Origin of the sequence: Mycobacterium sp. UM_CSW (assembly GCF_000455205.1) — a bacterium.
In the GTDB taxonomy this organism is placed as follows: Bacteria; Actinomycetota; Actinomycetes; order Mycobacteriales; family Mycobacteriaceae; genus Mycobacterium.
This window is the reverse complement of sequence record NZ_AUWQ01000025.1, coordinates 1-49636: the sequence shown is the minus strand read 5'-3', so window position 1 is coordinate 49636 and position 49636 is coordinate 1. Positions and strand designations below refer to the sequence as shown.

General features: G+C 67.9%; 52 protein-coding genes. 32 read left to right on the top strand and 20 right to left on the bottom strand.

From position 1 onward, the window contains the following. Positions 1 to 11: 11 nt before the first annotated feature. Genes N415_RS10740 through N415_RS10730 form a run of 3 tightly spaced genes read right to left on the bottom strand, consistent with a single transcriptional unit; the run spans position 12 to position 3594 of the window. The gene (locus tag N415_RS10740) at positions 12 to 1751 is read right to left on the bottom strand and encodes an alpha/beta-hydrolase family protein (protein WP_068180769.1); all 1740 of its coding nucleotides are present in this window, start codon (positions 1749 to 1751) and stop codon (positions 12 to 14) included. A gap of 9 nt (positions 1752 to 1760) precedes the next feature. Further along, a complete protein-coding gene (locus tag N415_RS10735; RefSeq protein WP_068180766.1) occupies positions 1761 to 2540 on the bottom strand; it encodes an enoyl-CoA hydratase in 780 nt (259 codons plus the stop codon). A 13-nt stretch (positions 2541 to 2553) separates the two neighbouring features. Continuing rightward, complete coding sequence (locus N415_RS10730) at positions 2554 to 3594, bottom strand: enoyl-CoA hydratase/isomerase family protein (protein WP_068180793.1); 1041 nt, start codon at positions 3592 to 3594, stop codon at positions 2554 to 2556. Between the two features lie 239 nt (positions 3595 to 3833). Between N415_RS10730 and N415_RS10725 the strand changes: the two genes are divergently transcribed. The 3 genes from N415_RS10725 (at position 3834) to N415_RS10715 (ending at position 6856) form a co-directional block, all read left to right on the top strand. Beyond that, a complete protein-coding gene (locus tag N415_RS10725) occupies positions 3834 to 4670 on the top strand; it encodes a Bax inhibitor-1/YccA family protein (protein ID WP_068180763.1) in 837 nt (278 codons plus the stop codon). A gap of 135 nt (positions 4671 to 4805) precedes the next feature. After that, positions 4806 to 5966: an FAD-dependent oxidoreductase gene (locus N415_RS10720; RefSeq protein ID WP_068180789.1), complete on the top strand. Its 1161-nt coding sequence runs from the start codon at positions 4806 to 4808 to the stop codon at positions 5964 to 5966. Then, positions 5963 to 6856 carry an RNA polymerase sigma-70 factor gene (locus N415_RS10715; RefSeq protein ID WP_081665177.1) on the top strand — a complete coding sequence of 298 codons (894 nt, stop codon included), beginning with the start codon at positions 5963 to 5965 and terminating at the stop codon, positions 6854 to 6856. Before N415_RS10720 ends, N415_RS10715 begins: the two co-directional genes overlap by 4 nt. 117 nt (positions 6857 to 6973) lie before the next feature. Here the strand turns inward: N415_RS10715 and N415_RS10710 are convergent, their stop codons facing one another. Beyond that, complete coding sequence (locus N415_RS10710) at positions 6974 to 8191, bottom strand: acetyl-CoA C-acetyltransferase (RefSeq protein ID WP_068180758.1); 1218 nt, start codon at positions 8189 to 8191, stop codon at positions 6974 to 6976. A gap of 75 nt (positions 8192 to 8266) precedes the next feature. After that, positions 8267 to 9232, bottom strand: a complete 966-nt coding sequence (locus tag N415_RS10705; RefSeq protein ID WP_152531320.1) for an SGNH/GDSL hydrolase family protein — start codon at positions 9230 to 9232, stop codon at positions 8267 to 8269. A 243-nt stretch (positions 9233 to 9475) separates the two neighbouring features. On the opposite strand from N415_RS10705, the gene N415_RS10700 reads away from it, so the two are divergent. The 3 genes from N415_RS10700 (at position 9476) to N415_RS10690 (ending at position 12851) form a co-directional block, all read left to right on the top strand. After that, positions 9476 to 10555, top strand: coding sequence for an alpha/beta hydrolase (locus tag N415_RS10700; RefSeq protein ID WP_068180752.1), 1080 nt, complete (start codon positions 9476 to 9478; stop codon positions 10553 to 10555). A 154-nt stretch (positions 10556 to 10709) separates the two neighbouring features. Next, positions 10710 to 12116, top strand: a complete 1407-nt coding sequence (locus tag N415_RS10695) for a cystathionine beta-synthase (RefSeq protein ID WP_068105817.1) — start codon at positions 10710 to 10712, stop codon at positions 12114 to 12116. An 81-nt stretch (positions 12117 to 12197) separates the two neighbouring features. Continuing rightward, entirely contained in the window at positions 12198 to 12851 is a 654-nt protein-coding gene (locus N415_RS10690; RefSeq protein ID WP_068180747.1) for an RDD family protein, read from the top strand. Here the strand turns inward: N415_RS10690 and N415_RS10685 are convergent. Then, the gene (locus N415_RS10685; protein WP_068180744.1) at positions 12814 to 13254 is read right to left on the bottom strand and encodes a low affinity iron permease family protein; all 441 of its coding nucleotides are present in this window, start codon (positions 13252 to 13254) and stop codon (positions 12814 to 12816) included. The genes N415_RS10690 and N415_RS10685 overlap by 38 nt on opposite strands. Positions 13255 to 13352: 98 nt before the next feature. Here N415_RS10685 and N415_RS10680 point away from each other — a divergent pair, with 98 nt between their 5' ends. Next, positions 13353 to 14519 carry a cystathionine gamma-synthase gene (locus N415_RS10680; protein ID WP_068180741.1) on the top strand — a complete coding sequence of 389 codons (1167 nt, stop codon included), beginning with the start codon at positions 13353 to 13355 and terminating at the stop codon, positions 14517 to 14519. A gap of 72 nt (positions 14520 to 14591) precedes the next feature. On the opposite strand, the gene greA is transcribed toward N415_RS10680, so the two are convergent. Further along, on the bottom strand, positions 14592 to 15086 hold the full coding sequence (greA, locus tag N415_RS10675; RefSeq protein WP_066940885.1) for a transcription elongation factor GreA: 495 nt from the start codon (positions 15084 to 15086) through the stop codon (positions 14592 to 14594). Positions 15087 to 15307: 221 nt separating this feature from the next. Continuing rightward, on the bottom strand, positions 15308 to 15742 hold the full coding sequence (locus N415_RS10670) for a DUF4307 domain-containing protein (protein WP_068180738.1): 435 nt from the start codon (positions 15740 to 15742) through the stop codon (positions 15308 to 15310). A gap of 137 nt (positions 15743 to 15879) precedes the next feature. On the opposite strand from N415_RS10670, the gene mca reads away from it, so the two are divergent. From mca to N415_RS10650, 4 genes are read left to right on the top strand one after another with little or no spacing between them, the layout of a single operon-like run. Continuing rightward, positions 15880 to 16752 (top strand): mycothiol conjugate amidase Mca, encoded by an 873-nt coding sequence (mca, locus tag N415_RS10665; RefSeq protein WP_068180735.1) that lies wholly within the window; start codon positions 15880 to 15882, stop codon positions 16750 to 16752. Next, positions 16749 to 17015, top strand: coding sequence for a hypothetical protein (locus N415_RS10660; protein ID WP_068180732.1), 267 nt, complete (start codon positions 16749 to 16751; stop codon positions 17013 to 17015). The genes mca and N415_RS10660 overlap by 4 nt, the downstream gene beginning before the upstream one ends. Then, complete coding sequence (locus N415_RS10655; RefSeq protein ID WP_068180729.1) at positions 17002 to 19017, top strand: thioredoxin domain-containing protein; 2016 nt, start codon at positions 17002 to 17004, stop codon at positions 19015 to 19017. The genes N415_RS10660 and N415_RS10655 overlap by 14 nt, the downstream gene beginning before the upstream one ends. Positions 19018 to 19039: 22 nt before the next feature. Beyond that, positions 19040 to 19423, top strand: coding sequence for a nuclear transport factor 2 family protein (locus tag N415_RS10650; RefSeq protein ID WP_068105844.1), 384 nt, complete (start codon positions 19040 to 19042; stop codon positions 19421 to 19423). Positions 19424 to 19431: 8 nt separating this feature from the next. Here N415_RS10650 and N415_RS10645 read toward each other — a convergent pair whose 3' ends face one another. After that, entirely contained in the window at positions 19432 to 20184 is a 753-nt protein-coding gene (locus N415_RS10645) for a hemolysin III family protein (RefSeq protein ID WP_068180726.1), read from the bottom strand. 136 nt (positions 20185 to 20320) lie between these two features. On the opposite strand from N415_RS10645, the gene N415_RS10640 reads away from it, so the two are divergent. The 3 genes from N415_RS10640 (at position 20321) to N415_RS10630 (ending at position 23151) form a co-directional block, all read left to right on the top strand. Next, entirely contained in the window at positions 20321 to 21109 is a 789-nt protein-coding gene (locus N415_RS10640) for a (2Z,6E)-farnesyl diphosphate synthase (protein ID WP_068180722.1), read from the top strand. Positions 21110 to 21151: 42 nt separating this feature from the next. Continuing rightward, positions 21152 to 22531, top strand: a complete 1380-nt coding sequence (locus tag N415_RS10635; protein WP_068180720.1) for a hypothetical protein — start codon at positions 21152 to 21154, stop codon at positions 22529 to 22531. 203 nt (positions 22532 to 22734) lie between these two features. After that, a complete protein-coding gene (locus tag N415_RS10630) occupies positions 22735 to 23151 on the top strand; it encodes a hypothetical protein (RefSeq protein ID WP_068180717.1) in 417 nt (138 codons plus the stop codon). A 21-nt stretch (positions 23152 to 23172) separates the two neighbouring features. On the opposite strand, the gene coaA is transcribed toward N415_RS10630, so the two are convergent. After that, positions 23173 to 24111, bottom strand: coding sequence for a type I pantothenate kinase (gene coaA / locus N415_RS10625; protein ID WP_068127646.1), 939 nt, complete (start codon positions 24109 to 24111; stop codon positions 23173 to 23175). A gap of 116 nt (positions 24112 to 24227) precedes the next feature. On the opposite strand from coaA, the gene glyA reads away from it, so the two are divergent. The 5 genes from glyA to N415_RS10600 all read left to right on the top strand — a co-directional run bounded on the left by glyA (position 24228) and on the right by N415_RS10600 (position 30558). Continuing rightward, positions 24228 to 25508, top strand: coding sequence for a serine hydroxymethyltransferase (gene glyA, locus N415_RS10620; protein WP_068180714.1), 1281 nt, complete (start codon positions 24228 to 24230; stop codon positions 25506 to 25508). Between the two features lie 85 nt (positions 25509 to 25593). Next, a complete protein-coding gene (locus N415_RS10615) occupies positions 25594 to 26421 on the top strand; it encodes an acyl-ACP desaturase (RefSeq protein ID WP_068180711.1) in 828 nt (275 codons plus the stop codon). Positions 26422 to 26682: 261 nt separating this feature from the next. Continuing rightward, positions 26683 to 27984 (top strand): PhoH family protein, encoded by a 1302-nt coding sequence (locus N415_RS10610; RefSeq protein WP_068101002.1) that lies wholly within the window; start codon positions 26683 to 26685, stop codon positions 27982 to 27984. A gap of 133 nt (positions 27985 to 28117) precedes the next feature. Continuing rightward, positions 28118 to 28993, top strand: a complete 876-nt coding sequence (locus N415_RS10605; protein ID WP_068180709.1) for a polysaccharide deacetylase family protein — start codon at positions 28118 to 28120, stop codon at positions 28991 to 28993. Between the two features lie 119 nt (positions 28994 to 29112). After that, positions 29113 to 30558: an adenylate/guanylate cyclase domain-containing protein gene (locus N415_RS10600; protein ID WP_068180787.1), complete on the top strand. Its 1446-nt coding sequence runs from the start codon at positions 29113 to 29115 to the stop codon at positions 30556 to 30558. Here the strand turns inward: N415_RS10600 and N415_RS10595 are convergent. Genes N415_RS10595 through glpX form a run of 3 tightly spaced genes read right to left on the bottom strand, consistent with a single transcriptional unit; the run spans position 30548 to position 34041 of the window. Further along, positions 30548 to 31537: a hypothetical protein gene (locus N415_RS10595; RefSeq protein ID WP_068180707.1), complete on the bottom strand. Its 990-nt coding sequence runs from the start codon at positions 31535 to 31537 to the stop codon at positions 30548 to 30550. The two genes, N415_RS10600 and N415_RS10595, sit on opposite strands and share 11 nt — an antisense overlap. A 17-nt stretch (positions 31538 to 31554) precedes the next feature. Beyond that, positions 31555 to 32970 (bottom strand): class II fumarate hydratase, encoded by a 1416-nt coding sequence (locus tag N415_RS10590; protein ID WP_068180704.1) that lies wholly within the window; start codon positions 32968 to 32970, stop codon positions 31555 to 31557. A gap of 36 nt (positions 32971 to 33006) precedes the next feature. After that, on the bottom strand, positions 33007 to 34041 hold the full coding sequence (gene glpX, locus N415_RS10585) for a class II fructose-bisphosphatase (protein WP_193376427.1): 1035 nt from the start codon (positions 34039 to 34041) through the stop codon (positions 33007 to 33009). A 56-nt stretch (positions 34042 to 34097) separates the two neighbouring features. Between glpX and N415_RS10580 the strand changes: the two genes are divergently transcribed. From N415_RS10580 to N415_RS10565, 4 genes are all read left to right on the top strand, one after another. Then, on the top strand, positions 34098 to 34781 hold the full coding sequence (locus tag N415_RS10580; protein WP_068180701.1) for a DUF4245 domain-containing protein: 684 nt from the start codon (positions 34098 to 34100) through the stop codon (positions 34779 to 34781). A gap of 14 nt (positions 34782 to 34795) precedes the next feature. Next, entirely contained in the window at positions 34796 to 35593 is a 798-nt protein-coding gene (locus tag N415_RS10575) for a dienelactone hydrolase family protein (protein ID WP_068180698.1), read from the top strand. Between the two features lie 15 nt (positions 35594 to 35608). After that, positions 35609 to 37144, top strand: coding sequence for a carboxylesterase/lipase family protein (locus N415_RS10570; protein ID WP_068180695.1), 1536 nt, complete (start codon positions 35609 to 35611; stop codon positions 37142 to 37144). Between the two features lie 127 nt (positions 37145 to 37271). Then, positions 37272 to 37835 (top strand): TetR-like C-terminal domain-containing protein, encoded by a 564-nt coding sequence (locus N415_RS10565; protein ID WP_239645500.1) that lies wholly within the window; start codon positions 37272 to 37274, stop codon positions 37833 to 37835. Between the two features lie 31 nt (positions 37836 to 37866). Here the strand turns inward: N415_RS10565 and N415_RS10560 are convergent, their stop codons facing one another. The 4 genes from N415_RS10560 to N415_RS10545 form a co-directional block, all read right to left on the bottom strand. Beyond that, positions 37867 to 38952 carry an NAD-dependent epimerase/dehydratase family protein gene (locus tag N415_RS10560; RefSeq protein ID WP_068180693.1) on the bottom strand — a complete coding sequence of 362 codons (1086 nt, stop codon included), beginning with the start codon at positions 38950 to 38952 and terminating at the stop codon, positions 37867 to 37869. 74 nt (positions 38953 to 39026) lie between these two features. Then, on the bottom strand, positions 39027 to 39272 hold the full coding sequence (locus tag N415_RS10555; RefSeq protein WP_068180690.1) for an exodeoxyribonuclease VII small subunit: 246 nt from the start codon (positions 39270 to 39272) through the stop codon (positions 39027 to 39029). Further along, positions 39259 to 40512 carry an exodeoxyribonuclease VII large subunit gene (gene xseA, locus N415_RS10550; protein ID WP_068180686.1) on the bottom strand — a complete coding sequence of 418 codons (1254 nt, stop codon included), beginning with the start codon at positions 40510 to 40512 and terminating at the stop codon, positions 39259 to 39261. Before xseA ends, N415_RS10555 begins: the two co-directional genes overlap by 14 nt. Continuing rightward, positions 40509 to 41099 carry a lipid droplet-associated protein gene (locus tag N415_RS10545; protein ID WP_068180684.1) on the bottom strand — a complete coding sequence of 197 codons (591 nt, stop codon included), beginning with the start codon at positions 41097 to 41099 and terminating at the stop codon, positions 40509 to 40511. Before N415_RS10545 ends, xseA begins: the two co-directional genes overlap by 4 nt. A 65-nt stretch (positions 41100 to 41164) precedes the next feature. On the opposite strand from N415_RS10545, the gene N415_RS10540 reads away from it, so the two are divergent. After that, the gene (locus tag N415_RS10540) at positions 41165 to 42172 is read left to right on the top strand and encodes a 4-hydroxy-3-methylbut-2-enyl diphosphate reductase (protein ID WP_068180682.1); all 1008 of its coding nucleotides are present in this window, start codon (positions 41165 to 41167) and stop codon (positions 42170 to 42172) included. On the opposite strand, the gene N415_RS10535 is transcribed toward N415_RS10540, so the two are convergent. Next, on the bottom strand, positions 42173 to 43300 hold the full coding sequence (locus tag N415_RS10535; protein WP_068180680.1) for a DUF6542 domain-containing protein: 1128 nt from the start codon (positions 43298 to 43300) through the stop codon (positions 42173 to 42175). 131 nt (positions 43301 to 43431) lie between these two features. On the opposite strand from N415_RS10535, the gene ychF reads away from it, so the two are divergent. From ychF to N415_RS10520, 3 genes are all read left to right on the top strand, one after another. After that, positions 43432 to 44505 carry a redox-regulated ATPase YchF gene (gene ychF / locus N415_RS10530; protein WP_068100918.1) on the top strand — a complete coding sequence of 358 codons (1074 nt, stop codon included), beginning with the start codon at positions 43432 to 43434 and terminating at the stop codon, positions 44503 to 44505. A 4-nt stretch (positions 44506 to 44509) separates the two neighbouring features. Beyond that, entirely contained in the window at positions 44510 to 44986 is a 477-nt protein-coding gene (locus N415_RS10525; protein WP_239645499.1) for an acetyltransferase, read from the top strand. 89 nt (positions 44987 to 45075) lie between these two features. Then, positions 45076 to 45504: a hypothetical protein gene (locus tag N415_RS10520; protein WP_152531319.1), complete on the top strand. Its 429-nt coding sequence runs from the start codon at positions 45076 to 45078 to the stop codon at positions 45502 to 45504. Here N415_RS10520 and N415_RS10515 read toward each other — a convergent pair whose 3' ends face one another. Continuing rightward, the gene (locus N415_RS10515; protein ID WP_068180676.1) at positions 45505 to 45984 is read right to left on the bottom strand and encodes a hypothetical protein; all 480 of its coding nucleotides are present in this window, start codon (positions 45982 to 45984) and stop codon (positions 45505 to 45507) included. It lies immediately after the preceding gene. 164 nt (positions 45985 to 46148) lie between these two features. Between N415_RS10515 and N415_RS10510 the strand changes: the two genes are divergently transcribed. The 3 genes from N415_RS10510 (at position 46149) to N415_RS10500 (ending at position 47416) form a co-directional block, all read left to right on the top strand. Next, positions 46149 to 46538, top strand: coding sequence for a hypothetical protein (locus tag N415_RS10510; protein WP_068180674.1), 390 nt, complete (start codon positions 46149 to 46151; stop codon positions 46536 to 46538). A gap of 62 nt (positions 46539 to 46600) precedes the next feature. Further along, the gene (locus tag N415_RS10505) at positions 46601 to 46927 is read left to right on the top strand and encodes a hypothetical protein (RefSeq protein WP_068180775.1); all 327 of its coding nucleotides are present in this window, start codon (positions 46601 to 46603) and stop codon (positions 46925 to 46927) included. Between the two features lie 75 nt (positions 46928 to 47002). Beyond that, positions 47003 to 47416: a VOC family protein gene (locus tag N415_RS10500; protein WP_068180672.1), complete on the top strand. Its 414-nt coding sequence runs from the start codon at positions 47003 to 47005 to the stop codon at positions 47414 to 47416. A 10-nt stretch (positions 47417 to 47426) separates the two neighbouring features. On the opposite strand, the gene N415_RS10495 is transcribed toward N415_RS10500, so the two are convergent. Further along, the gene (locus tag N415_RS10495) at positions 47427 to 48035 is read right to left on the bottom strand and encodes a TetR/AcrR family transcriptional regulator (protein ID WP_068180669.1); all 609 of its coding nucleotides are present in this window, start codon (positions 48033 to 48035) and stop codon (positions 47427 to 47429) included. A 69-nt stretch (positions 48036 to 48104) separates the two neighbouring features. Between N415_RS10495 and N415_RS10490 the strand changes: the two genes are divergently transcribed. After that, the gene (locus tag N415_RS10490; RefSeq protein ID WP_068180666.1) at positions 48105 to 49277 is read left to right on the top strand and encodes an SRPBCC family protein; all 1173 of its coding nucleotides are present in this window, start codon (positions 48105 to 48107) and stop codon (positions 49275 to 49277) included. After that, the coding region (locus N415_RS10485) for a nitroreductase/quinone reductase family protein (protein ID WP_068180772.1) at positions 49274 to 49636 on the top strand (363 nt) is incomplete at its 3' end. The genes N415_RS10490 and N415_RS10485, both read left to right, overlap by 4 nt.

Below are 49636 nucleotides of genomic sequence, written 5' to 3'. Positions count from 1 at the left end.
TGCGATCGCCGCTAGCCGTTGGAGTGCAGCAGCGGCCGGAGTTTGTCCGTCTTCTCCGGCGTCCAGCCGGGCGGCGACAGCACCGCGTCCCAGCCGTTGGCTACGTCGGCGACGTAGTGGTGCCCATGCCCGTCCGGCACGTCGACCGCGACCGCCATGTCGGCCGAGACCTGCAGGAACGTGACCACCGGGATCCAGTAGGTCTCGGGCAGCACGTCGTAGCCGCGTTTCTCGCGCAGCCAGTCCGGCTTGGCGAACAGTAGATCCGGGGTCCACCAGGCGATCGGGTCGGAGGCGTGCTGGAGATAGACCACCCGCGGGTGGTCCCATGCGGCGTCCGGACGCCCGAGATCGCTTGCGCGAGCAACGAATCGGACGTTCTTGCCGTCGTTGTAGATCGGCAGCCACTCCGGGGAGCCGGCGTCGCGCGTCGAGGTCAGGTCCGTCCAGATGGTGTTGTTGAACGTCGGCCCGCTGAACAGTGCGCCGTCGGTACGGGCCAGCACGTTGTTGAGGCTCATGAACGGCGCCTCGCCCCCGAACGATCCCAGGCTTTCACCGAACACGACGAGCTTGGGACGCTGCCCTTCCGGCATCTGGCGGATCAGCCGGTCGACGGCCTCGAACAGCGCCTGGCCGGCGTGGCGGGCGTTTTCCTTGTCCACCAGGAACGAAAGCCAGCTCGGCAGGAACGAGTACTGCATGCTGACGATCGCGGTGTTGCCGTTGTACATGTACTCCAGCGTCGAGGCCTCCGCCTCATTGATCCAGCCGGTGCCGGTGGTCGTCGCGACCGCGACGACGGCGCGCTGCAGCCCGCCAGTGCGCTGCAGCTCGCGCGCCGCGAGTTCGGCGGTCGCGGTGATGCCGTCCGCGGAGTTCAGCCCGGCGTAGGCGCGGATCGGCTGCATGGCCGGGGATCCGTTGAACGTGGTCAGCTCGTCGACCCGCGGGCCACCCTCGATGAAGACGCGACCCTCCCGGCCGAGCGACTCCCACGACACCAGCGACTGCGGGCCACCGGACCGCAGCGGCGTTTTGGGTGGCGCCGTGTCGGGGCTCTCCTCGTCATTGGCCGACGCGAAGGTGTTGTTCATGGTCCGCATGGCGAACTTCAGCACGACGCCGTTCATCAAGGTGATGCTCAGCACCACCAGCGCGACCACGACGATGGTCACCGAGAGGCGAAACGGTGCAATCCGGTCCAGCAGCCCGACCAGGAAACTGATCAGCCACCGGATGAATTGGCCGATTTCGACGAGCGTGAACAGCACCACGATCGACAGCACCGCGGCGATGGGGTAGTCGTACCACTTCAGGTGCGCGACGCCCATTAGGTCGCGCACGCGGTCCTGCCAGACGTGGAACCGGATGGCCATCACGACCATGCCGACCAGCCCGACCGGGATCAGCACCTTCCACGCCCAGCGCGGCGGCGGCGGGCTGTAGTTCCGGGTGCGCATGTAACGGACCAGCCAGACGGCGAAGACCCCCAGCCCGTAGCCGATGGCGCCGGAGAACCCACTCACGAGGCCCTGAAACACCGCGCCTCGCGGCAGCAGCGACGGCGTCATCGAGAACCAGATGAAAACCAGGCCGACCGCGGTGCCCATGAAGGTGTAGTGGCGCACCCACCAAGGCTTTTCATGCGGATGCGCCTCGTGCTTGAGGGGTGCCTCAGCGGCTTCCGGCGCGGCTTCGTGCACCGCTTCGTCGTCGGGGGCGGTCGTGGCGGGACCCGGGTCGCTCATCGAAGCGTCCTATCGGTGGGTGAAGTTGGGGGGCCGCTTCTCGATGAATGCCGCCATCCCCTCCGACTGGTCCTCGGTCGCGAACGTCGAATGAAACAGCCTGCGCTCGTAGAGAAGTCCCTCGGACAGGGTGGATTCGAAGGCACGGTTGACGGCCTCCTTGGCCATTCGCGCCGCCGAGCGCGACATCTGCGAAATGGTGGTGGCGACGGCCTTGGCCTCGGTCAGCAGGTCGTCGACCGGCACCACCCGCGAAACCAGGCCGCTCCGTTCGGCTTCGGCGGCGTCGATGGTGCGCCCGGTCAGGATGAGGTCCATGGCCTTGGCCTTGCCGATGGCACGCGTCAGCCGCTGCGAACCGCCCATGCCCGGCAGCACACCGAGTTTGATCTCCGGCTGGCCGAACTTCGCCGTGTCGGCGGCGATCAGCAGGTCGCACATCATCGCGAGCTCGCAGCCGCCGCCCAGCGCATGTCCGGCCACCGCGGCGATGGTCGGGGTGCGGACAGCGGCGAGTTTGCCCCAGCCGGCGAAGAAGTCGGCGCCGAACGCGTCGGCGAAGGTCAGGGCGGACATTTCCTTGATGTCGGCGCCGGCCGCGAACGCCTTGGCCGAACCGGTGATGATGATCGCACCGATTCCGGGGTCTTCGTCCAATTCGGTTGCCGCGCTAGTGACTTCGGTCATCACCTGGCTGTTGAGGGCGTTGAGCGCCTGCGGGCGGTTCAGCGTGATGATCCCGACCCGCGCATCGCGCTCGACGAGGATGGTCTCGTAGTTCTCTGGCACGCCAACCGCCTTTCTAGAATTTCAAGTCGTCGTCGACCGGCGCGAAATACGCCTCCACGTCGGCCGCGGTGACCTCGGCCAGCGTCGCCGGGGACCATTTGGGATTGCGATCCTTGTCGATGATCTGCGCACGGATGCCCTCCACGAAGTCGGGTGAACGCGATGCCGCCGACGCCATCCGATAGTCCTGGGTCAGAACATCTTCCAGCGTTTCCATTGTGGCCGCACGACGCAGCCCTTCGAACGCCACCGACAGCGAGATGGGGGAGCGGATGGCGATCACTTTCGCGGCGTCATTGGCCGGTCCCGCGTCATGCCCCCGAAGCGCGGCCATGATATCCACCACGCTGTCGCTTGCATAGCACTCGTCGATCCATTCCCGTTGTGCGGCAAGCTCACTGGGTGGGGGTTCGATCGCGTGCCGCGCCAGCGCGTTTTCGACACCATCGGCGACGGTCGTTCGGGTGAACGCGTCGAGTTCGCTGTGCGGCACGTAGTGGTCGGCGAATCCCAGCGCGATGGCGTCGGCGCCGGTGAACGGCGACCCGGTCAGCGCAGCGTGCATGCCCAGGGCGCCGGGCGCCCGCGACAGCAAGTACATCTGGCCGACGTCGGGGATGAAGCCGATGCCGACCTCGGGCATGGCGACCTTCGAGGTCTCGGTCACCACACGTACGCTCCCGTGCGCGCTGACGCCGACCCCGCCGCCCATCACGATGCCATCCATCAGCGACACGTACGGCTTGGCGAACCGGCCGATCTGCCCGTTGAGCAGATACTCGTCCCGCCAGAATCGCCGCGCCTGGGCCCCGTCCTCGCGCATGCTTTGGTAGAGCGGCACCAAGTCGCCGCCCGCGCACAATCCGCGTTCGCCCGCCCCGGACAGCACGACCGCCCGCACCGCGTCGTCGTTTTCCCAACGGGTGAGCACCGCGCTCAACGCGTCCACCATCGTCTGATTCAGCGAGTTGATCGCCTTGGGCCGGTTGAGCGTGATCAACCCGACGCCGCCTTCAACCCGGGTCAGGACCTCGTCGGATTCGACAGCTGCCACGGTCAACGCTCTCGTCCTCCCAATCGCCGCCCGGTCTCGACCAGCAATCTAGATCGTCACGACCGCAGCGATCCCCGCGGGTAAGGTTTATGTTTGACCGGACGACAACAGCAGAGCCCGTTAAATAGCCTCAAAACAGCGAGAAAACAGCAGGTCCGTTGGGAACTAGGGCGACCCGCTGGTCGTTGAGCAGGTGTTCGCACAGCTCGAACCCATAGCCATTAAGAGAGGATCCGACGGTGCGGGAGACAAGTAACCCGGTATTTCGTTCGCTGCCCAGGCAGAGCGGGGGATACGCGCAATTCGGCACTGGCGCGGCCCAGGGCTATTACCAGGCCGACCCCTACGCGGCTCCCTACCAGGACACCAGGGCGTCTCGGCCGCTGACCATCGACGACGTCGTCACCAAGACCGGCATCACGCTGGCCGTGCTGATCGGCGCCGCGGTCGTGTCCTACTTCATGGTGGCCTCGAACCTGGCGCTGGCGATGCCGCTGACCCTGATCGGCGCGCTCGGCGGCCTCGGGCTGGTGCTGATCGCCACCTTCGGGCGCAAGCAGGACAGCCCGGCGATCGTGCTCAGCTACGCGGTTCTCGAGGGCCTTTTCCTCGGCGCCGTCTCGTTCGTCTTCGCCAACTTCCAGGTCTCCAACGCCAACGCCGGCGCGCTGATCGGGGAGGCCGTTCTGGGCACCGTCGGTGTGTTCTTCGGGATGCTCGTCGTCTACAAGACGGGCGCCATCCGGGTCACGCCCAAGTTCACCCGGATGGTCGTCGCCGCCCTGTTCGGAGCGCTGTTCCTGATGCTCGGCAACTTCATCCTGGCGATGTTCCACGTCGGCGGCGGCACAGGCCTCGGCCTGCGGAGCGGCGGACCGATCGCCATCATCTTCTCGCTGGTGATGATCGGCATCGCGGCCTTCAGCTTCCTGATCGACTTCGACGCGGCTGACCAGATGATCCGGGCGGGCGCGCCGGAGAAGGCGGCGTGGGGCATCGCGCTGGGCCTGACCGTGACCCTGGTCTGGCTGTACCTCGAGATCCTGCGCCTGCTCAGCTACCTGCAAAACGACTAGCCCCGGCTCTGACGGGGAAAAACCGGCACGCCCGCAGGCGTGCCGGTTTTTTGTGCGCCCGCGCGATGTCACATCCGCGACCGCTGGATGCGTCTGCTGGTTGTCAGCACACATTCGCTCGCGAAAGGCAGCATCATGAAGCACATCGTGATCATCGGCGCCGGCTACGCCGGCATGGCGGCCACCACCCGCTTGGCGCGCCGGGTCAAGGGCCGCGACGACGTGCGCGTCACCCTGGTCAATCCGCAGGCTCGTTTCACCGAGCGGCTGCGCCTGCACCAGGCTGCTTCGGGCCAGCGGCTAGCCGACCTTGAGATCCCGGACATGCTCGCCGGCACCGACGTCGAGTTCGTCCAGGGCTGGGTCACCGGCCTCGACGCCGACGTGCGGACCGTCCGTCTCGACGACGAGCGCACGATCGGCTACGACACCCTGGTCTACGCGCTCGGCGCCGTCGCCGACACCGAGGTAGTGCCCGGCGTCGACGAATTCGCCTACACGCTCAACAGCGCCCACGACGCCGGGTTGCTGGCCCAGCAGCTCGATCGGCTCGACGCCGGGACGGTCGTGGTCGCCGGCGGCGGCCTGACGGGCATCGAATCGGCGGCCGAGATCGCCGAGCGGCATCCCGAACTCGACGTGGTCCTGCTGAGCCGGCAGGCACCCGGATCAACGATGGGCCCCAAGGCGCGTGCCCGCCTGCATGCCGGGTTGGACCGGTTGGGCGTGCGGATGCGTTCCGGCGTCGACATCGTCAAGGTGATGCCCGACGGGGTCGCGCTGGCCGACGGCGAGGTCGTCGCGGCGCGCGCGGTGCTGTGGGCCACGGGCGTGCGGGTGTCGCCGCTGGCGGCGGCCGCGGGCCTGCGCGTCGATGACCGCGGCCGAATCGTCACCGATGCGGCGCTGCGCTCGGTGTCGCACCCGGACGTGTACGTCGTCGGCGACGCCGCGGCGGTCCGGCAAGGCTATGGCCTCGTGCACGGCACCTGCCAGAGCGGCATCCCGACCGGTGTGCACGCCGCGGCCAACATCGTGCGGGAGCTGAAGGGCAAGCAGACCAAGCGATTCCGCTTCGGCTACATCCACCAGCCGGTGAGCCTGGGCCGGCACGACGCCGTCATCCAGTTCACCCACCCCGACGACAGCCCGTCGCGTTTCTATCTGGCCGGTCGGTGGGCCGTCGCGTACAAGGAGACGGTGAGCGCCAGCCCGTGGACGACCTACCGATTGCTCAAGTTGCTGCCCGCGCTGGGGGCCGTGACATGGCGGCGCGGTGGGGGCTTCACCCGATGAGCGCCGACGAGCACGCGTTCGTCGAACACCGGAAACTGTTGTTCGCCATCGCCTATCGCATCCTGGGCTCGGCGGCCGACGCCGAAGACGTGGTCCAGGATGCGTGGCTGAAGTGGTCGGCGGCCGATCGGGGTCAGGTCGCCGACCCCAAGGCCTACCTATCGCGCATCGTGTCGAATCTGTCGATTCAACGGCTGCGCTCGACGCGGCGCCAGCGGGAGACCTACGTGGGGCCGTGGCTGCCCGAGCCGATCCTCACGAGCGAAGACACGGCCGAGGACGTCGCGGCCGCCGAATCGGTGTCGATGGCGATGCTGGTCGTGCTCGAGACGCTGAGCCCCTTGGAGCGCGCGGTGTTCGTCCTCAAGGAGGTGTTCGACTTCAGCTACGCCGAAATCGCTTCGGCCGTCGAGCGTTCGGAGGCCGCGGTGCGCCAGGCGGGCCACCGCGCCCGCAATCACGTGCAGGCGCGCCGGCCCCGGTTCGAGGCCGACCGCGGCAAGAAGCGCGCGGTCACCGAACGCTTCTTTTCCGCGGCGACCGGCGGGGACATCAACGACCTCATGCAGCTGCTCGCCCCCGACGTCACGCTGTGGACGGACGGCGGCGGAAAGGTGCGCCAGGCGCTGCGCCCGGTCGAGGGCATGGCCAAGGTCGCGGCATGGCTCGCCGGTGTTACCAAGCGCCCGTACGAAGGCGTCGAAATCGCGGATATGACAGCCGAAGTCGTGGACATCAACGGCGGACCGGGCATTGTCTTCTCGGCTTCAGGCCGCGTGATCGCCACGCTCACAGTCGAACTCGACGCGGACGGGCGCATCGTCACCATTCAGAACGTGGCCAACCCGGACAAGCTGCGCGCCGTCGCCGACGGGGTTCGGCGCGGCTAACGTTTTTGGTTGTGCGCTCACGGTTTTGAGTGCGCACTGACGGCGCAGCCGCTCGGCGTGTCGCCGCCCACGACTCACACGCAAAGCCCAGGATTCACACGCAGTCGCGCGGCGCGGCTAGCTGAGCCGCTCGATCACCATCGCCATGCCCTGGCCGCCGCCGACACACATGGTTTCCAGGCCCAGCGTCTTGTCGTGCGTCTGCAGGTTGTTGAGCAGCGTGGTGGCGATGCGCGCGCCGGTCATGCCGAACGGGTGGCCCAGGGCGATCGCCCCGCCGGACACGTTCAGCTTGTCCTCGTCCATGCCCAGCTCGCGCGCCGAACCCAGCACCTGCACCGCGAAGGCCTCGTTGATCTCGTACAGGTCGATGTCGCCGATCGACATGCCCGCCCTGGCCAACGCCTTCTTGGACGCCTCGATCGGGCCCAGGCCCATGATCTCCGGCGACAGGCCGCTGACCCCGGTGGACACGATGCGGGCCAGCGGCGTCAGACCCAGTTCCTTGGCCTTCGTGTCGCTGGTGATGATCAGCGCGGCCGCGCCGTCGTTCAGCGGACACGCGTTGCCCGCTGTGACGGTGCCGTTGGGCCGGAACACCGGCTTGAGCTCGCTGACCTTCTCGTAGGTGGTGCCCGGGCGCGGGCCGTCGTCGGTAGTGACGGTGGTGCCGTCGGGCAGGGTCACCGGGGTGATCTCGCGCTCGAAGAAGCCGCTCTTGATGGCCTCCTCGGCGCGGTTCTGGCTGCGCACCCCCCAGCGGTCCTGCTCCTCGCGGCTGATGCCGGTGAGGATGGCGACGTTTTCGGCGGTCTGGCCCATCGCGATGTAGACGTCGGGCAGGTTCCCGTCGGCGCGGGGGTCGTGCCACTCGTCGGCGCCCTGAGCCGCGGCGGCCGAACGCTCCTGGGCCTCGTCGAACAGCGGGTTCTTGGTGTCGGGCCATGAGTCGGAGTTGCCCTTGCCGAATCGGGACACGGTCTCCACACCCGCGGAGATGAACGCGTCGCCCTCGCCCGCCTTGATCGCGTGGAACGCCATCCGGGTGGTCTGCAGCGACGACGAGCAGTACCGGTTGACCGTGGTGCCCGGCAGGAAGTCGTAGCCCAGCTCGACGGCGACGACGCGCGCCATGTTGAAGCCGGATTCGCCGCCCGGCAGGCCGCAGCCCAGGATGAGGTCGTCGATCTGGTGCGGGTTGAGCGCGGGCACCTTGTCCAGCGCGGCGCGCACCATCTGGGCGGCCAGGTCGTCGGGCCGCATGGACACCAGCGATCCCTTCATGGCGCGGCCGATCGGCGAGCGGACGGCTGAGACGATGACGGCTTCAGGCATGGTTTGTTCCCTTCCAGCGGACGCGGGCTCGCTTCCCAAGCGGGTGTTTTGTCACCCCGACGGGCTAGAACAAATCTAGTCGGTGCCGACCGGCTGGGAATCAGACGGGGCGGGGGACGCGGCGGTCGGGCGCCGCCACAGCCGCGTCACGAGGGTCAACCGCGCGGGAGAATCGTCGAGCCTCGATGCGGGAGCGGGGACCGAAACCTCCGGCGTCGGGCTTTCGACCTCGATGCCCAGCGCGTCGCACACCGCCTCCAGCAGCGCCTCGGCGGCCAGCGCGTACGCGGTCGGCGAGGGGTGGAAGCCGTCGGCGGAGAACATCTGCTCGGGCGCGGTCCGGAATTGGGGTGCCAACAGCTGCGCCATCGGGACCGGCACGCCGCCCGCCCCCCGGACCGCGGCGGTCTGGGCGCGGGCGAGCTGCGACGTCCGCGCGTGCGCCAGCGAGCGAAGCGGCTGCGGGATCGCGCTGATGACACCGAGATCGGGGCAGGTGCCGACGATCACCACCGCGCCGCGGGAGCGCAGCTTGCGCACGGTCATGGCCAGCCGTTGCGCCGACTGGCTGATGCCGTTGAGGGCCGTGACGTCGTTGGCCCCCAGCATCATCACCGCCACGTCCGGCGGCGGGCCGGCCACGAACATCGCGTCGACCTGACCGGCGACACCCTTCGACGTGGCGCCGACGATGGCCTTGGTGCTCAGCCGGACGACCTTGCCTGCCCGCTCGGCCAGCCCGCGGGCGATCAGCACGCCGGGCACTTCCTCGGCGCTCATGCAGCCGTATCCGGTGGCCGTCGAGTCGCCGAAGATCATCAGGTGCACGTCGGCGGTCATGCCGCGCTGCCACCGCTGCACCGGCCCGCCGCCGGGGGTGTACACGCCGTCGGCACGCGGCGGGATGTCCCAGGCCTTCGGAATGACGGTGCGCGTGTGCGCCGCCTGGCCAACCAGCAGGTTGCGTGCGCCGAGATAGGCAGTCCCCGTCGAGGCGAGCGCGCCGGCTGTGGCCAGGGCGATCGTCGAACGACGCGGCACCCGGATGGTCACACGGCCAGTTTAGTTCGGCTCAAGGGTTTGCGCGGGCGGCTTATGAACAATGTGGTCACGTTGTGAATCAAATGTGGTATCGAATCAGATTCTTCAAACGTTCTACTCAGCAAAGGCTGTCAAGCTAAGTTTCAAGGGTTGGCTGAACGCCCTGGAGAGTGGGCTGAACCGGACGCTTGGCTGCCTCGTCACATGCTGTATCGGACTACAAGGGCGTAGGAAGTGTTGAGCATGACCGCACCTAGCAAGGTATCCGGTTCCCCCCGGAATACCGTTCGGCCACATGAGGTTCTCAAGCGACGTAGAGTTGAGGCTCGCAGATTTGCCATCAGCGACGGCGCACCGGTCGAGGTACTCGAGTCCGGTCCCAGCGTTGCTGCGCGGGTAGCTAACCTCGCCTCCCGACTCACCATCCGGCCGGTCTTGTCCGTCGGCAGCCACGTTCCCAACCTGCCGTGGCCGTGGGGTCTCATCGACGTCGCGGCCCGGGTCCTGCTCCCGGTCTCCGCCACCGTCCGCGAGACGGTGAACTTGCCCAATGCTTCCGCGCAGCTGGTGCGGGCCCCCGGAGTGCTGCCCGCGGACGGCACCCGCCGGGTGATCGTCTACCTGCACGGCGGCGCGTTTCTGACCTGTGGAGCAAACTCGCACGGGCGGCTGGTCGAGACGCTGTCGAAGTTTGCTGACTCGCCGGTGCTGGTCGTCAACTACCGGCTGTTGCCCAAGCACTCGATCGGCATGGCCCTCAATGACTGCCACGACGCGTACCAATGGTTGCGCGAGCGTGGCTACGAGCCGGACCAGATCGTGCTCGCCGGCGACTCGGCGGGCGGGTACCTCGCGCTGGCCCTGGCGCAACGCCTGCAGGAGGAAGGGTACGGCGAGTCCGAGATGCCCGCGGCGCTCGTGGCGATCTCGCCACTGCTGCAGCTAGCAAAGGAATGCAAGCAGGCGCACCCCAACATCAAGAGCGACGCGATGTTCTCCGCGAACGCGTTTGACGCGCTCGTCGCATTGGTTGCTAGCGCGGCCGAAAAGAACATCGTCGACGGCAAACCCGAAGAAATCTACGAGCCCCTGGAGCACATCAAGCCCGGCCTGCCGCGGACGCTCATCCACGTTTCCGGATCCGAGGTGTTGCTGCATGACGCGCAGTTGGCGGCCTCGCGGTTGGCGGCGGTCGGGGTGCCGGCCGAGGTGCGGGTCTGGCCCGGCCAGGTCCACGACTTCCAGCTGGCCGCGCCGCTGGTTCCGGAGGCGATCCGTTCGCTGCGCCAGATCGGCGACTACATCCGCGAGGCCACCGGCTAGCGCGACGACGGCGAGCGCCGGCACGGCGCGAGTAAGGAGTCGCGCAATCGGACCTAGCGCGACGACGGCGAGCGCCGGCACGGCGCGAGTAAGGAGTCGCGCAATCGGACCTAGCGAGTGTGCGCCGCGCGAAAGCGCCTGAGACGATGAACGCATGCGGATCGCGCAGCACATCAGTGACCTCATCGGGGGAACGCCGCTGGTGCGGCTGAACTCCGTCATTCCCGACGGCGCCGGCACCGTGGCGGCCAAGGTCGAATACCTCAATCCCGGCGGCAGCTCGAAGGACCGGATCGCGGTGAAGATGATCGACGCCGCCGAGGCCAGCGGGCAGCTCAAGCCCGGGGGCACCATCGTCGAACCCACGTCGGGCAATACCGGCGTCGGCCTGGCTTTGGTGGCCCAGCGGCGCGGGTACAAGTGTGTGTTCGTCTGCCCCGACAAGGTCGGCGAGGACAAGCGCAACGTGCTGCTCGCCTACGGCGCCGAGGTGGTCGTGTGCCCGACGGCGGTGCCGCCCGACCACCCGGACAGCTACTACAGCGTCTCGGACCGGCTGACCCGGGAAATCGAGGGGGCCTGGAAGCCCGACCAGTACGCCAACCCGGAGGGACCGGCCAGCCACTACGCCACCACCGGCCCGGAGATCTGGGCCGACACCGACGGCAAGATCACCCATTTCGTGGCCGGCATCGGCACCGGCGGGACGATCACCGGCGCCGGCCGCTACCTCAAGGAGGTGTCCGGCGGCCGCGTCAAAATCATCGGAGCCGATCCGGAAGGCTCGGTGTACTCGGGCGGTAGCGGTCGGCCCTACCTGGTCGAGGGCGTCGGCGAGGACTTCTGGCCGGACGCCTACGACCGCACCGTTCCCGACCAGATCATCGCGGTGTCGGACTCCGACTCGTTCAACATGACCCGGCGGCTGGCCCGCGAGGAGGCGATGCTGGTCGGCGGGTCGTGCGGGATGGCGGTGGTCGCCGCGCTCAAGGTGGCCGAGGAGGCCGGACCCGACGCGCTGGTCGTGGTCCTGTTGCCCGACGGCGGGCGAGGCTACATGGCGAAGATCTTCAACGACGCGTGGATGTCGTCGTACGGGTTCTTGCGCGCGCGCCTCGACGGGTCGACCGAGGAATTCAGCGTCGGCGACGTGCTGCGCCGCAAGTCCGGCGAGCTGCCCGACCTGGTGCACACCCATCCGTCCGAGACGGTGCGCGACGCCATCGGCATCCTGCGCGAGTACGGGGTGTCGCAGATGCCCGTAGTCGGCGCCGAGCCGCCGGTGATGGCCGGCGAGGTCGCGGGCAGCGTTTCCGAGCGCGAACTGCTGTCCGCCGTCTTCGAGGGCCGGGCCAAGCTGGCCGACGCCGTCGCGCAGCACATGAGCCCGCCGCTGCCGATGATCGGCGCCGGTGAGCTGGTCAGCGCTGCGGGCAAGGCCCTGCGCGACTGGGACGCGCTGATGGTGGTGGAGAAGGGCAAACCCGTCGGGGTGATCACCCGGTACGACCTGTTGGGATTCCTGTCGGAGGGGCCCCGCGGATCCACGGGCCGGCGTTAGGGCCGCTTAAAACCGCTTAGCCAAGCCGGCCCGAGGTACTGTAATTCGGCCTGGTTCAGCTAACGCAGTGGAGGGTTGCCCATGTCCGATCAACCGTCGCCCGGCGAGTCCTACCCGCCGCCCCCTGGGGCCGGTGGCCAACAAGCCTCTCCGCCCCCTCCGCCGCCCCCGTCCGGCGGTTCCTACCCGCCGCCTCCCCCGTCGTCGGGCGGATACGCGCCGCCCCCGCCCGGTCCGGCGATCCGCGCCCTGCCGACGGAGTCCTACACCCCGTGGGTCACCCGGGTGCTGGCGTATCTCATCGACAACATCCCGGCCGGCATCCTGGTCGGCATCGGCGCGCTCATTCAGGCCCTCACGACGCAACAGTCGTGCGTCAGCGACATCACGCAGTACAGCGTCAATCAGTACTGCGTCAACCAGCCCAGCGGCATCGGCACGATGGCGTTCTGGTTGACGTGGCTGGCCGCGGTGGCCTACCTGGTCTGGGACTACGGCTACCGCCAGGGCGTCACCGGCTCGAGCATCGGCAAGTCGGTGATGAAGTTCAAGGTGGTCAGCGAGGTCACCGGCCAGCCGATCGGTTTCGGGATGTCGGTGGTGCGCCAGATCGCGCACTTCGTTGACTCGCTCATCTGTGGCCTCGGCTACCTGTTCCCGCTGTGGGACGCCAAGCGGCAAACCTTGGCGGACAAGATCATGACGACCGTGTGCCTGCCGATCGAAGAGGGCTGAGCCGCCCCAGGTCAGACCGGGAGCCCATCCATATTTCCGAGCCGACCGCGTCGCCCAACGCGGCGCGGTGCCGCTGAAGGCGTGGTGGCTGCCCGTCCAGTTCACCCGTCAGGTATTGCAGTGCGTCGGCGATCGCGTTGAGCTTGTGCTGCATCGCGCGATTGCTGCGCGACTGGGTGTTTTGCAGCAACGCGACGAGCAGGAACGTGATGATGTTGGTGACGGTGTTGATGACCAGTTGCCAGGTATCGACCGTGGGCAGCGCCCAAATGGTGGGTATCCACGCGACCACCACCAGCACGCAGATCGCGAAAAACGAAGGCCTGGAAACCCATTCGCCCGTATAGGTCGCGCAGCGATCGAAAAGGGACAGTTCGGTCCGGGTGGCGCCGTCGTCGGGCATGGTGGTTCTCCCTGGCTGGTCATCGCATGGGGACGACGACGAGTACCCTCGCCACCGATTTTCATGCCCGATCGGGGCTGTCACTAGGCTGAGCGTCGATGAGCGAGGACCATAGCGCAGACCACAAGTTCAAGGGATTGGCCACCAAGGCCATCCATGCCGGGTACCGGCCGGATCCGGCGACCGGGGCGGTGAACGCCCCGATCTACGCCAGCAGCACGTTCGCCCAGGACGGCGTTGGCGGCCTGCGCGGCGGATTCGACTACGCGCGCACCGGCAACCCGACCCGGGATGCGCTGGAGGCCTCGCTCGCGGCCGTCGAGGAGGGCGCCTTCGCGCGCGCGTTCGGGTCCGGGATGGCGGCCGGCGACTGCGCCCTGCGGGCGATGCTGCGGCCCGGCGACCACCTCGTCATCCCCAACGACGCCTATGGCGGCACCTTCCGGTTGATCGACAAGGTGTTCACCAAGTGGGACGTCTCGTACACGCCGGTGGCGCTTTCCGACCTGGACGCCGTCGCGGGCGCGATCACCCCGCACACCCGGCTGATCTGGGTGGAAACACCGACCAACCCGTTGCTGACCATCGCCGACATCGCCGCGATCGCGGAGCTGGGCAAACAAAACTCCGCGAAGCTGTTGGTGGACAACACTTTTGCGTCGCCGGCGCTGCAGCAGCCGCTGACGCTGGGCGCCGACGTGGTGCTGCACTCGACCACCAAATACATCGGCGGCCACTCTGACGTGGTGGGTGGGGCGCTGATCACCAACGACCAGGAGTTGGACGACGCGTTCGCCTTCCTGCAGAACGGGGCGGGCGCGGTGCCGGGCCCGTTCGACGCCTACCTGACCATGCGCGGCCTGAAGACCCTGGCGCTGCGGATGCAGCGGCACAGCGAAAACGCTTGCGCGGTAGCCGAATTCCTCGCCGGGCATCCCTCGGTGAGCGCGGTGCTGTATCCGGGTCTGCCCGGGCATCCCGGCCATGAAGTCGCCGCGCGCCAGATGCGCGACTTCGGCGGCATGGTCTCGGTTCGCATGCGCGGGGGCCGGCAGGCCGCCGAGCAGCTGTGCGCCCGAACCGAGGTGTTCATCCTGGCCGAGTCGCTCGGCGGCGTCGAGTCGCTGATCGAGCTGCCGAGCGCCATGACGCACGCGTCGACGGCCGGCTCGCAACTCGAAGTCCCCGACGACCTGGTGCGGCTTTCGGTCGGCATCGAGGACGAGGCCGACCTGTTGGCCGACCTCGAACAAGCGCTCGCCTAGAACGGCGACCAGACGCAAACTCGCACGCCGAAGGCGTGTTGAGTGCGATTTTGCGTCTGCTCGCGCGAAACGTTAGGAGTGGTACGGCTCCGCGCTGACTAGCGTGACCTCGACGGTGTTGCCGTTGGGCACCTGGTAGCTGCGGGTCTCGCCGACCTTGGCGTCGATCAGGGCACCGCCCAGGGGTGAGTTGGGCGAGTACACCTCGAGCTTGCCGTCGTTGACGCCCTCCTGGCGGGTGGCGATCAGGAACGTCTCGCTGTCGGACTTGTCGCCGTTGTAGTAGACCTTGACCACCGAGCCGGGCAGCGCGACGCCGGACTGCTTGGGCGCCTCGCCGACCTTGGCGTTGTTGAGCAGGTCCTGCAGTTGGCGGATGCGGGCCTCCTGCTGGCCCTGCTCTTCGCGGGCCGCGTGGTAGCCGCCGTTCTCGCGCAGGTCGCCCTCTTCGCGGCGGTCGTTGATTTCCGCGGCGATGATCGGACGATTCGCGATCAACTGGTCGAGCTCGGCCTTGAGTCGGTCATGTGACTCCTGGGTCAGCCAGGTCACCTGAGTATCCGTCATCTCGTCGTCCTCGTATTTCTTTCTCGTTTCGCGTATTCGCGCAAGCTTTTGCACCCCGCTGCCGGGGGTATCCGGGTCCCCGCCCCGGTTACCGCCGCTCCGTTCTTCCGACGGCCTTTAATGCAGCAATACACGGTCCCTAGGGGAACCGTGCATTCATCCATGTTACCACCGCGCAAACAGATGATGACTCAATATTCGCTGTTCGTCTTATCGTGCGGTCAGGTCGGACGCAGGTAAGCGGGCACATCGGTGCCGCAACCGTAGATGTCGGCCATCACCGGGGGGCGGACGGATTTCACCGTCGTCGTCACCTGCACGGTGGCCTGGTCGGACGGGCCCACCAGCACTTCGCGCCTGCCGGTCTCGCCGCCGTCCTTGGCCCGGACCCGCACGATGCAGTCGACCGGGCGCGACGGGTCGGATCGCGTCACGCTGATCGTTACCGACGCCGTCTCGTTGTCGATCAACTGGTAGCCGGCCAGCGAGCCGGTGACGTCACTGTTCCCGAGCCGCTGGTAGCCGACGACGGCGACGATTACGCCGACGGCCACGACCAGCACGGCCAAGCCGATGGCCACCCGGCGCCGGGAAACGCGCGACAGCCGCGATCGCCCGTAGCGGGCCTCGGGGCGCGGAGGGGAAGTTTCGGTCATGCCTGGGTATGCCTGCAGTGGTGGTTGCCGGCCGCCGGCCGACGGGATGCAACGATCGGAACTGGAATTATAAGGTCGCTTCTAGCACTTCTAGCCCTTCGGGGGCGACCGGCGAACCGACTCGGACAAGGGGGCACGTGAGCGAACTGCGGTTGATGGCGGTGCACGCCCACCCCGACGACGAGTCGAGCAAGGGCGCGGCCACCCTGGCCCGCTACGCCGACGAAGGTCACCGGGTTTTGGTGGTGACGCTGACCGGCGGCGAGCGCGGCGAGATTCTCAACCCGGCGATGGACCTGCCGGATGTGCTGGAACACATGGCCGAAATCCGGCGCGACGAGATGGCCAAGGCGGCGGAGATCCTCGGTGTGGAGCACACGTGGCTCGGCTTCGTCGACTCCGGCCTGCCCCAGGGCGATCCGCCGCCGCCGCTGCCCGAGGGCTGCTTCGCGCTGGTGCCGCTGGAGGAATCCGTCGAGGCGCTGGTGCGCGTGGTCCGCGAGTTCCGGCCGCACGTGATGACCACCTATGACGAGAACGGCGGCTACCCCCATCCCGACCACATTCGCTGCCACCAGGTTTCCGTCGGCGCGTTCGAGGCCGCCGGCGACTACGCCCGCTTCCCGGACGCGGGCGAGCCGTGGACGGTGTCCAAGCTGTACTACAACCACGGCTTCCTGCGGGCGCGGATGCAGCTGCTGCACGACGAGTTCGTCAAGCGCGGCCAGGAGGGGCCATTCAAAAAGTGGCTCAAGCACTGGGATCCCGAGCATGACCCGTTCGAGTCCCGGGTGACGACGCGGGTCGAGTGCTCGGCGTATTTCAGCCAGCGCGACGACGCCCTGCGGGCACACGCCACCCAGATCGACCCGAACGCCGAATTCTTCGCCGCTCCCATCGAGTGGCAGCAGCGGCTCTGGCCGACCGAGGAATTCGAGCTGGCCCGCTCCCGCGTCCCGGTCAAGCTTCCCGAGGACGACCTGTTCGCCGGGATCGAGGACGACGGGTGACGCACCATCTCCTCCGGGTGATTGCAGACGCCCCGCACAACCACGGGCCCGACTTCGGCAAGGCGAGCCCGGTCGGGCTGCTCGTCGTCGTGCTGCTGCTGATCGCGACCCTGTTCTTGTTGCGATCGATGAACCGGCAGCTGAAAAAGGTCCCCAAGACGTTCGATCCGGAGCACCCCGAGCCCGACCAGGCCGCCGACGAGGGCACCGACACGGTTGGCGAGAACCCCGACCAACCGAGACACCGCGATGAGCCCGGCTGAATCCGGCGCAACGAACACCCTCGGCCTGGCCACCAGCCCGTATCTGCGCCAGCACGCCGATAACCCGGTGCATTGGCAGCAGTGGACGCCGCGAGCGCTGGCGGACGCGGCGGCGCGCGACGTGCCGATCCTGCTGTCCATCGGCTACGCCGCGTGTCACTGGTGTCACGTCATGGCCCACGAATCGTTCGAGGACGACGAAGTGGCCGCGGCGATGAACGCGGGGTTCGTCTGCATCAAGGTCGACCGCGAGGAGCGGCCCGACATCGACGCGGTGTACATGAACGCGACGGTTGCGCTCACCGGGCACGGCGGGTGGCCGATGACGTGTTTCCTGACACCCGACGGCCGACCGTTCTTCTGCGGCACGTATTACCCGAAAGATGGTTTCCTGCAGCTTCTTTCGGCTGTGTCTGCGACCTGGCGGGACCGCCGCGGCGAGGTGGAGGAGGCCTCCGACCACATCGCGGGTGAGTTGCGCAAGATGGCGGGTGGACTGGCCGCCGGCGGGCCGGACGTGGCCCCGCAGCTGTGTGACCACGCCGTCGCCTCCGTGCTCGGCGACCAGGACACCGTGCACGGCGGGTTCGGCGGCGCCCCGAAATTCCCGCCGTCGGCGATTCTGGAGGCGTTGCTGCGCAACCACGAGCGCACCGGGTCGCCGGCGGCGCTGGAGGCGGTCACCCGCACGGCCAACGCGATGGCCCGCGGCGGCATCTATGACCAACTCGCTGGCGGCTTCGCCCGCTACAGTGTCGACAACGCTTGGGTGGTACCGCATTTCGAGAAGATGCTGTACGACAACGCGTTGCTGCTGCGCGCCTACGCCCATTGGGCGCGGCGCACCGCAGACCCGTTGGCCCGCCGGGTCGCCAGCCAGACGGCGAGGTTCCTGCTCGATGAGCTGGCCGACGGCGACATGTTCACCTCGTCGCTGGACGCCGACGCCGACGGCCGCGAGGGCTCGACCTACGTCTGGACACCGGAGCAGCTGACCGAGGTGCTCGGTGCCGACGACGGCCCTTGGGCCGCAGAGCTTTTCGCGGTCACCCCGTCCGGCACCTTCGAAAACGGCAGCTCGGTGCTGCAGTTGCCCGCCGACCCCGACGACGTGCAACGGGCCGAACGGGTCCGCGCCGCGCTGCTGGCCGCGCGGCTCACCCGCGCGCAGCCCGGGCGTGACGACAAGGTCGTCACGTCGTGGAACGGGCTGGCCATCACCGCGCTGGCGGAGGCCAGCGTGGCGTTGGACCAACCCGAGTTGGCCGCTGCGGCAAGGCGTTGCGCCCTTTCGCTGCTGGGGCTGCACGTCGTCGACGGACGGTTGCGGCGCGCCAGCCTGGGCGGGACGGTCGGGGACAGTGCGGGCATTCTCGAGGATTACGCGATGCTGGCCACCGGCCTGCTCGCGGTGTACCAGCTGACCGCCGAGGCGTCGTGGCTGACGTCGGCGACCGGCTTGCTGGACACGGCGTTGCGCCACTTCGCCGACCCGGAGCGGCCCGGCCGCTGGTTCGACACCGCCGACGACGCCGAGCAATTGGTGCTGCGGCCCGCCGACCCGCTGGACGGTGCGACGCCGTCGGGCGCGTCGTCGATCACCGAAGCGTTGCTCACCGCGGCGCACCTCGTCGACGGGGAACGCGCGGAGCGGTACCTGCGGGCGGCGGGTGAGGCCCTAGCGGCGCACTCGCTGCTGCTGGAGCGCGCGCCGCGGTCGGCCGGGCATTGGCTGGCCGTCGCCGAAGCCGCGGTACGCGGGCCGCTGCAGATCGCGGTCGCCTGCGACCCGTCTCATTCCGCGCTGCTGGCCGAAGCGCGCCGGCTGGCCCCCGGCGGGGCGATCGTCGTGGGCGGCGCGCCGGATTCGTCGGCGCTGCTGGCGGGGCGGGACCGGGTCGGCGGCGCCGACGCCGCCTACGTGTGCCGCGGCCGGCTTTGCGACCTGCCGGTGACCGGGGTGGCCGAACTGGCCGCGGCCCTGGATGTTTCGGGACCGTAGCCGGGAGGCTACCCTGCGTCCCATGCCGAACGCCCCGGACCGCGTCCACGCGATCACCGACACCGTCAACCGCTACATCGAGCTGGTGGCCAAGGGCAGCGCCGACGAGCTGGTGGACTTGTACGCCGACGACGCGACGGTTGAGGACCCCGTCGGCGGCGAGGTGCACATCGGTCGCCAGGCGATCCACGGCTTCTACTCCGCGGTCAACGACGTGCAGCGCGAATGCGAGTTGGTGTCACTGCGGGTGGCCGGCAACGAGGCGGCGTTCCAGTTTCGTCTGACCGTCACCGCGGGGGAGCACCGGATGGTGATCGAGCCGATCGATGTGATGGTCTTCGATGACCGCGGCAAGGTCACCGCGATGAAGGCCTACTGGTCGGCGGCCGACGTCACGCAGGTCTAGCGGGACCGTCAGGCCGGGTTGCCGACGTAGAAGACGGCGAACCACATCGCGATGTAGTGCAGGATCGCCGCGATCGCCGTGAAGGCGTGGAAGAACTCGTGATAGCCGAACGTCTTTGGCCACGGGTCCGGCCAGCGCAGCCCGTAGAGCAGGCCACCGATGCTGTAGAACGCGCCGCCGACCGCGAGCAGCACCATCGCGGCGACCCCGGCGACGTGGATGATGGTCGGCGCGTACCAGACCGCGACCCAACCGAGCAGCAGGTACAGCGGGACGCCCACCCAGCGCGGCGCCGTCGGCCAGCACACCTTCAGCACGACTCCGGCCAGCGCGCCGCCCCATACGATCCACAACACGGTTCGCCCGTCCTCGGGCGGCATCGCCAGCATCGCGAACGGCGTGTAGCTGCCGGCGATGAACAGGAAGATCATCGAATGGTCGAGCCGCTTCATCAGGTTGCGGCTCTTGTCGGATTTCCAGTTGACGCGGTGGTAGGTGGCGCTGACCGCGAACATCGCCACGGTGGCCAGGGCGTAGGCGAACGTCGTCAGCCCCGCGCGGGTGGATGCCACCGCCCACGACACCGAGACCAGACATGCGCCGCAGACGATCGCCAGCCACGCCGAATAGAAGTGGATCCAGCCACGCATGCGGGGCTTGGAAATGGCTTCGGCGGCGCCGTCGACGAGCTGTTCGACGGGATTGCCCGGCGCGATCGCCTCGGGCTCCGGGTTGGTGGGCGTGCTGGTCTTGCTGCTCATGTCTCCCTATTGCCTCGCCGTGCGGCCATTAGACCCAACAGTAACCGCGAATGATCACGACACGCTGCTGGACGTGCGGTGGGCTTGCGCAAATCCACCACGGAATTTGTGGTCGCTCACAGTAGGGTAGAGCTTCGTGGAGATCATCCCGCCGCGGCTCAAGGAGCCGTTGTACCGCGTCTACGAGCTGCGGCTGAGGCAGGGTCTGGCGGCCTCCAAGTCCGAACTTCCCCGGCACATCGCGGTGCTGTGCGACGGGAACCGGCGCTGGGCGCGCAACGCGGGTTACGACGACGTCAGCTACGGCTACCGGATGGGCGCCGCCAAGATCGCCGAGATGCTGCGCTGGTGCCAAGAGGCCGGCATCGAGATGACGACGGTGTACCTGCTCTCCACCGAAAACCTGCAACGCGATCCCGACGAGCTGGCCGGCCTGATCGAGATCATCACCGACGTGGTCGAGGAGATCTGCGCCCCGGCCAATCGCTGGAGCGTGCGCACGGTCGGCGACCTCGGGCTGATCGGCGAGGACCAGGCCCGCCGGCTGCGCGACGCGGTGGAGTCGACGCCGGCCGTCGCGCCGTTCCACGTCAACGTCGCCGTCGGCTACGGCGGCCGCCGGGAGATCGTCGACGCGGTGCGCGCGCTGCTGAACAAGGAACTCGCCAACGGTGCCAGCGCGGAGGAGCTGATCGACGCGGTGACCACGGAAGGCATCTCCGAAAACCTTTACACCTCTGGGCAACCCGACCCCGACCTGGTGATCCGCACCTCGGGGGAACAGCGGCTGTCGGGGTTTTTGCTGTGGCAGAGCGCCTATTCGGAGATGTGGTTCACCGAGGCGCACTGGCCCGCCTTCCGCCGCGTTGATTTCCTGCGCGCGCTGCGGGACTACAGCCAGCGGCATCGGAGGTACGGGAAGTAGCAGCGGGTCGGCGCTCATCAGACCCCGTGCCAAACTGGATACATGGCTGCGCTGTCGGCGGTGGTGTTCACGCTGAGCGGGTGGCTGGGGTTGTATCTGCTGGCCCGCGACCCGCGTAAGCCGGTGCTCGCGCTCGCGGCGATCGGACTGTGTGGCTTCGCGCTGGTGGTGGCGCTCGACGCGATCCGCACGGCGAGCTTCCCGCATCTCGCGCTGCTCAGCCGGTTCGAGATCTATCTGGCCGCCGTGCCCAGCGTGGCGTGGTTCGCGGTGCTCGTCGAGTTGTCCCGGCCAGGCGACCGCTGGCGCGCGCGCACCGGTGAGTTGCTGCTCGTTGGCGGTGTCGGCGCGCTCATCCTGCTGGGCGCGGCGCTGGCCGGCAGCGTCGAAGGACCGCTGCGGCCGGGTCACCTGCTGATGATGGCGGTCATCTCCACGTCCACGTTGGGGGCGATGGTCGTCGCGGTGCGGCGGCCCGCGCAGCCGACGTCGGTCGTCGGCGTCGTGGTGGTCGCGACGCTGTTCTTCGCGCTGGCCAACGCCATCCTGATCATCCCGTTGGGCATCGTGCCGAGCTGGCTGGCCCTGGCGTCGACGGGTTGCGACGTCCTGACGCTCGGCGTGGCGGTGGCGCTGTGGGACGCCTTCGACGAGGGTCAGGCACTGCGCGCCGACATGCTGCGCTCGTTCGCCGGTTCGATGGTCGTGGCGGTGCTGTTCGGCGGCCAGGCGCTGATCGGCCTCGCCGTGACCCGACGCGAGCCCACGGCGCAGACCGTGCTCACGGTGCTGCTGTTCAGCACGCTCGCGATCGCGATCGCGGTGCAGGTGCTGGCCGATCCGCTGGCCGGGGTGCTGGACCGGCTGGCGTTCTCCAGGTCGCCGACGCTGCGCGCCGACCGGGCCGCGTTGCGGCACACCGGCGCGGCACTGCCGCTGCGCTCGGCCGATCCCCGCAAGGATCTCCGGCGCATCGACGACGACACCTTCGCCCGGCTCACCCGCCGCGCGCTGGGTCACTATGCCGACTTGACCAAGCTCGTCGCCAGCCCGCTGACCGCGTTGCCCGTGATCGACGAGCGGCTGGCCGCGCGCGGCGCTCCCGATCACCCGGTGGAGCGCGCCAACGAGCTGAAGGCCGTTCTCGCCGACGGCATCGCCCGGCTCAAGCCCCGCGACGCGGGCGATTTCGGAACCACCGAGGAGTGGCGGTACTACAACTCGCTGTACTTCCCGTACGTCGTCGGGGTGCGCGCGTACGCGCAGAACGCCACCGCGGCCGGCCTGGATCCCATCGCCCGGCAGGCCTGGCAGTGGCTGGTGACCGAGGTGCCGCAGCGTTCGTTGCACAACTGGCAAAACGCCGCCGCCCGGCTCATCGCCGCCGACCTGCGCGCGCGGGTGCCCGTCGCCAGCGACTAGCGCGGCCACCGACCCCAACCAAGCCACCGGCCCCACATTTTGAGACACCTGTTGAATTTGTTTGCGCGGTGGGGAATAGCCCGTCGAAATCCCTGGTCATTCTCGGCATGGCAGCAACTGGCAGCGCCATGGATCGATGTGGCAGTGCTTGAGCGGCACGCTCAAACCAGTTCGACCCCCTCGCCATCGCTAGGAGTAATCGCATGACCGCCGTTTCTGGGATTCCAACCCGCCCCCTGTACGACTCGACCGACTCGCTGCTGCGTTTTGCCATGCGCGCCGACGCCACGTTGACGGGCCTGTGCGGCTTGGCCGTCGCCTTCTTCGCCGACCCGATCTCGTCGATGACGGGACTCACGTCGGGCCAGGAATACGCGATGGGCGCGTTCTTCGTGCTCGCCGGCCTCGTTGTGTTCAGCCTCGCGGCGGCGCCGAACCTGCGCCGCGTCGGGATCGGCATCATCGTGGCCAACGTCGTGTTCACGCTCGCCGCGATCGTGGCCGCCGGAGCCGTGCCCGTGTTGACCGCAACCGGAGTGGCCGCCACGCTGGCCACCGCCGTCTACACCGCGGCGTTCGCCGGTCTGCAGTACCTAGGAGTGCGTCGCCTCGCGAGCTAGCCCTCCCCGCCGGCCTCCGCGCTACAGCTTGCGCAGCCGCAGCCGATTGATGGAATGGTCGGCGTCCTTGCGCAACACCAGGGTGGCGCGGGGCCGGGTCGGCAGGATGTTCTCGACCAGGTTGGGCCGGTTGATCGACCGCCAGATCTCGCGCGCGGCGGCGACCGCCTTGGTGTCATTGAGCGCCGAATAGTGGTGAAAGTGCGACTCGGGATCGGCGAACGCGGTGCCGCGCAGCGACAGGAACCGCGACACGTACCACTGCTCGATGTCTTCGATTCGGGCGTCCACATACAGCGAGAAGTCGAACAGGTCCGACACCATCAGGGTGGGGCCGGTCTGCAGGACGTTGAGGCCCTCCAGGATCAAGATGTCGGGGTGGCGGACCACGTGCTTGGCGCCCGGGATGATGTCGTACTTCAGGTGCGAATACACCGGCGCACACGCGTGGTCGGAACCGGATTTGACCGACGTCACGAACCGCATCAACGCCCTGCGGTTGTAGCTTTCCGGAAAACCCTTGCGATGCATCAGGTTTCGCCGGTCCAGCTCGGCGTTCGGGTACAGGAAGCCGTCGGTGGTCACCAGGTCCACCCGGGGATGGTGATCCCAGCGGGCCAGCAGCGCCTGCAGCACGCGGGCCGTCGTCGACTTGCCGACGGCCACGCTTCCGGCCACGCCGATGATGAACGGCACCGGCCGGTCCGGGTTCTGCTGGGGTTCCCCGAGGAATTCCGCGGTGGCGGCGAACAGCCGCTGGCGCGCGGCGACCTGAAGGTGGATCAATCGGGCCAGCGGCAGGTAGACCTCTTCGACCTCCAGCAAGTCGATCTGCTCGCCGAGACCGCGCAGCCCCACCAGTTCCTCTTCGGTGAGGGCCAGCGGCGTGGACATGCGAAGCGCACGCCATTGTTTTCGGTCGAACTCCACATAAGGGCTCGGCTCGCTAGGCCGCGGCATAGTGCACAAGTGTGGCAGGGGCGGACGCGCGCCCGACGGCTGGGCTGGCGAAAAGCGCGCTGGATAGACTGGCGCCCGTGACTGCCGCACCCGACGCCCGTACCTCCTCCACCGTGATGTCGGCCCCGCTCGCCGAGGTCGATCCCGACATCGCCGAGTTGCTGGACAAGGAGCTGCACCGGCAACGCGACACGCTGGAAATGATCGCCTCCGAGAACTTCGTGCCCCGGTCGGTGCTGCAGGCCCAGGGGAGCGTGCTGACCAACAAGTACGCCGAGGGATTGCCCGGCCGGCGCTACTACGGGGGATGCGAGCACGTCGACGTCGTGGAGAACATCGCCCGCGACCGGGCCAAGGCGTTGTTCGGCGCCGAGTTCGCCAACGTCCAGCCGCATTCCGGCGCGCAGGCCAACGCCGCCGTGCTGCACGCCCTCATGTCTCCGGGGGAGCACCTGCTCGGCCTGGACCTGGCCAACGGCGGCCACCTCACCCACGGGATGAAGCTGAACTTCTCCGGAAGGCTGTACGAGGCCGGCTTCTACGGCGTGGACCCCAAGACCCACCTGGTCGACATGGACGTCGTGCGGGCCCGGGCGCTCGAGTTCCGGCCCAAGGTGATCATCGCCGGCTGGTCGGCCTACCCGCGCATCCTCGACTTCGCGGCATTCCGCTCGATCGCCGACGAGGTCGACGCCAAGCTGTGGGTGGACATGGCGCACTTCGCCGGGCTGGTCGCGGTGGGCCTGCACCCGACGCCGGTGCCGCACGCGGACGTGGTGTCCACGACGGTGCACAAGACCCTCGGCGGCGCACGTTCCGGCATGATCCTGGGCAAGCAGGAATACGCCAAGGCCATCAACTCGGCGGTGTTCCCCGGCCAGCAGGGCGGGCCGCTGATGCACGTCATCGCGGGCAAGGCGGTCGCGCTCAAGATCGCCACCACTCCCGAGTTCGCCGACCGCCAGCAGCGCACGCTGTCCGGGGCGCGCATCGTCGCCGACCGGTTGCTGGCGGCCGACGTGGCCAAGGCCGGCGTGTCAGTGGTCAGCGGCGGCACCGACGTGCACCTGGTGCTGGTCGACCTGCGTGACTCGCCGCTGGACGGCAAGGCCGCCGAGGACCTGCTGCACGAGATCGGCATCACCGTCAACCGCAACGCGGTCCCCAACGACCCCCGGCCGCCGATGGTGACGTCGGGGCTGCGGGTGGGCACGCCCGCGCTGGCCACCCGCGGTTTCGGGGACGCCGAATTCACCGAGGTCGCCGACATCATCGCCACGGCGCTGGCAGCCGGTACGTCCGCCGACGTCTCGGCGCTGCGGGAGCGGGTGACGCGGCTGGCCAGGGACTTCCCGCTCTACGAGGGCCTGGAGGACTGGACGCTCGTCGACCGCTGAGCGCTTAAGGGACCAAAGTCACCATTCGGTGGCAACACGCCCCAACAATTTCATCGAACCTGTACCTACGAGTTACAGTAACCGCATGGCACAGAAACCTGTTCCTAACACACTGACCCTCGAACTCGAGCCCGTGGTCGAGCGGCTCATGGACCACCACCTCAACACCGAGGACCTGTGGTTCGCCCACGACTACGTGCCCTTCGACCAGGGCGAGAACTTCGCCTTCCTGGGCGGACGCGACTGGGACCCGTCGCAGACCACGCTGCCCAGGGACATCACCGACGCCTGCGAGATCCTGCTGCTGCTCAAGGACAACCTCGCCGGGCACCACCGCGAGCTCGTTGAGCACTTCATCCTCGAGGAGTGGTGGGGCCGCTGGTTGGGCCGGTGGACGGCCGAGGAGCACCTGCACGCCATCGCGCTGCGCGAGTACCTGGTGGTGACGCGGGAAGTCGACCCGACCGCCAACGAGGAGGCCCGGGTCGAGTACGTGATGAAGGGCTACCGCGCTGACACCTACTCCCAGGTCGAAACGTTGGTCTACATGGCGCTCACCGAGCGCACGCAGGCGGTGTTCTGCCGCAACCTGGCGGCCCGCATCGAGGAGCCCGTCCTCGCCGGCCTCATCGACCGCATCGCCCGCGACGAGACGCGGCACGAGGGGATCTTCGCCAACCTCGTCGCGCACTGCCTTGAGTTCACGCGCGACGAGACCATCGCCGCCATCGCCGCGCGGGCAGCGGACCTGCAGACGGTGGGGGCCGACATCGACGCCTACGCGGACAAGGTGCAGGCCGTCGCCGACGCCGGCATTTTCACTCCGCAGGATTTGCGGCAGGCGATCTCCGACCGCATCACCGAATGGGGTGTGGCGGGCGAGCCCGCGCTGGCGCAATTCGTCATTAGTTAAACCGATCTTCACCGGAACCGGCCGCCGTCAGCGGCCGGTTTTTGGTGTCGCCGTGTCGGTCTCGGCGCGCCTGCGCGGCGCCGAAGCGGCCACGAGAGTAGCGTCGTTCCCGATGGCCAGCGACAAGATCTGCTGCCAGGGCGGCACCTTCCGTCACTACCTCGGTAGTTCTAGGCAGGACCGGCCCCGGTCCTGGTGCTGCGGCTCCCGCCGACATGCCTGTGCGGGTCCGCGCGGGCTTACCCGCTCGAGGAGCGCTTCGTGACCGATCTCCGGACCTATGTGCTCGACACCTCCGTGCTGCTGTCCGATCCGTGGGCGTGCAGTCGGTTCGCCGAACACGAGGTGGTGGTTCCGCTGGTGGTGATCAGCGAGCTGGAGGCCAAACGCCACCACCACGAACTGGGGTGGTTCGCCCGTCAGGCACTGCGCCTGTTCGATGATCTTCGGCTCGAGCACGGACGGCTGGATCAGCCGATTCCCGTTGGGACACAAGGCGGAACACTTCACGTCGAACTGAATCACACCGACCCCACGGTGTTACCCGCGGGCTTTCGGACCGACAGCAACGACTCCCGGATCTTGAGCTGCGCCGCCAACCTCGCCGCCGAAGGCAAGCGAGTTACCTTGGTCAGCAAGGACATTCCGCTGCGCGTGAAGGCCGCGGCGGTGGGCCTGTCCGCTGACGAATACCACGCGCAGGACGTCGTGGCGTCCGGTTGGTCGGGCATGTACGAGATTGAGACCGCCACCGAGGATATCGACGCGCTGTTCGCCGACGGCGAGATCGACTTGGTCGAGGCGCGAGACCTGCCGTGCCACACCGGAATTCGGCTGCTGGGCGGAAGCTCGCATGCGCTGGGGCGGGTCACCGCGGCGAAACGCGTGCAACTGGTTCGCGGGGACCGCGAGGTGTTCGGGCTGCGCGGCCGTTCCGCCGAACAGCGCGTGGCGCTGGACCTGTTGCTGGACGAGTCGGTGGGCATCGTGTCGCTGGGCGGCAAGGCCGGGACCGGCAAGTCGGCGCTGGCGCTGTGTGCGGGCCTCGAGGCGGTGCTCGAACGGCGCACCCACCGCAAGGTGGTGGTCTTCCGTCCGCTCTACGCGGTCGGGGGCCAGGAACTGGGCTATCTGCCCGGCAGCGAGAGCGAAAAGATGGGCCCGTGGGCGCAGGCCGTGTTCGACACGCTCGAGGGACTGGCCAGCCCGGCGGTGCTCGAGGAGGTGCTGTCCCGGGGCATGCTCGAGGTGCTGCCGCTGACTCACATCCGGGGCCGCTCGCTGCACGACTCGTTCGTCATCGTCGACGAGGCGCAGTCGCTGGAGCGCAACGTGCTGCTGACCGTGCTCTCGCGGTTGGGCACCGGGTCGCGGGTGGTGCTGACCCACGACATCGCCCAGCGCGACAACCTGCGCGTCGGCCGCCACGACGGGGTCGCGGCGGTGATCGAGAAGCTCAAGGGCCACCCCCTGTTCGCCCACATCACGCTGCTGCGCAGCGAGCGCTCGCCGATCGCCGCGCTGGTCACCGAGATGCTCGAGGAGATCGCCGGGCCGCAGTGAGTGTGAACCCGTGGCTTTCACTGTCACTTCAGGGCGGGAAATCCGCGTAAATGTCGCCCTGATGCAACACTGAAAACCCTGGTTACACGGTCAACGCGGCTGCTGCACACCCAACCCCCGGTAGGCTTTCTACGTGCCGAAACGACCCGACAGCCAGGCCTGGCGCTATTGGCGGACCGTGTTGGGCGTCGTGGCGGCCGCCGCGGTGCTGGTGATCGGCGCGCTCACCGGTCACGTGACGCGGGCCGACAACCTCAGCTGCTCGGTCGTCAAGTGCGTCGCGTTCACCTTTGATGACGGGCCGGGGCCATACACCGACCGGCTGCTGCAGGTCCTGAAGGACGCCGACGCCAAGGCCACCTTCTTCCTGATCGGCAACAAGGTCGCCGCCAACCCGGCGGGAGCCAAACGCGTCGCCGACGCCGGCATGGAGTTCGGCAACCACACCTGGGAACACCCCAACATGACCACCATCCCGCCGGAAGACATCGCGGGCCAGTTTTCCCGCAGCAACGACGCGATCACCGCCGCGACGGGCCGGGCCCCGTCGCTGTGGCGTCCCGCGGGCGGGCTGTCCAACGACGTCGTGCGTCAAACCGCGGGGAAGTTCGGGCTGGCCGAAATCCTTTGGGACGTCATCCCTTTCGACTGGATCAACGACTCCAACACGGCCGCGACGCGGTACATGCTGATGACGTACATCAAGCCAGGCTCGGTGGTGCTGTTCCATGACACCTACTCGAGCACCGTCGACCTGGTGTACCAGTTCATCCCGGTGCTCAAGGCCAACGGCTACCGCTTGGTGACGGTCAGCGAATTGCTGGGGCCGCGGGCGCCCGGCAGCACCTACGGCGGCCGCGAAAACGGGCCACCGGCCAACCAATTGCACGACATTCCGCCGAGCGAGATCCCGGCGCTGCCCAACACGTCGTCACCCAAGCCGATGCCCAACTTCCCGATCACCGACATTCCGGGCCAGAATTCGGGCGGCCCGACCAACGGCGCCTAGGAAGCTTCGGGCGCACCCGCGGCTACCTTTATAGGGTGATCAAGCCGAGCTGGCTTCGGGCTCCAGCGGCTGGGCAGCGAAAATCCGCTCGCAGGCTGACGATTGAGTATGTGAGCGCCCTGGCGCTCGCCTACTTCATCGCCGTCCTCGACACGGCCGCTATCCTGATCCCGCTGAGGGGTCGCACATCCGTCGCGGCCAACGTCGACTTCGCGGAGAAGAACACCGCGGTGGTGATGGTCCTCGTCGCGCTGGGCATCGTTGGCGTGACGGTGGGTGGCGCGCTGAACCTGGCTCCCTCGCTGCGCTGGTATGTCGTCGGGGACGCGCCAAGCCAGGAGCAACGCGCAGCCGCGATGAAAATGCCCGGCCGCCAGTCGGTGATCCTGCTGTTGGCCTGGGGCGTGGCCGGGCTGTTCTTCGCGCTGCGCAATCTCGCCGGCGGGCCCCAGATTCTCCTGCCTATAGTGCTCGGAACGCTCGTGGGCGGAGCGGCCGCCGCCGGCACGGGGATGCTGCTCGGGCAACGCACGCTGCGCCCGATCATGGGTGCCGCCACTCTGGGGTCCGAGCCCCGGATGACGGTACCCGGCGTCTTCGCCCGGCTGGTCCTGCTGTGGTTCATGTGCAGCGCGCTTCCCATCGGGGTGATCGCGACACTGGTGGTGCTTCGCTCGTATGGCTGGCTGATCGCGAAGTCGGCCGCGTTGGACGTGCCCATCCTGGTGGTGGCGCTGGCCGCGCTGGTCCTCGGGCTGCCGACGATGATCCTGACGTCGCGATCCATTTCCGATCCGCTCAGCGAGGTCGTCGACGCGATGGCCGAGGTCGAACACGGTCACATCGAAACCCAAGTGGGCGCCTACGAGCGTTCCCAAATCGGGCGTCTGCAAACGGGATTCAACCGAATGGTGACTGGCCTGGCCGAGCGGGACAGGGTGCGCGACCTGTTCGGGCGCCACGTCGGATCGGACGTCGCGCAGCGCGCCATTCAAGAGGGCGCGTCGCTGTCCGGCGACGTGGTCGAGGCGGCGGTGCTCTTCATCGACCTGGTCGGGTCGACGCAACTCGCGGAAAGCCGCCCCCCGCAAGAGGTCGCCGAGGTGCTCAACGACTTCTTTCGGATCGTGGTCCACGCCGTCGACGAACACAACGGGCTGATCAACAAGTTCGCCGGCGACGCCGCATTGGCCGTCTTCGGCGCCCCGCTGCGGACCGTGCAACCGGCGTCGGCGGCGCTGGCGACGGCGCGCGCGTTGGCCATCCAGCTGCGCCGGCTGCCCGTCGATTTCGGCATCGGCATCTCGGCCGGCCGGGTGTTCGCCGGCAACGTCGGCGCCGAAAACCGTTACGAATATACGGTTATCGGCGATGCGGTCAACGAGGCCGCGCGCCTGGCCGACCTCGCCAAAACCGCCGACCGGCGAATCCTGTGTTCGGCGGCGGCCATCGAGCGGGCCGATGACGCCGAGTGCGCGCACTGGGCCGAGTGCTATTCCACCGTGCTACGCGGGCGCTCGGAGGCCACCCACGTGTCCGCGCCGGCGGGCCCCGCTACTTCTTGACCTTTAGCGCCCCGATGACCCCGTTCATCACGCCCGCCGAACCCGCATCGCCGATCGGCGTCGCACCCATGAAGACGGTCACCGGCTTGGTGTCCACCGCGATGATGACCACCGAGTCGCCCTTGACGTTGCGCGCGGGGTCGGCGATCGTGATGTCCGCGTCGACGCGGGCGGCCTTGACGCCGTCGACCGTGATCGACGACTTCTTCAGCGGCCCGAGCGTCGGCGTCGCGTTCGCGTACCCCGGCCCGTTGGCCACACAATCCATCAACTTCGCCGCCTGCGCCGCGACGTCCATGCTGCTGACGAAGTTGGTGACGGCGACCTCGGCCTGCATCATCCACTGATTGGCGCCGGGCACCTCCTGCCCGACGCCGACGGCGCCGATCAGGTTCGGGCTCTGGTCGTCCGAGAACCCCATCCAGCCCGGCGCCGCGCTGGCCGGGAACGACAGCTTGCCCGCGCTGATCGTGTCGCCCGAGGGCTTGTCGCCGCCGGACACGTTGGGCGTGCAGCCGGTCGCCGTCTGCTGTGCGCTGTTGGGCGACGACGGCGCGCTCGTCGAGGAGGGGACGGACGGGTTGGTCGAGGGGCCTGCCTTGTTCGGCTTGCTTCCGCTGTTGAGCCCGATCGCCAAGAGCACCACGATGATGATCACGCCCAGCACGGCGACACCGGCGAGGATCAGCCACGGCGCCTTGGAGCGTGGCCCGGGCGGCGGCCCGGGTGGGTACTGCCCGCCGGGCCAGCCGGGCGGGACCTGCTGGCCGGGTGGGGGGAACTGCTGGGGCGGGTAGGGGCCCGGCGCGTACGGGCCACCCGGCGGCGGGTACGCGTACCCGCCGCCCGGTGGCGGCCCGCCCGGTGGTGGGCCGGCCGGTGGCGGGCCGCCCTGCGGCGGGCCGCCCCAATATGGGCCCTGCCCATAGGGATTCGCGCCGTAGGGATCCTGGCCGTAGGGACCGGGGGGAGTCGTCATCGCCGAACCGCTCTCATCTAGTCCTCCGGCTTCACCTTGGCCATCGCCAACACGTCGAGGCGGCGGTCCAGCTCTTCCAGCGACAGCTTGTCACCGATCAGCCCACGATCGATGACGGTCTGTCGGATGGTCTTGCGCTCCTTGAGCGCCTGTTTGGCCACCGCGGCGGCCTCCTCATAGCCGATGGCCGAGTTCAGCGGCGTCACGATCGACGGCGACGATTCGGCCAGCTCGCGCAGGTGATCGACGTTCGCCTTGAGCCCGACGATGCAGCGCTCCGCGAACAGCCGCGAAACGTTGGTCAGCAGCTTGAAGGACTCCAGGATGTTGCGGGCCATCATCGGGATGTAGACGTTGAGCTCGAAGGCGCCGGACAACCCGCCGACGGCGACCGCCGCGTCGTTGCCGATCACCTGCGCGGCGACCTGCGTAACTGCCTCCGGCAGAACGGGATTCACCTTGCCCGGCATGATTGAACTGCCCGGCTGCAGGTCCGGCAGCTGGATCTCGGCCAGGCCGGTCAGCGGGCCCGATCCCATCCAGCGGACGTCGTTGGCGATCTTCGTCAACGACACCGCGACGGTGCGCAGCGCGCCCGAGGCCTCGACCAGCCCGTCGCGAGCGGCCTGGGCCTCGAAAGAGTTGACTGCCGGGCGCAATTCGCTCAGGCCGGTGGACGCGACCAGCGTCTCGACCACCTTGACGCCGAACCCGTCGGGTGCGTTCAGGCCCGTGCCGACAGCGGTGCCCCCGATCGCGAGCTCACCCAGCCGCGGCAGCGTGGCCCGGACCCGTTCGATCCCGGCCTCGATCTGGCGGGCGTAGCCGCTGAACTCCTGGCCCAGCGTCACCGGGACGGCGTCCATCAGGTGGGTGCGCCCGGACTTGACCACCGTCTGCCACTCGCGCGCCTTGCTCGCCAGCGCGTCGTGCAGCACCTCGAGCGCGGGGATCAGGTGACGCACTGCGGCCTCGGTGGCCGCGATGTGGGTGGCGGTCGGGAAGGTGTCGTTTGACGACTGCGACATGTTGACGTCGTCGTTGGGGTGCACCGTCACCCCGTTGGCGGCGGCGATGCTGGCGATCACCTCGTTGGTGTTCATGTTCGAGCTTGTGCCCGAACCGGTTTGGAAGACGTCGATGGGGAACTGATCGTCGTGGCGGCCGTCGGCGATCTCGGCCGCCGCGGCGATGATCGCGTCGGCCTTCTCCGGCGCCAGCAGCCCGAGGTCCTTGTTCACCTGCGCGCAGGCGCCTTTCAGCAGACCCAGCGCCCGGATCTGGGTGCGCTCCAGACCGCGGCCCGAAATCGGGAAGTTCTCGACCGCGCGCTGAGTTTGCGCGCGCCACAGGGCTTTTGCCGGCACCCGAACCTCGCCCATGGTGTCGTGCTCGATGCGGTACTCGGCGCCGTCGGCGTCCTCACTGGCCATAGATCGGTCTTCCTCTTTCGTTTCGCGTCGGGTCGGTCAGGGCAGGGGATAGGCGGCAGAGCTGTCGCCGGTGAAGTCGATCGAGGAGTACTCGTTGAGCTTGGACAGCCGGTGGTAGGCCTCGATCAGGCGCACGGTGCCCGACTTCGAGCGCATCACGATCGACTGGGTGGTGCAGCCGCCGGGGTAGTACCGCACGCCCTTGAGCAGGTCGCCCTCGGTGACCCCCGTCGCGCAGAAGAACACGTTCTCGCCGGACACCAGGTCCTCCGTGGTCAATATCTGGTCCAGGTCGTAGCCCGCGTCCAGCGCCTTGCGGCGCTCGGCGTCGTCCTTGGGCGCCAGTTGCGCCTGGATCGCCCCGCCCATGCAGCGGATCGCCGCCGCGGCGATGATGCCCTCTGGGGTGCCGCCGATGCCGGCCAGCATGTCGGTGCCCGACTCCGGCCGGCACGCGGAGATGGCGCCGGCGACGTCGCCGTCGGTGATCAGCCGGATCCGGGCCCCGGTGGCCCGGACGTCTTCGATGAGTTGCGCGTGCCGCGGCCGGTCCAGGATGCACACCGTCATGTCGCGCACCGACAGGGCCTTGACCTTGGCGACGGCCTTGATGTTGTCGGCGATCGGCGCGGTGATGTCGAGCACGTTGGCGGCCTCGGGCCCGACGGCGATCTTGTTCATGTAGAACACCGCCGACGGGTCGAACATCGCGCCCCGGTCGGCCACCGCCAGCACCGAGATGGCGTTGGGCATGCCCTTGCTCATCAACGTGGTGCCGTCCACCGGGTCGACGGCGAAGTCGCACTCCGGGCCGTCCCCGTTGCCGACCTCCTCGCCGTTGTAGAGCATCGGCGCCTGATCCTTCTCGCCCTCGCCGATCACCACCACGCCGCGCATCGACACGGTGTTGACCAGCTCGCGGATGGCGTCGACGGCCGCGCCGTCGCCGCCCTCCTTGTCGCCGCGGCCCACCCACCGGCCGGCCGCCATGGCACCCGCCTCGGTTACCCGGACCAGCTCCATCGCCAGGTTGCGGTCGGGGGCTTCGCGGCGTTGAGGGCGATCGCTCATGGTTGCCGATTGTCCCAGAAGCGGATCGGTCTGCGGGAACTGGGATACTCGGGCTCATGACCGACGAGCCGCAGCCGAACGCCGAGCTAGGCGAGCCGGCGCCGGCGCCCAAACCGGCAAAGCCCCGGTTGCTTCAGGACGGTCGCGACATGTTCTGGTCGCTGATGCCGCTGGTGATCGGCTGCATCCTGCTGGCCGGCCTGGTCGGGATGTGCTCGTTTCAGCCGGTCGGGACCAACAAGGGCGCGATCCCGTCCTACGATGCGGCGGCCGCCTTGCGGGCGGACGCCCAGACGCTGGGCTTTCCGATCCGGCTGCCCCAGTTGCCCGCCGGATGGCACCCCAACTCGGGCGGTCGCGGGGGCATCGACAACGGCCGGACCGACCCCTCGACAGGTCAGCGGTCGCACGCGGCCACCTCGACCGTGGGCTACATCAGCCCGACGGGCATGTACCTGGGCCTGATCCAGAGCAACGCCGACGAGGACAAGCTCGTCGGGTCGGTCCATCCCTCGGCGTATCCGACCGGTGCGGTCGACGTCGACGGGGTCAACTGGGTCGTCTATCGCGGCGCGGGCCAGAAGGGGTCCGACACCGAGCCGGTGTGGACCACCCGGCTGACCGGGCCGGCCGGCGCCACCCAGATCGCGATAACCGGTGCCGGTAGCCCCGACGAATTCCGTACGCTGGCCTCGGCGACGCAGACGGCGTCGCCGTTACCCGCCCTTCAAGAGGGCTAGTGAGAAGGCACCGCGTGACCGCACCCCAAGCAGACCTGTCCGGATGGTCCGTGGCACCGTTCACCGGTGGCGGCTACACCCACGACGTCTACCGCAAGGGCACCGGCCCAGGCGTGGTGTTGATTCCCGAGATCCCCGGCATCCATCCCGAGGTACTGGGCCTGGGTAATCACCTGGTGGACAACGGCTTCACCGTCGCCATGCCGTCGCTGTTCGGTGAGCCGGGCAGGGCCAAGACGACCGGATCCATCGTGACGAGCCTCGCGCGGGCCTGTGTGGCAAAGGAATTCGCCGCGTTTGCAACCAACAAGCAGCGGCCGGTGTCGTTGTTCCTACGCGCGCTGGCTCGTGATCTCAACGCGTCGACGCCGGGCAAAGGCGTCGGTGTGATCGGCCAGTGCTTCACCGGCGGCTTCGCGTTGGCCGCCGCGGTCGACGACAGCGTCCTGGCTCCCGTGCTCTCCCAGCCGTCGGTGCCCCTGCCGCTGGGCCGTGCGCGGCGGCGCGATCCTGGCCTGAGTGAGGAGGAGCTGGCCACCGTCGCAGGCCGCGCCGCCAACGAAGGCTTGTGCGCCTTGGGTTTACGGTTCAGCGAGGACCCGGTGGTGCCCGCTGAACGGTTTGCGGTGCTCAAGGAGCGACTGGGCGACGCTTTCGAGGTGATAGAGATCGACTCGAGCCAGGGCAATGAATACGGATTCGGGAAGTCAGCCCACTCGGTGCTGACCACCGAGGTTCGTGAAGTCGACGGCCATCCGGCTTACGAGGCGCGCAAACGGGTAGTCGAATTCCTAACCGAGCGGCTGAGTTAGGGAAGCTGGAGAACCATGGCGACCGACAACCGCGTGGTCGAAACGACCCATGGCCCGGTCCGGGGCGGCGACGACGGCGGCGTCCGGAGCTGGAAGGGCATCCGGTACGCCGCGCCGCCCGTCGGCGACCTGCGGTTCCGGCGTCCGGAGCCGCCGAAGCGGTGGGCGGAGGTCGCCGACGCCACGTCCTACGGCCCGGCCTGCCCGCAACCCACCTTCCCCAACATGCCTCTGGAACTCGGTGCGCCGCAGGGTGAAGACTGCCTGAGCCTGAACGTCTTCGCCCCGGCGGGCACCGCGCCCGGCGACGGCAAACCGGTGCTGGTGTGGCTACACGGCGGCGCCTACGTGCTGGGATCGGCCAGCCAGCCGCTCTACGAGGGCCACCGGTTGGTCAGTAGCGGTGACGTCGTGGTCGTGACGGTCAACTATCGGCTCGGGGCGCTGGGATTTCTCGACCTGTCGTCGTTCAACACCGCGCGGCACCGCTTCGACTCGAACATCGGGCTGTATGACGTGCTGGCCGCGTTGCGCTGGGTGCGGGAAAACATCGCGGCGTTCGGCGGCGATCCCCAACGGGTCACGCTGTTCGGCGAATCCGCCGGCGCGGGGATCGTCACGACGCTGCTGGCCGCCCCGGCGGCCGAGGGCCTGTTCGCCGGTGCGATCGTCCAGAGTTCTCCGGCCACTTCGGTGTACGACCGCGAGCGGGCCGAGCGCGTCGCCGTCAGCTTCCTCGACAAGCTGCGAATCGACCCGGACACGTTGCCCGACGCGCCGATCGCGGCGATCCTCGCCGCGTCGCAGCAGGTGTTCGACGAAGTGCCCGTGCGCAATCCGGGCACGCTCGCGTTCGTCCCGATCGTCGACGGCGAGCTGCTGCACGACTATCCGGTCAAGCTGGCGCAGGAGGGTCGCTTGCACCCGGTGCCGCTGATCATCGGCACCAACAAGCATGAGGCGGCGCTGTTCCGGCTGATGCGCTCGCCGCTGATGCCGATCACCCCGCGCGCGATCACTTCGATGTTCACCCAGATCGCCGCCGAACAACCCGACCTGCAATTGCCCACCCAGGAGCAGATCGTGTCCGCCTACTCCGGATTGCGGCGCAAGGCAAGGTCTTTGAGCATCGCCACCGACGTGGGCTTCCGGATGCCGTCGGTGTGGCTGGCCGAAGGGCACTCCCACGTGGCCCCGGTGTATCTGTACCGGTTCGACTACTCGACTCCGTTGCTGAAACTGCTGCTGGTCAACGCCGCCCACGCCACCGAATTGCCTTACGTCTGGGGCAATCTCGGGGCGCCGAAGGACCCGACCCTGAAGCTGGGCGGCGCCAAGACCGCCAAGGCGGTTTCGAAACGGGTGCGCACCAGGTGGGTCAACTTCGCCACCCATGGCAAACCCGAGGGCCCAGCCGGCGAGCCGGATTGGACACCCTACCAGGAGGCCGATCGCGCGTGCCTGCTGATCGACAAGCGCGACACGATCGTCAACGACGTCGACGCGCCCATCCGGGCCGCCTGGGGCGCCCAGATGGTGAGCTTCCGCTAGTACCACAAAGCTGAACTCGCTCGTCTTCATTAACTGCAGCTCAGCATCGCTTAGTGCCCATGGTTAGATTGGGCAAGTTATTTCTAAAACCGGGGTTCACATTTGCAGGCGGGTGGAGATGTCAGGGGTGGGTGAGCACTCGATGCCGGAGGATTTCCGCGAACGAGTGCTCGCCGCCGCCTATGATGAACTAACTCGTTGGGGCATAGACCGTTTCCGCATTCTGTCGCTGGCTGACCGGCACCGGCTCGACCCAGTGGCGATTCGCCGAGAGTGGGGCGACGAAGACAGCCTCATGCTCGAAGTTTTCTTGGCGTGGCCGAGCAGAGAAGTCACGGCGCCGGATACGGGTTCGCTCCGTACCGACCTGTTTGCTCTGGCGGCCGGGATGACCTACTACGTCAATTCAGAGATTGGGCGCCGTTTACAGATCACACACATAATCGACAACCCGGACTTGCCAAGCGCCCGAATTCGCAGGGAAATTTGGCGAGCTCGCGCGGGCACCCATCGCGTCGTGGTCGACCGCGCACGAGAGCGTGGCGAACTTCGAGACGGTGTCGACGCGCTGACAGTGCTGGAATTGCTGTTCGCACCGATCAACATGCGCGCGCTATTCACCGGCGAGCCGGTCGACGACGAATACTGCCGAATCATCTCTGAGTTGGTCTGGCGCGCCATCGCACGGTGAAGCCGGTCATGATGCGAGCGAACTTGTCTCGCTACTTCGTCCGGGCGGCTGCGGCCTGACTCTTCATCTGGCCGAACAAGTCCACGTAGTACGGCAGGCACTCGGACATGGCCTTGTCGGTGGTGAACAACGGCTCGTATCCGAGATCGCGCCGCGCCTTGTCGATCGAGAAGTAGTTGTCCAGATACAACCGCTCGATGGCCAGCGGCTCCAGCAGCGGCGCCGGTATCCCGAACCGGAAATGCAGCCGCTGCCAACCGCTCATCGCCGCGCGGACCATCGGGCCATTCACGCGCACCCGGGGCCAGTTGACGCCGCAGGCCTCCACCACCGGCCGGGCGAACTCGAACATGTTGATCGGGTCGGCGTCGTTGATGAAGTACGCCTGACCGGGCGCCGTGCCGCCGGGGACCAGATGCTGGGCGGCCAGGATGAAACCGTGAATCAGGTTGTGCACGTAGGAGTTATCGAGCCGGGCGGACTTGCGGCCGATCAGCACCTTGACGTGCCCGGCGATCACGCTTTCGAACAACCTGCGAAACATCGTCTGATCGCCGCGGCCCCAGATGCCGCTGGGCCGGATCGCGCACGTCAGCATGCCCTGAACACCGTTCTGCGCCAATACAAATTGTTCGGCGACCACCTTCGTCTCGGTGTAGAGGTCGTTGAATCTGTTGGTATAGGGCAGCGTCTCGTCGCCCCCGGCGATGTTCTGCCCGCCCATCACCACGCTGTTGGACGAGGTGTAGACGAACCGCTTCACACCGGCCCGCTGCCCGGCGTGCACCAGATTCTCCGTGCCGCCGACGTTGACGGCGAAGCTGCGCTGACGGTATTCCTCGGTGACCGACGCGCCGCCCATCAGCTCGATGAGCGCGGCGGTGTGGAACACGGTGTCGATGCCGTCGACCGCCGCGGCGCAGACGCCCGCATCCGTGATGTCGCCCTGCAGCACCTCCAGCTGTGGATGCGCCGGCAGCGGCGAGGGGGCGCGGTCGAACGAACGCACCTGGTATCCGCGGTCGAGCAGGGTGGTCACCAGGTTCGCGCCGACAAACCCCGAGCCGCCGGTGACCAGGACGCGCCCGAGTTCGGTTGTCAGTGATGGATCACCCATGCGGAAAGCTTAACTGAAACGTGTTCCAATATTGAACCGGTGATTGCCGGCCGATTGAGCGGCAGGGCCGGCGCTCAGCCCTCTTCCGCCTCGCCGGCAGCCAGCGCGTCCTCGACCCGCTTGCGCGCTCCAGCTAAGTGTTCTTCGCACCGTTTAGCCAGCTTTTCGCCTCTTTCCCAGAGCTGCAGCGACGCATCCAGGTCCAAGCCGCCCTGTTCCAGCAGCCGCACCACTTCGATCAGCTCGTCGCGGCACGCTTCATAGCCAAGCTGACTAATGGGCGTAATTGGCCGCCCCGATTCTTCGTCATTGGCCGCCATCGGACACCCCCTCGCTCACGGCCGCCACGGCGCCGTCAGCGACCCGCACCCGAAGCCGCGTGCCCGGCGGCGCGTCGTCGACCGAACGCAGCACCGCCGCGGGCCCCGCGTCGGGAACGGTCTGCACGACGGCATAGCCGCGGGCCAGGGTGGCCGCGGGGCCCAGGGTGGCCAGCCGGGCGCTCAGGTGACCGATGCGGTCGGCCTCGGCGGCAACCAGCCGCCTGATGTCGCGGCGCACCGCCGAGCGGGCGCGGTGGATCTCGTCGGCGCGGGCGGTCAGCGCCGTCAACGGCTCGGCCAGCACCGGCCGGCTGCGCAGCTGGGTCAGCGCGCGCTGTTCGCGGGACACCCAGTTGCGCAGGGCCTGCGCGCTGCGCCGGCGCAGATCATCGATCAGCCGCTGCTCGGCGGCGGTGTCGGGAACCACCTTCTTGGCGGCGTCGGTGGGGGTCGCGGCGCGCAGGTCGGCGACCAGATCGCACAGCGGGTTGTCGGGCTCGTGCCCGATCGCGCTGATCACCGGGGTGCGGCAGGCCGCGATCGCGCGGCACAGGGTTTCGTCGGAGAACGGCAGCAGGTCTTCCACGCTGCCCCCGCCGCGGGCCAGCACGATCACGTCGACGTCCTGGTCGCGGTCGAGTTCGGCCAGCGCCTCGACGATCTGCGCGACCGCGTTGGGCCCCTGGACGGCCGTGTTGCGCACCGCGAAACGCACGCCGGGCCAGCGGGCGCCGGCCACGGTCGTCACGTCGTGTTCGGCGGCGCTGGCACGGCCGGTGATCAGCCCGATCCTGTTGGGCAGGAAGGGGATTGGCCGCTTGAACCGAGGGTCGAAGAGCCCTTCGGCGTCGAGCAGCCGGCGCAGCCGGTCGATGCGCGCCAACAGCTCGCCGATGCCGACCGCGCGAATCTCACTGAGCCGCAACGAGAATGTGCCGCGGCCGGTGTAGAACGACGGCTTGCCGCAGACCACCACCTGGGTGCCTTCGGCGAGTTTCACCGGCGCGTTAGCCACCAGGTCACGCGAACACGTCACGGTCAGCGACATGTCGGCGGCCGGGTCGCGCAGCACCATGAACACCGTCTTGGAGTCGGGGCGCATCGTGATCTGGGCCAGCTGCCCCTCGACCCAGACGATGCCGAGCTTGTCGATCCAGCCCGCGACGCGCACCGCCACCGCGCGCACCGGAAAGGGGTTCTCCGCGGAGTTGGGTTCGGGATTGGCCGCTCGGGTCACTTCGCGTTCGCGCGGGTGATCCTGTTGGCGAGGAGCGTCTGGAACGGCGCCCGGGCCTTGGTGGCCTGTTCGTAGGCCAGCAGGGCCTCGAGCTCGTCCACGCTGAGCTGCTGCAGCCTGGCGCGCAGCTGGGCCAGCGTCAGCGTGGGGTAGTCGAGTTCGGTGGCCACCGCCGGCTGCGCGACGGTCGATTTCGCCGCCGGCTTCTTGGATTGCTTGGCTGGTTTGACGAGCGCGCTGGCGTCCTCGTGCGCGTCGGCCACCGAGTACAGCGCGAACCGGCCCTCGGCCCGCCGCTCGGCTTCGTCGCCGTCGGCCGCTGGGACCCCGTCGTCTTCGGGCAGGTCCTCGTCGAAGGTCGCCCATTCCGGCTTCTCGTCCTTGGGCGGAAAGATCGACTCCAGGGTGGTGTCGCCCTTGATGACCAGCTCGGCGAGGTTCTGCTGAAATCGCATCACTATGTGCGCCGCCGTGCTGGCCAGCGTCATGGGGTACATCAGGATGGTTTTCGGCAGCTTCATGGTCTCCTCGACAGCGACTGTCGCCGCGCCGACTATCAGCCGAACTCCGTACGGTGCAGTGGCCATGGGTCCAAGACTGCCTCAACCCACGGATAAGTCCAAGCCGACCGCCGGCCGGTACCCTGAATGTCATGCCGCCGACTGTTGACATGGGAATTCCCGGCTCTGTGGGACCAGCCAGCTCGGTAGCCCACGACCCAACTCGCAAGAGGGTGCTCCTGGCGGAGCCGCGTGGCTACTGCGCGGGGGTGGACCGGGCCGTCGAGACGGTCGAGCGCGCCCTGGAGAAGCACGGCGCCCCCGTCTACGTGCGCCACGAGATCGTGCACAACCGGCACGTCGTCGACACGCTGAAGAAGGCCGGCGCCGTTTTCGTGCAGGAGACCGACGAAGTGCCCGAGGGTGCCATCGTGGTGTTCTCCGCGCACGGCGTCGCGCCGACCGTCTACGCCGCCGCCGCCGAACGCAACCTGCAGACCATCGATGCCACCTGCCCCCTGGTGACCAAGGTGCACAACGAGGCCAGGCGCTTCGCCCGGGACGACTACGACATCCTGCTCATCGGCCACCAGGGGCACGAGGAGGTCATCGGGACCGCCGGCGAGGCGCCCGAGCACGTGCAGCTGGTCGACGGCGTCGCCGCGGTGGACAACGTGACGGTGCGCGACGAGAACAAGGTGGTCTGGCTCTCGCAGACCACGCTCTCGGTCGACGAGACGATGGAGATCGTCGAGCGGCTGCGCCAACGCTTCCCGAAGCTGCAGGACCCGCCCAGCGACGACATCTGCTACGCGACCCAGAATCGCCAGGTCGCGGTCAAGGCGATGGCGCCCGAATGCGAGCTGGTCATCGTCGTCGGGTCGCGCAACTCGTCGAACTCGGTGCGGCTGGTCGAGGTGGCGCTGGGCGGCGGCACCGCGGCCGCGCACCTGGTCGACTGCGCCGACGACATCGACCCGGCGTGGTTGGAGGGCGTCACGACGGTGGGCGTCACCTCGGGGGCGTCGGTGCCCGAGGTGCTGGTGCGCGGTGTGCTGGAGCGCCTCGCCGACTGCGGCTTCGACGTGGTGCAGCCGGTGACGACGGCCCAGGAGACCCTGGTGTTCGCGCTGCCCCGCGAGATCCGGTCGTCGCGCTAGCTAGCCCTCGTACTCCCAGGATTCAGCCGGGAAGCCGCGCGGCGCGCGGGAACCACCCCGGCGCTCGGCTCGCGGATCCCTGGGCTCGCTCAACGGGGCTTCCCCGCGGTAGCGCACCCGCGAAATTGGGTGGTGGGTCGAGCTGCCGTTGCCGCTCGGGGCGGGGCGACGGCGCCGGGGCTCGTATGACTCGTACCGCTCATAGCGCTCGGGCGCGCTGGGCGGCTCGTACGGCTCGTAGCCGTCGAAGCGGCTGCTCCGAGGAGCCGGCCGGTCATAGGGATCGCGGTGGGCGCGCGGCTCGCGGCGCGTTTCGCGCGGGTCTGGATCGCCCGGCGGCCGTTGGCGGCGCCGTGGCCGCGGCGGGGGTTCGGCGGGGTCGAAGTCACGGGGCGGCGCCGGGCGCCGGCGCCGCGGCCGCTCGGTTGCGGGTTCGCCCTCGTCGTGAAGCGGCGGTCGCGCTCGGCGGGAGTGGCTTCGGCTCGAACGCGCGGCGGACCGCTCGCCCCTCGCCGTCCGGCCGTCCCTCGAGGACCGGCTGGCGGTCCGGGTTCGTTTGGAGCGGGCAGCCGGTGCTTGCTCCGCATCGTCCTCGCGAGGTCCGAGGCCAAGGAGCGAATTCAGTTTCGCCCCAATGCCATTGCCGGCGGAACGGGGTTCCTCTGACGTCTCCTCCGTGGAGTGGGTCGCGGCGCGTGGCTTCCCGAAATACCAGCGCACCAGGCCGATTAGCAGCACACCCCCGGCGGTCCCCAGCATCAGCGGGAAACGCTCGATGAGCGGATAGCCGCAGTTGATCAGGAGATCTTTGAGGTTGCCGAGCTTGCGTCCGTGGAACATCCAGTAGGCGCCGGGGACCGCGCAGAAAAGAATCAACGGTGGCTGAATGATCGCGGTGAACACGCCCTCCTGTCGCACGGCCAGGACCGCGGCCACGCAACCGGCTATATAGAAGCCCGCGAAGACGTGCGTCAGGTCCTTGTGGCCCATCCCGGCGTCGATGCCGTAACCGATGGCGGTCGCGGACACCGCGATGAGCAGGGCCGCCCACCACGGCACACCTGGGATCCTGGGGTGAATCGAGCGGTGGTTGGCCTCAACCGCCGATCTTTCCCGCTGCGCTGACACATGTAGACCGTACCGGGAATGAGCCGAAACGCCCGTAAAGACCTCGTTAGCGACGGTTGGCGTGCCCCCGCAAAAACAAAGCCGCACGCACGAACGAACCGCCGCGGTCGGCCCCTTAGACTTGGTTCCCCGTGAGCCTCAGCCTTGGAATCGTCGGCCTGCCCAACGTCGGCAAGTCGACGCTGTTCAACGCGCTGACCCGCAATAACGTGGTGGCGGCGAACTATCCGTTCGCGACGATCGAACCCAACGAGGGCGTGGTTTCGCTGCCGGATCCGCGGCTGGCCAAGCTGGCGGAGCTTTTCTCCTCCGAGCGCATCGTTGCGGCGCCGGTCACGTTCGTCGACATCGCCGGGCTGGTCAAGGGCGCGTCGGAGGGGGCCGGGCTGGGCAATAAGTTCCTGGCCCACATCCGCGAATGCGACGCCATCTGCCAGGTGGTGCGGGTGTTCTCCGACGACGACGTGACCCACGTCGCGGGCGAGGTGGATCCCAAGTCCGACATCGAGGTCGTCGAGACGGAGTTGATCCTGGCCGACCTGCAGACGCTCGAGCGCGCGCTGCCGCGGCTGGAGAAGGAAGCGCGCACCAACAAGGAGCGCAAGCCCGTCTACGACGCCGCCGTCGCTGCGCAGGCGGTGCTGGACTCCGGCAAGACGCTGTTCGCCGCGGGGAGTGACGTCTCGCTGCTGCGCGAACTGAACCTGCTGACCATCAAGCCGTTCTTGTACGTCTTCAACGCCGACGAGGCGGTGCTGACCGATGCCGCGCGGGTCGCACAGCTGCGCGAGCTCGTCGCGCCGGCCGACGCCGTATTCCTCGACGCCGCAATCGAATCCGAGCTGGTCGAGCTCGACGACGAGTCGGCCGCCGAACTGCTGGAGTCGATCGGGCAGACCGAGCGTGGGCTCGACGCGTTGGCCCGGGCGGGTTTTCACACGCTCAAGCTGCAGACGTTCCTGACGGCGGGGCCGAAAGAGGCGCGGGCGTGGGTAATTCATCAAGGCGACACCGCGCCCAAGGCCGCCGGGGTGATTCACACCGACTTCGAGAAGGGCTTCATCAAGGCCGAGATCGTGTCGTATGACGACCTGATCGCCGCGGGCTCCATGGCGGCGGCCAAGGCGGCCGGCAAGGTCCGCATGGAGGGCAAGGACTACGTCATGGCCGACGGCGACGTGGTCGAGTTCCGGTTCAACGTCTAGGCGAGTGCAAACAAGCGGCGGGCGGCCTCCCTCGCTGCGCCTCCGCGCACGAGTCCGAAGCGACGAGTATCCGCGACTGGTTGAGGTCTGGCGGAGTGCAGTCGACGCCACGCATGAGTTCCTGCGGGAATCGGATCGTGACGAGATCGAGCGGCGTCTGCCCTCCGACTATCTGCCGTATGTTCGCCTGGTTGTGGCCGAACGCGGCGACGAGGTGGTCGGCTTCGCAGGCGTTGCTGACCACAAACTCGAAATGCTGTTCGTGGATGCAGGACACCGCGGCAGCGGAGTCGGGAGTGCGCTTCTGGCGTATGTGATCGACGTGGATTCGGTCCGTTTCGTGGATGTCAACGAGGACAACGCGGAGGCCGTCGCGTTTTATCGCAACCGGGGATTCGCCGTCGTTGGGCGAAGTGATCTCGACGACGACGGGAGACCCTATCCATTGCTCCGGATGGAGCGACTTTCACTGGACGGGTAACTCGGCGGCCGAAGACGTAGGCGCTTCCAACTGGACAGGTGTCCAGCTATCGTGACCATCAGGGTGACGTGACCGGAGGTGGAGCTGAGATGAGCAAGGTTCCGAGCCGCCAGGCTCGTTTGGCGCACGCTGCCAAACACGCTGACTTGTGGAATCAGGGCAAGAAGGACGAGTGGGTGGCGTCGTGGCGCACGATCTGCCCGGGTGAGGTCCGCATGTTCGACCCCGTCGGCACCGAGGAGAAGCACGGGTTCGCCACCGCCACGTCCGAGGCGTTCGACATGTTCCAGTCGATCCTGAAGATCAAGATGATCACGGTGCAGGTCAACGGAAACGAGATGGCTTGGGTGTGCGAGAACCACTTCGGTACCGAGCCGAACGTCCAAATGGCTTACAGCATCGAGACGTTCGCGTGGGACGACGACGGCAACCTGCTCATCAAGACGTACTACCCGATGCCGGAATCCGTTGGCGCCGAAGCGGACCCGTACGCCCATCTCCTGGAGGGGCAGCAGTAGCTACGCGATGGCGGGCGGAAGGACGCTTGGCTCCCCCGACTGGCTACTCGTCTTGGTCAAGGTGAAGCGATGGGCGATGGGTTGGCTGCTGTGATCCGAATATCCGCAAGCGGCCTCGGTGCGGACGACCACCATCGTGCCAGTCCCCGCAACGGGGTCCCAGTTCCATTCTTGGAAGCCCCGATGTGTCGTCCCGTCATTGCAGCGCCACGCCGCGGGATTCGGCGGAAGGGCCAGATGCCAGTGATCAGCGTAGAACTGGGCCTGGCCGGTGGTGTTGGCGAAAGTGACTTGGGTGCAGCCAATACCGCACGACGTGGCCTTGAATGTCAGATCCTGCATACTTCCGTCGACGAAGTGGACGGCGTACATCCCGTTCACCACCTCGTCGGCGGCCATCACCGGCTCGGCTGATGCCGGTGCCGCGACGGGAATAGCCATCGCGGCCAGCGCGATGGTCGCCAGGGGTATCTTCCGCATCGGCGTTTCCTAACTGGTAGCCCTCCGGCAGCACGATACGACCAAGTCACCGGAAAATACAGGCCCTGAATGGGTTTGCCGCGATGAGCGATCCTAGTCCGAAACAGATTTGCATGTCGCCTTTCGGGAGTCACGTCGGGGGCCCCGCGGCGTTAAGGTAAGTCGTGGTCGTTGACGGCGGCGCCGAGACGCAGGGCGAACCCGCGCAGCGTGATGCCGAGTTGGACAGCCGCGAGGAGTCTCTCGCGCGGCGTGAGATCGAGCTCTCGAGGCGCGAGCGCGTCGCCGACGAACGAGAACGCGTCGCGGATGAGCGTGACCGGATCGCCGACGATCGCGAGCAGGCGGCTGACGACCGCGAGCAGGTGGCCGACGACCGAGAGGGTGCGACCGCGCAGCGGGAGCGCGAGCGACTGCGGCGCGTCAACGAACGGGTGCAGCGCAGGAAAGCAGCCGCCAAACGGGAGAACGCCGAAATCAGGCGCGCGGTGGCCGAGAGCCGACGAGGTCTCGAAAACCTCTCGGAGGCGCCGGACGAGGGGAGCGCGACCTAGTGGATCCGTGTGAATTGGCGACGCTGAACCAAACCAGACCGTGGGTCCGCCGGTCCGCGGGCGTGCTGGGCGGCCTGGCCCTGTTCGCCCTCGGCTTGGCCGGCGGCTCCGTGCCCACGGCGCAGGCGGCTCCCGTCCCGACCAATCACTGGTGTCCCGGCGATCAATGGGACCCCGGCTGGGGTACTGCCTACAACTGGGACTGGAATCACTGCCACGACTGGCAAGGCCTGCCGGGTCCGGCCGGCTGGGGACCGTGGGGACCCCCGCCGGGTTGGGCGCCGCCGCAACCACCCCCGCCGTCGTGGGCGCCCGGGGCTCGGCTGATGTGGAACCCCACGGTCAACGCCTGGGGGTTCTGGAACAACGGGATCTGGACCCCGGTTTAGCGCTCTTGTCGGAAGCTTGTCGGTGGCCGCGCCTAGCCTTGCGTCGACGCAAGACACCGCCACAGGGAGGGCTCCATGAAGTTTGTTTCGACCCGCATCATCACCGCCGACGTCAATCGGCTGGTCGGCTTCTACGAGATGGTCACCGAAGCCTCCGCGGTATGGGGGAACGAACTTTTCGCCGAGATCCCGACACCGGTCGGCACACTGGCCATCGGCAGCGACAAGACGGTACCGCTCTTCGGGGAGGGATCGGCCGAGCCGGCGGCAAACCGCAGCGCGATACTGGAATTCCTGGTCGAGGACGTGGACGCGGAATACGATCGGCTGCGCGACCGCGTGGCCGAAGTCGTGACGGAACCTACGACCATGCCGTGGGGGAATCGGGCACTGTTGTTCCGCGATCCCGACGGCAATCTGGTCAACCTGTTCACGCCCGTCACCGACGCGGCCCGCGCCAAATTCGGAATTGGACTGTCGGCGAAGTAGATTCGACGATTCAGCCCCGCGCGACGGCGTGCGCACGCACTGACGGCGCGATCCAGTCCGCCAAGAAGGTGCGTAGCCGCTTTCCGGTGCGTGCGGGGCGTCCGGGGTCCACGATGAGCGACTGCAGCATGCGCAACATCATCTCGACCAGCTCGTCCAGCTTGCTGTCGGCGAATCCCGCTGCGGCCCAGTCGACTTCGAACCTTTCCAGGATCGACCGGCCGAACGAGATCGCCATGTCCGAGGTCACCCCGGCGGTCAGGGCGCTGGCCTTACCCGGCTGGACTACCAGGCTGAGGTACTTGTCGTGGGCGATCTGCTCGTAGGTGTAAGCGATGCCTTCCACCACGGCCTCGGTGGGGTCGGTGATCGACCCCAGATGGGTGGCGAGCCGATTCAGGAAGGCGTCGACGGCCGACAGCGCCGTGGCGCCCAGGAGTGCCTCATGGGTCGGAAAGTAGCGATAGACGGTTTGGCGCGTCACGCCGAGGCTCTGGGCGACCTCGGACACGCTCACGGTGCCGCGTTGGTCGATGGCGGTGCGCGCCGTGTCGATGATGCGAGCGACCGCTTCCTCGTCGTCCGCCGGGATGTCCCCGGACCAGCCGTGTCGTCGCATTGCGTGATCGTCGCACAAAGGGCACTCTAACCTTGACAAGACAAAGAGTCCTGAATGTATGGTCAAACGATGCCGCTGCCGACCGAAAGTCCAGTCAACGGCACCGACGAGAGCCTGACCCGGCGAGGGTTGCGCCACGCGCTGGACGGCACGACGGACATGGCCGAGCGGGAACTCAAGGTGCCGCTGCACTATTACCGCGATCCGAAGATCACCGAGATCGAGGAGTCGCAGATCCTGCGCAAGGTGCCGTTGGCCATCGTCCCGTCGGCTCAGGTGCCGGCGAAGAACGATTACGTGGTCCGCTCGGTGCTGGGCGATTCGCTGCTGGTGACCCGTGACCGCTCCGGCGCCAGCCACGTCTTGCTCAACTACTGCCGCCACCGCGGGGCCATGCCCGCGTGCGGATCCGGCAATGCCTCGCGGTTCGTGTGCCCCTATCACGCCTGGACATACCGGAACACCGGCGAGCTGTTCATGGTTCCCGGCAAGGCCGGCTTCGATTCCATGGATCCGAAGAAATATGGGTTGGTGGAACTGCCGTCCGAGGAACGCCACGGGTTCGTCTGGGCGGTGCTGACCGCCGATGCGACCCTCGACCTCGACGCGCACCTCGGCGCCCTCAACGCCGAGCTCGCGCTGTGGAACTACGAGGCGTACGGATACCACACGCAGCGCGAGTTCACGTCCAAGGTGTCGTGGAAGGGCGCGCTGGAAGCGTTCGCCGAGGGATACCACTTTCCCTACGTCCACGGCGAGAGCCTCATCGGGCAGAACACCCTGGCCAACACGATGGTCTACGACGAGTTCGGCAAGCATCACCGCATCGGCTTCCCGTTCAACTGGATCACCAACGTGGAGACCGACCCCACCGCGTCGACGGAACCGCTGATGAACATGGGGGTGATCTACTGGGTCTATCCGAATCTCATTCTCGCCAACAGCCCTGTGGGCGTGGAGATTATCGACATCCTGCCCGACGGCGAGCCGACGCGCTGCACGGTCCGGCACAGCTGGATGGCCCGCATCCCGGCAACCAACGATGACATGAGGGCCGGATACGACGCGGTCTACGAAGGGGTGCACGCGGCCGTTCGCGACGAGGACTTCGCGATGCTGCCCCAGTGCGGCGAAGGTGTCAGGCACGGGCAACACGACCACATGATCATCGGCCGCAACGAGATTGGCGTCCAGCACATGATCAACGTCTTCGCCCAGGAACTCGGGGTGGCGCTGCAATGACCGCGCCCAAGCGGCCCGAGCAGCTGGACTCACCGCTGCTGCCGATCATCTTCCGCCACACGAGCAGGGCGCAGGTGTGGGTTTACCGGAAGACGAACGGGCGGATCGGGGGCAAATGGCGGATCGGCGCCGGCTTCCGCAAACCGGTACCGACCCTGCTGCTCGAACACCGGAGTCGCAAAACGGGCAAGCCGTACACGGTGCCGCTGCTGTATCTGCGCGATGGGCAGGACGTGGTCGTCGTCGCCTCCCAAGGTGGTCTGCCGAATCATCCGCAGTGGTACCGCAATCTGGTCGCCAGCCCCGATACGACCGTTCAAATCGGCGGCGAGCGGCGACCGGTGCGCGCGGTGACGGCC

Coding starts and splice junctions, on each gene's coding strand:
- N415_RS10740 (WP_068180769.1), bottom strand. CDS start 1,751: ATGAGCGACCCGGGTCCCGCCACGACCGCCCCCGACGACGAAGCGGTG.
- N415_RS10720 (WP_068180789.1), top strand. CDS start 4,806: ATGAAGCACATCGTGATCATCGGCGCCGGCTACGCCGGCATGGCGGCC.
- N415_RS10715 (WP_081665177.1), top strand. CDS start 5,963: ATGAGCGCCGACGAGCACGCGTTCGTCGAACACCGGAAACTGTTGTTC.
- N415_RS10710 (WP_068180758.1), bottom strand. CDS start 8,191: ATGCCTGAAGCCGTCATCGTCTCAGCCGTCCGCTCGCCGATCGGCCGC.
- N415_RS10700 (WP_068180752.1), top strand. CDS start 9,476: ATGACCGCACCTAGCAAGGTATCCGGTTCCCCCCGGAATACCGTTCGG.
- N415_RS10695 (WP_068105817.1), top strand. CDS start 10,710: ATGCGGATCGCGCAGCACATCAGTGACCTCATCGGGGGAACGCCGCTG.
- N415_RS10690 (WP_068180747.1), top strand. CDS start 12,198: ATGTCCGATCAACCGTCGCCCGGCGAGTCCTACCCGCCGCCCCCTGGG.
- N415_RS10685 (WP_068180744.1), bottom strand. CDS start 13,254: ATGCCCGACGACGGCGCCACCCGGACCGAACTGTCCCTTTTCGATCGC.
- N415_RS10680 (WP_068180741.1), top strand. CDS start 13,353: ATGAGCGAGGACCATAGCGCAGACCACAAGTTCAAGGGATTGGCCACC.
- greA (WP_066940885.1), bottom strand. CDS start 15,086: ATGACGGATACTCAGGTGACCTGGCTGACCCAGGAGTCACATGACCGA.
- N415_RS10670 (WP_068180738.1), bottom strand. CDS start 15,742: ATGACCGAAACTTCCCCTCCGCGCCCCGAGGCCCGCTACGGGCGATCG.
- N415_RS10655 (WP_068180729.1), top strand. CDS start 17,002: ATGAGCCCGGCTGAATCCGGCGCAACGAACACCCTCGGCCTGGCCACC.
- N415_RS10650 (WP_068105844.1), top strand. CDS start 19,040: ATGCCGAACGCCCCGGACCGCGTCCACGCGATCACCGACACCGTCAAC.
- N415_RS10645 (WP_068180726.1), bottom strand. CDS start 20,184: ATGAGCAGCAAGACCAGCACGCCCACCAACCCGGAGCCCGAGGCGATC.
- N415_RS10635 (WP_068180720.1), top strand. CDS start 21,152: ATGGCTGCGCTGTCGGCGGTGGTGTTCACGCTGAGCGGGTGGCTGGGG.
- N415_RS10630 (WP_068180717.1), top strand. CDS start 22,735: ATGACCGCCGTTTCTGGGATTCCAACCCGCCCCCTGTACGACTCGACC.
- coaA (WP_068127646.1), bottom strand. CDS start 24,111: ATGCCGCGGCCTAGCGAGCCGAGCCCTTATGTGGAGTTCGACCGAAAA.
- glyA (WP_068180714.1), top strand. CDS start 24,228: ATGTCGGCCCCGCTCGCCGAGGTCGATCCCGACATCGCCGAGTTGCTG.
- N415_RS10615 (WP_068180711.1), top strand. CDS start 25,594: ATGGCACAGAAACCTGTTCCTAACACACTGACCCTCGAACTCGAGCCC.
- N415_RS10595 (WP_068180707.1), bottom strand. CDS start 31,537: ATGACGACTCCCCCCGGTCCCTACGGCCAGGATCCCTACGGCGCGAAT.
- N415_RS10590 (WP_068180704.1), bottom strand. CDS start 32,970: ATGGCCAGTGAGGACGCCGACGGCGCCGAGTACCGCATCGAGCACGAC.
- glpX (WP_193376427.1), bottom strand. CDS start 34,041: ATGAGCGATCGCCCTCAACGCCGCGAAGCCCCCGACCGCAACCTGGCG.
- N415_RS10580 (WP_068180701.1), top strand. CDS start 34,098: ATGACCGACGAGCCGCAGCCGAACGCCGAGCTAGGCGAGCCGGCGCCG.
- N415_RS10570 (WP_068180695.1), top strand. CDS start 35,609: ATGGCGACCGACAACCGCGTGGTCGAAACGACCCATGGCCCGGTCCGG.
- N415_RS10560 (WP_068180693.1), bottom strand. CDS start 38,952: ATGGGTGATCCATCACTGACAACCGAACTCGGGCGCGTCCTGGTCACC.
- N415_RS10555 (WP_068180690.1), bottom strand. CDS start 39,272: ATGGCGGCCAATGACGAAGAATCGGGGCGGCCAATTACGCCCATTAGT.
- N415_RS10545 (WP_068180684.1), bottom strand. CDS start 41,099: ATGGCCACTGCACCGTACGGAGTTCGGCTGATAGTCGGCGCGGCGACA.
- N415_RS10540 (WP_068180682.1), top strand. CDS start 41,165: ATGCCGCCGACTGTTGACATGGGAATTCCCGGCTCTGTGGGACCAGCC.
- N415_RS10520 (WP_152531319.1), top strand. CDS start 45,076: ATGAGCAAGGTTCCGAGCCGCCAGGCTCGTTTGGCGCACGCTGCCAAA.
- N415_RS10515 (WP_068180676.1), bottom strand. CDS start 45,984: ATGCGGAAGATACCCCTGGCGACCATCGCGCTGGCCGCGATGGCTATT.
- N415_RS10500 (WP_068180672.1), top strand. CDS start 47,003: ATGAAGTTTGTTTCGACCCGCATCATCACCGCCGACGTCAATCGGCTG.
- N415_RS10495 (WP_068180669.1), bottom strand. CDS start 48,035: ATGCGACGACACGGCTGGTCCGGGGACATCCCGGCGGACGACGAGGAA.
- N415_RS10490 (WP_068180666.1), top strand. CDS start 48,105: ATGCCGCTGCCGACCGAAAGTCCAGTCAACGGCACCGACGAGAGCCTG.